Consider the following 56559-nt stretch of genomic DNA (forward strand, 5'->3'; position numbering starts at 1 on the left):
GTAGGGCGCCCGATCAGGCTTCGAGAAGGAAACTGGGGCTCGATAAGCCCCCATTGTGCATCAGTCAGCTGATAACGGCGGGACACGGAATGGATCTTAAGCTGTTGAGAAGATGTGAGATTATATCCTCATCACTTTAAGAACACAGCCTAATGTGAGGTCATCATGAATACCCGACCCGCCCTATGCCTCCTCTGCAGCCTGGGTGGCATCGCCTCTCCGCTGCTGGCAGCACCGGACCCGCTGGCCCATCTGTCAGACCACTTTGCGCCCGAACTGGCGGACGGGGAGCTGGCCCACCTGCGCGGCCGCTATGTCAGCAGCCATGGCATCAGCTACTTCGGCATCGAGTTCATCTCGTCACTGACCACGGCCCAGGCCCAGCAGACGGCGGCCATGAACCTGGCGCTGAGCATTGTGCAAAACAAACCCAAGCTGGATGTGCGCGTCAAGGATGAGGTCAAGCCCGCGGCCACACCCGCCAAGGAGGCCCAGGTGCAGGGGGCCGGGCTGGTGCAGGTCGTTCAACTGGAGGGGAGCGGCAACAGCTCGGTCAACCAGACCGGTATTGAACTGACCACCCCGACCATGACGGGACACCTGGTTCAGGCGGGCAGCTACGAGCACCAGGGCGATCTTGGCACCGCCACTTATCGGGTCTCGGGGAATTATGCCGGCTTGCAACTACACTCTTCCGACGGCCGGGTCCTGCTGGAGCAGAGCCTGCGCGGTACCGACTTCAGCCGAGGGCTGCTGCAGTTCAACAAGGTCAGGGGGGACGGTTTGCAGACGCTCAATCAGACCCGCATCTGGTTTTCGCGCTGAGCACCGGTGAGCCCGGGGGCTGAACCATCAGAAAGGATGATAAACAACAAGGACGTATCCCGATGAAACAGTCTCGCATGCTGTTGATTGCCCTCGCCCCCTTCGCCTGCTGGGGGGCCACGGCCGAGGAGGAGGCCCTGCAACAACAGCTGGATCTCCTGCGCCAGCAACTGATCCAGCAAAATCAGGCCCTTCATCAGCTCCAGGCCCGCCTGGAGGCCGTCAAGGCCCGCCTGGAGGCCGTCAAGGCCGCCGGTGCCACGACGGCAACCGCCGGGGTCGGAGCCGGGGCCGCCGTCGCCTCCACCCAGCAGGACGCCTCACGGCGCACGCCGGAAGTCGGCCGCAGTACCGAAGACCTGATGATCGAACAGCACAATGTGTTCGACCGCGCCCTGACCGTCGATGTGGGCCTCTCCTACCAGCACTACAACCGCAAGGATCTCGCCCTGCGCGGCTTCCTCGCCCTGGACGCCATCTTCCTTGGCGAAATCAACCTGGATCGGGTGCGCTCCGATCAGTGGACGGCGGATGTCATCACCCGCTACACCCTCAACGATCGCTGGCAACTGGAGCTGGCCCTCCCCTACATGTTCCGCAACACCAACTACCAGAGCACCGGCAAGGAGAACTCCAGCCGCGACTTCGAGGAGCAGAGCGTCAGCGATGGCGGTCTGGGGGATCTCAGCCTCGCCATCTACTACAGGGTCATGGCAGAGAGCGAGGATTGGCCGGATCTGGTGTGGAACTTCCGGGCCAAGGCGCCGACCGGCAAGGATCCTTACGGCATCGAGATCAACACCTCGGAATCGGGCAACCTGGTGACCCCCAAGGAGCTCGCCACCGGCAACGGGCTCTGGCAGCTCTCCACCGGCTTCTCCCTGGTCAAGACCATGGATCCCGCCATCCTGTTTGCCAGCCTCAACTATGGTCACAGCCTCAAGCAGGACTTTGACGATATCTCCTACCAGCCCGGCAACCAGCCCGGCAGCATCCAGCTGGGAGACTGGTATGAATATGGCCTGGGGGTCGCATTCGCTCTCAACGAACGCTTCAGCCTCTCCTTCAACATCAACCAGCGCGTCACCATGGAGTCCGAGCAGGGGTCCGAAGGCTTTGCCATGGAGAAGGTCATCGGCTCCGATGCCAACGCCGCCAGCTTTGGCATGGGGTCGACCTGGGCCATCACCGACAACCTCTCCATGGCGGTCAACTGGTCTGCCGGGCTCACCACGGACGCACCGGACTACACCATCGGGATCCGCTTCCCCTACCGCTTCTAGCCCCGTCAGGACCCCGGCAGGTTGACGGCAAAAAACGAGGGAGGCATAACGCCTCCCTCTTCTTGTTGTCGCAGTCGACCTGGCTCGCCCCCTTGAGCCCGACTTGCCGCCGCGCTCATGGGACGATGGCATCGGAGGGCGCCCCGCACCATACCAGCCTGGCGGGCCATCGGTGACATCACACCCCCAGGCGATCGCGCAGGGTGTACCAGGCGGCGCCGGCGGCGGTGAAGGGGATGCGCAGCAGGCGGCCACCCGGGAAGGGGTAGTGCGGCAGCCTGGCGAACGCATCGAAGCGCTCTGCCTGACCGCTCAGCACCTCGGAGAGCAGCTTGCCCGCCAGATGGGTACAGGTGACGCCGTGGCCGCTGTAGCCCTGCATGTAGTAGATGTTGTGACCGATGCGGCCAAACTGCGGCAGGCGCGACAGGGTGAGCAGGAAGTTGCCGGTCCAGGTGTACTCCACCTTGACGTCGGCCAGCTGCGGGAAAGTCTTGAGCATCTTGGGGATGATCAGCCGCTCGATGTCCGCCGGATCCCGCGCCCCGTAGACCACGCCGCCGCCATAGATGAGCCGGTGATCGCCGGAGGTACGGTAGTAGTCGAGCAGGTAGTTGCAATCCTCCAGACAGTAGTTCTGTGGCAAGAGTGAACGGGCCCGCTCCTCTCCCAGCACTTCGGTGGCGATCACCTGGGTGCCGCAAGGCATGCTCTTGCTGGCCAGTTCCGGCACCAGATTGCCGAGGTAGGCGTTGCCGGCCACCACGATAAAGCGTGCCTTCACCGCCCCTTTGGCGGTCTTGACCAATGCCGGCTGACCCGGAGTAATGCTGGTGACGGCGGACTGCTCGAAGATAAGCCCCCCCTGAATGCGGATGGCTTCCGCCTCCCCCAGCGCCAGATTGAGAGGGTGAATATGGCCGCCGCTCTTGTCGAGCAGGGCGCCGACGTAGCGATCGCTCGCGACCACCTCGCGCACCCCCTTGGCATCGAGCAGCTCCAGCTGGTCGTTGCCCCACTTCTCCCAGCGCGCCTTCTGCGCCTTGAGCTCGTGAAGCTGCTTCTCGGTCTCGGCGGCAAAGACCCCGCCCTCCTGCAGATCGCACTGGATGTTGTAGCGTTTGATCCGCTCGCGGATGATCTGGCCCCCCTCAAACAACATGGAGCCGAGCAGCCTGGCCTGATCCGGCGGGCAGTTCGCTTCGATGGTGTCGATGTCGCGGCTGTAGGAGTTGACGATCTGGCCGCCGTTGCGACCGCTGGCGCCAAAGCCGACCCTGGCCGCCTCCAGCACCACCACCTTGTACCCCTTCTCCACCAGATGCAGCGCACTGGAGAGGCCGGTGTAGCCTGCGCCTATGACGCAGACGTCGCACTCCAGCTGCTCGGTGAGCGTGGGATAGGGCGCGTGTTTGTTGGCACTGGCTGCGTAGTAACTCTTTACATGTTCGGTCATGATCCCTGTTTCCTTACCGGTTCGTTTCCAACACAACGGGTTGTTCACATTAAAAGCTGGCCGGGGTGTGGGCGCTGACGATGCGGCAGACCTGCCCCGAGGGATTGCTGAAACTGTGGGGCTCGCCGGTGTCGATGACATAACTGTCCCCGGCGCACAGTTCATAGGTCTGGCCGGCCAGGGTCAGCAGCACCGACCCTTCCAGCACGGTGCCCACCTCTTCCCCCTGATGCTTCACCACGCCGCCGGTGTCGGTGCCGGGTGCATAGGTCTCCAGCATGAAGCCGAGCTGGCGCCGATTGTTGCCGTTGTGCACCAGCTTCATGGAGACCCCCTGGCTGCCAAGCTCGATGAGCTGCTCCGCCTTGATCACCACGCTGGGCGTGCTCGCCACCTCCTCTTCGGCGAAGAAGCGCGACAACGGCAGCTCGTAGACGCTCAGCAGCTTTTGCAGGGAGGCCACCGAGGGGCTCACCTTGTTCTGCTCTATCATGCAGATGGCGCCGTGGGTCAGGCCGCTCAGCTCCGCCACCCGGCGCTGGGAGAGTCCGAGCTCCCTGCGGATCCGGGCGAGCCGCTCCCCCATGTTTCTCTCGTGCTCCGCCTGGGGGTTGTCCGTCATGGTCCGCCACCGGACCTCGCCACGGGATTGCTCCATCGCCCACCTCCTTCCATGGTCATTCGAATACCTGGGGCCGACTGGTCAATATAGTGAGTCAGGCACGTCAGCCCCGTTCACTATCCTGCACAACCCAGGGCGTTCATTATTTTGCACACCCTGCGCAATGAAAACCGCTACAATCGCGCTCGCAGCCCCATTTCTAGCATGTAACGCCCAGTTCACTCAAATATATTTAACACTTGAAAAACATTTCGGCTCATTTTATGGTCGTTACGTGCTTATTATTCTATACGGCGGTGCCCACATAAACGCGCCACCCAGACCCACTATCGAGGCCCCTTACTTATGTCAGCATCACAACCTGCTCTCTCCCTGATCAAATCCCTGGCCTATGTCGACGGCCGCTGGTGCGAGTCCCTGGGCGGGCGCCGGTTCGAGGTCCTGAACCCGGCCACCGGCCAGATCATCACCCAGGTGCCCGACATGGACGGGGAGGATACCCGCCTCGCCATCGCGGCGGCCCACGCGGCGCAACCCGCCTGGGCGGCCCTCACCGCCAAGGAGCGCAGCAGCAAACTCTACGCCTGGTTCGAGCGCATCATGGCCAACCAGGAGGAGCTCGCCCGTATCATGACCTGCGAGCAGGGCAAGCCGCTGGCGGAAGCCAAAGGAGAGGTGGCCTACGGCGCCAGCTTCATCCAGTGGTTCGCGGAAGAGGGCAAGCGTGCCTATGGCCGCACCATCCCCGGCTTCTCCGCCGATCGGCGCCTGGCCACCATCAAGCAGCCGGTGGGGGTCGTGGCCGCCATCACCCCCTGGAACTTCCCCATCGCCATGATCACCCGCAAAGCGGGTCCGGCGCTGGCCGCCGGTTGCACCATCGTCATCAAGCCCGCCGCCGAAACGCCCCTCTGCGCCCTGGCGCTGGCGGTACTGGCGGAGCAGGCGGGCATTCCCGCTGGGGTCATCAACATCGTCACCTCCCATCAGGCGAGCGCGGTGGGCAACGAGCTGTGCAGCAACCCCGTGGTGCGCAAGCTCTCCTTCACCGGCTCCACCCGCATCGGCAAACTGCTGATGCGCCAGTGCGCCGACACCATGAAGCGCCTCTCCCTGGAGCTTGGCGGCAACGCGCCCTTCATCGTCTTTGACGACGCCGACCTCGACGCCGCCGTGGCCGGGGCTCTGGCCTCCAAATACCGCAACGCCGGCCAGACCTGCGTCTGCGCCAACCGCATCCTGGTGCAGGCCAGCGTCTACGACGCCTTCGCCGAGAAGCTCGCCGCCGCGGTCAAAGCCTTCAAGGTCGGGGACGGCATGGGCGAGGGCGTCCAGATCGGGCCCCTCATCAACCCGGCCGCCGCCAGCAAGGTGGCCGAGCTGGTGCAGCAATCGGTCGCCGCCGGTGCCCGGGTGCTGGTGGGGGGCGACGCCCACCCCGCCGGTCCCCTCTTCTATCACCCCACCATCCTGACCGGGGTCACCCGGGGCAACCCCATTCTGGACGAGGAGATCTTCGGGCCCGTCGCCCCTCTGGTGCGCTTCGAGACGGAAGCCGAGGCCATTGCGCTTGCCAACGACACCCCCTATGGCCTGGCCGCCTACTTCTATGGCCGCGACATCGCCCGGGTGTGGCGGGTGGCCGAGGGGCTCGAATACGGCATGGTGGGGATCAACGAGGGGATCATCTCCACCGAACTGGCCCCCTTTGGCGGGATCAAGGAGTCGGGACTGGGCCGGGAAGGGGCGGCCGAAGGGCTGGAGGAGTACCTGGAGACCAAATACCTCTGCTTTGGCGGCATTCGCTGAGGGGAGTGAAGGGGCAATCGCATCGTTAAAACAGATGCGTTATGACACAGCCCATCGCTTTTACAGATAGAAAGAGGGGGCCGCCGGTCACGACCGAGCGCCTTGTGGGCCCTGAGGGCACATCGGGGGCCCCCTTTTGCGAACAGGCCGCCCTGCCCGAGGGCAGTTGGCGGCACACATATGGCCAGATGGCACAGGAACAGCGGGGGCCCATGCCCCTCAGGGAGGAAAGATGAGTCATTCAAGCAACAACCAGCAGTGGCAGGCCCGCCGCGAAGCGGCCGTGGTCCAGGGGGTCGGCACCCTGCTGCCGGTCTTCATCGACCGGGCGCACAACGCCGAGCTGTGGGACGTGGAGGGCAACCGCTACATCGACTTTGCCTCCGGCATCGCCGTGCTCAACACCGGCCACAACCACCCCAAGGTGGTGGCGGCGGTGCGCGAGCAGCTCGAGAAGTTCAGCCACACCTGCTTCCAGGTCACCCCCTACTCCGGCTATATCGAGCTGGCGGAAAAATTGAATGCCCTGGTGCCCGGCCCCACCCCCAAGCGCACCCTCTTCCTCTCCACCGGCGCCGAGGCGGTGGAGAACGCCATCAAGATCGCCCGCGCCCACACCGGTCGCAGCGGCACCATCGCCTTCAAGGGGGGCTTCCACGGCCGCACCATGATGGGCATGGCCCTCACCGGCAAGGTGGTGCCCTACAAGACCGGCTTCGGCCCCTTCCCGGGGGAGGTATATCACCTCCCCTTCCCCGCCGACTACCTGGGAGTGAGTGAAGACGATGCCCTGGCCGCGCTGGACCTCTGCTTCAGCGCCGACATCGAACCCACCCGGGTGGCCGCCATCATCATCGAGCCGGTGCAGGGGGAAGGGGGCTTCTACCCCGCCTCCGCCAGCTTCATGCAGCGCCTGCGCCAGGTGTGCGACCAGCACGGCATCCTGCTCATCTGCGACGAGATCCAGACCGGTTTCTGTCGCACCGGCAAGACCTTCGCCACCGAATACAGCGGTGTCGAACCCGACATCATGACGCTGGCCAAGAGCCTGGCCGGCGGCTTCCCGCTCTCTGCCGTGGTGGGCAAGAGCGAGGTGATGAACGCCGCCAAGCCCGGTGGCCTGGGGGGCACCTACGCCGGCTCCCCCATCGCCTGCGCCGCCGCCCTGGCGGTGCTGGAGGTGATCGAGGAGGAGCGCCTGAACCAGAAGGCCCTGGCCCAGGGGGAGCAGATCAAGGCTCGCCTGCACCAGCTGGCGACACGGTTTGACTGCATCGGCAACATCCGCGGCCCCGGCGCCATGGTGGCCATGGAGCTGGTGAAGGAGGGAGATGCCGCCAGACCGGACCCGGATCTCACCAAGCGGCTGGTGGCCGAGGCGGGCAAGCGGGGGCTGGTGCTGCTGGCCTGCGGCGTGCGTGGCAACGTGATCCGTTTCCTCGCTCCCCTGACCGCCCCGGCAGCCATCGTCGACGAGGGACTCGACCTGCTGGAGCAGGCCCTGTCCGCCTCCCTGGCCTGATCCGGAAGACCGCGTTCGCCCACGTGCAAAAAAATGCGTTTTTGCTCCCTTGATATGCTTGTCAAGGGGGCATCACGAATGCACAATGCGCCGCCGTATTCAAGGACCGTCCGCTCATCGGAGCCCGGTTCTTTTTTTGCGCCAAACAAATCCATAACGAGGCCGGAACAGACCGGAAATGATAACGAGGTGGCACGCCATCTCACGACACCCGCTTCTTAGTGAGGAACTCCATGGGGCATATCATCGCTTTCCTGCCGGCCCGCGCCGGTCTGCGCCATCCGTCCGCATCCCGGACTGGCGCCCCCACCGTGCAGGATGACCTCACCGTCAGCCTGATCCCGTCAGCCTGCCTGCGGGGGATCGCCTGATGCACCCGCACCCCGCCGGTCTGAAAAAAAGCCTGAAACTCTGGCACGTGGTCATCATGGGGCTGGCCTATCTCACCCCCATGGCGGTGTTCGACACCTTCGGCATCGTCACCGAAATCACCGAAGGCCATGTGCCGACCGCCTACCTGCTCGCCCTCATCGGCATGCTGTTCACCGCCATGAGCTACGGCCACCTGGTGCGCAAGTTCCCCTCGGCAGGCTCCGCCTACACCTATGCCCAGAAGGTGTTCCACCCCTATGTGGGTTTCATGGTGGGCTGGGTCTCCCTGCTCGACTACATGTTCATGCCCATGATCAACATGCTGCTGGCCAAGATCTACATGGAGGCTCTCTTCCCCGGCGTGGCCCCCTGGACCTACATCCTGGCCCTGGCCGCCGTCATGACCTTCCTGAACCTGCGGGGCATCAAGCTGGTGGCGAACTTCAACAGCCTGATCGTCATCATGCAGTTCAGCATCATCGCCGTCTTCATCGGCCTCATCGCCTGGGGCGTGAGCCACGGCGAGGGCCTCGGCACGGTGGCGAGCAGCCGCCCCTTCTTCTCCGAGCAGATGCACATCCATCCCCTGCTGACCGGCGCCTCCATCCTCTGCCTGTCGTTCCTCGGGTTTGACGCCATCACCACCCTGTCGGAGGAGACCCCGAACGCGGATCGGGTGATCCCCCGGGCCATCGTGCTCACCGCCCTCATCGGCGGCGTGCTCTTCATCTCGGTCTCTTACTTCCTGCAGCTCTTCTTCCCGGACATCTCCCGCTTCCAGCAGCCGGATGCGGTGCTGCCGGAGATCGCTCTCTATGTGGGTGGCAAGCTGTTCCAGGCGGTGGTGCTGGTCTGCACCACGGTGGCGGTGCTCGCCTCGGGGCTCGCCTCCCACGCCGGGGTGTCGCGCCTGCTCTACGTGATGGGCCGGGATCGCGCCCTGCCGAGCCGCGTCTTCGGCTACATCCACCCCACCTGGCAGACCCCGGCTCTCAACGTGCTGCTGGTGGGCATGCTGGCCCTCTCGGCGGTGGTCTTCGATCTGGAGATGGCGCTGGCGCTGATCAACTTCGGCGCCCTGGTGGCCTTCACCTTCGTCAACCTGGCGGTGATTGCCCACTTCTATCTCAGGCTGGGTCACAACAAGACCCTGAAGGATCACCTGCTGTTCCTCGCCTTGCCCCTGTGCGGCGCCGCCTGCATCGGGGTGCTCTGGCTCAACCTGGAGCCCGCCTCCTTCGAGCTGGGGCTGATCTGGGCCGCCCTCGGCGCCATCTACCTGCTGCTGCGCCTCACCGTGTTCCGGGTCCGCCTCGGCCGCCCCGAGCAGGACGCCTCCTGAGCGAAACCGGCGCCCCCAGGGCGCCGGTTTCACATGGCGGCAAAGCAGGGTCCCGCCTGATGACAAGGTTGTCATCGACTTTCCGGCAGCGGTGGCGAAGTGATCGCTCACGGGGGGAACAAATTCCCCGCTGGCGGCCTTTTTCGCTTGTCTCCTCCCCCCCCCTGAGGGCACAATACGGCGCCCCTTGAGAGCCGATGTTTCAACAACATCGGTTCTTTGCTTTTCTGGGGCACACCACCATTCACCAAGAGGCCGGCCATGTGCCGGAATTGATACCCAGATTGCCAAGCAATCTCCCGACGTTGTGAGGAAAAACATGGGGCATTTCACTGCTTTCCTGCCGGTCCCCGCCGGCGTGCGCCACGCATCTGTGCCACAGATGGGCGCCCCCTGTGTCCAGCGACGCGTTTCCGCGTCCCTGATCCCGTCCCATCTCGCCCACGGGGCCTGTGCAGAGGAGAAAGCGTGATGGCCGGTGCCAAGCTGCTCAAGACCCTCACCCTGTTCCAGGTCGTGGTGATGGGTCTGGCTTACCTCACGCCCATGGCGGTATTCGATACCTTCGCCATCGTCGGTGACATCACGGATGGTCGCGTGGCCACCGCCTACCTGCTGGCGCTCGGCGGCATCCTGCTGACCGCGTTCAGCTACGGCCACCTGGTGCGCCGCTTCCCGTCCGCAGGCTCCGCCTATACCTATGCCCAGAAGGTGTTTCACCCCTATGTGGGCTTCATGGTGGGCTGGTCTTCCCTGCTGGACTACATGTTCATGCCGATGATCAACATCCTGCTGGCCAAGATCTACCTGACCGCCATGTTCCCCACCGTGGAGCCCTGGATCTTCATCTTCGGTCTGGTGACCGTGATGACCTTCCTGAACCTGCGCGGCATCAAGCTGGTGGCGAACCTCAACGGCTTCATCGTCTTCATCCAGATCGCCATCATCGTCACCTTCCTCGGCCTCATCGCCTGGGGCCTGAGTCACGGTGAAGGGGCCGGCACCCTGATGAGCAGCCGTCCGTTCCATGTGGAGTCTGCCAGCATGCTGCCGCTGTTTACCGGCGCCACCATCCTCTGCTTCTCGTTCCTGGGCTTCGACGGCCTGAGCTCCCTCTCCGAAGAGACCCCGAATGCCGGCAAGGTGATCCCCCGCGCCATCGTGCTGACGGCCCTCATCGGCGGCATCATCTTCGTCACCGTCTCCTACAGCCTGCAGCTGTTCTTCCCGGATCTGGCCCGCTTCAAGGAGCCGGACGCCGTGCTGCCGGAGATCGCCCTCTACGTGGGTGGCACCCTGTTCCAGAGCGTGGTGCTGGTGTGCACCACCGCGGCCGTGCTCGCCTCCGGCATGGCGGCCCACGCCGGCGTGTCGCGCATCCTCTACGTGATGGGGCGCGATCGCATGATCCCGGAGCGGGTGTTCGGCTATATCCACCCCACCTGGCGCACCCCGGCCATCAACGTGCTGCTGGTGGGGGCCCTGGCCCTCTCCGCGGTCTCCTTCGATCTGGACATGGCCCTGGCCCTGGTGAACTTCGGCGCCCTGGTGGCCTTCACCTTCGTCAACCTCTCGGTGATCGGCCAGTTCTGGGTGCGCGAGAAGCGCAACAAGAGCCTCAAGGAGCACCTGCTGTTCCTGGTGCTGCCGCTGCTGGGGGCCGCCACCATCGGCGCCCTCTGGATCAACCTGGAGCAGAGCTCCCTGGAGCTTGGCCTCATCTGGGCGGGGATCGGGGTCACCTACCTCTTCCTGCGCCTCGCCGTGTTCCGCATCCCCTTCCGTCAGTACGAGGAAGCGGCCGACGGCCAGTAAGGCGGCACACACGCCCAAACAGAAGGGGAGCCCATGGCTCCCCTTCTTGCATTCAGACGTCCGGTGCGCGGACCCTCACCCCTGATTGAGCACGGCCGTGGCGGCCGCCTTGACCGGATCCCTGGTCACGGCGTTGACATCCTTGCGGGTCTGGTTGACCTTGTCCTGCGCCTGCTTCACACCGGCACTCTGCTTGTTCAGGGCCGCATTGGTGTGCTGCCTGGTCTCTTTCAGTCCCGCCGTCTTCTTGTCCAGCACGTCCGTGGTGTGTTTCTTCACCTCGGCATTGGCCTTCTCCTTCTGCTTGCGCACCAGCTTGTCGGCATCGCAGTTGCCCTTGACCCCCAGGGTGGCGTTCATCGCCTCGTTCCTGACCGCCTTGTCGAGGTTGCACTCGGACTTGAACACGCTGGCCTGCGCACCGGCAGACAGCAGACCCAGGGAGAGGCACAAAACCCATGCACGCATCATCACTTCCTCAGTTTCAAGACAGGAAAGTCCGGCAGCATATAACCCTGGGATCCCAGTGCAAGGGCGGGGGCCGGTGATGAGCCGGATGGCGTCATATCGGCGTTTGCTCCGACACCTTTTGTCTGCGACGCCCCCTGCCGCCCTGTCACCAAAGCATCATAAAAGTGTCACGTTGTCATATTTCTGTCATGGAGCCTTGTTGTAATGCGCCCGTCCATTTTCAACGCAGAACGACCCCAAGAGGCCATATGCACAGCACCGCATCTTCCGCACCCCAGCAGATCCGTCGTCCCGGCCCCCTGTTCAACTGGCTCGCGGTGATCACGCTGATCTACCTGATCCTGGTCGCCGTTGGCGCCGTCTCCCACGGCTTCAAGGGCTTCTCCGGCGGCGCCGAGGGCGCGGCCCAGATCTTCGCCTTTGCCAACAACCCCTTCGTCGCGCTGCTGCTCGGCATCCTGGCCACCGCCCTGGTGCAATCCTCCAGCACCGTCACCTCGGTGATCGTCGGTCTGGTGGCAGGGGGCCTGCCCATGGCCATGGCCATCCCCATGGTGATGGGGGCCAACCTCGGCACCACCATCACCAACACCATCGTCTCCCTGGGGCACATCCGGGACAGAGGCGAGTTTCGCCGCGCCTTCGCCGCCGCCACCGTGCACGACTTCTTCAACCTGCTGGCGGTCTTCATCTTCCTGCCCCTGGAGCTGATGTTCGGTCTGCTGCAAAAGAGTGCGGAAGGGATTGCCAGCCTACTGCTGGGCTCCGCCGACATGTCGATGAAGGGGATGGATTTCATGAAGCCCCTCATCTCCCCGTCCCTGGATCTCATCGACGGTGCCGTCGCCTTCCTGCCGGGCAAGGGGGGCGCCATCGCCACCATTCTCATCGGGATTCTGCTCATCCTGTTCTGCGTCACCGCCCTTGGCAAGGTGCTGCAACAGGTCATGGTGGGCCGTGCCAAGGAGCTGCTGCACAAGGCCCTGGGCCGTGGCCCGCTCACCGGCATCGCCTCCGGCACCCTGGTCACCGTGATGGTGCAGTCCTCCTCCACCACCACCAGCCTGATGATCCCCCTGGCGGGAGGCGGCGTGTTCAGCACCCGCCAACTCTATCCCTTCACCCTGGGGGCCAACATCGGCACCACCATCACCGCCCTGCTGGCCGCCACCGCCATCAGCGGTGCCGGTGCCCAGCTCGCCCTGACCATCGCCCTGGTCCACGTGCTGTTCAACCTCTTCGCCGTGGTGCTCATCTACGGGGTACCCTTCCTGCGGGAGCTGCCCATCAAGGCCGCCGAAGCCCTGGCCCGGGTCGGTAGCGAGAACAAGCTGCTGGCGCTGGGTTACGTGGCCGGGCTCTTCTTCGCCCTGCCCGCCCTGATGATGGTGGCCGTCAAGTAAATCCGAACCGGGGGCATCATGCCCCCGGTGCCTTGCCCGTCCGGTCACATCCTCCAGCATCCCCCCTCGCCCTCCCTCTCCGGCTGGGATAAGATGCCCCTTCATTGCACTCTGATTTCAAGGAACAGGAAAACCCGATGAAATTCATTCTGATAGCCCTTCTTATCGCCGGCGCCGCCTACTACTTCTACTCCAGCAGCAACAACCGGAAGCTGGCGGAAGAGAACGTGCGCAAGGGGGCTGAGTTCCTCGCCAGCAACCAGGAAAAACCCCTGGTGACCACCACCGCCTCCGGCCTGCAGTACGAAGTGCTGACCCCGGGCACCGGCACCGTTCACCCCACCGCCACCAGCAAGGTGAAGGTGCACTACGAGGGCAAGCTGCTGGACGGCACCGTGTTCGACAGCTCCGTCGCCCGTGGCGAACCCATCGAATTCGGCCTCAACCAGGTGATCAAGGGCTGGACCGAAGGGGTGCAACTGATGGTGGAAGGGGAGAAGACCCGCTTCTACATCCCCGCCAACCTGGCCTATGGCGATCGCGCCGCCGGCAAGATCCCGCCGGGCTCAGTCCTCATCTTCGACGTGGAGCTGCTGGGCATTCAATAAACCCGCCCGGGGCCCGCATTGATCTTGGCGGTGGTGCTGCGGGGCATCCCGTCAGAGGCCACGTCCGACGGACCCTGATCACAACGCCGGCGCACTGCGCCGGCGTTGTCGTTTCTGCCCCGGTCTCCCTCGCCCTGATGCCAGACTATCAACCAAAAGTGAAGAGTGCTTATCCTTAAAGCCTGATTGTTAACCCATCAATAGGGGCAGATAATGACCACATCGTCAGCGGCATGTCGCCCTGGCCTCGGGTTGTCGGTGCGCCGCGCGCATCGGCACAACGCATATGGAGTCTGTCATGTCTATCGCCCCTGTCTGGTTCATCTCCCACGGCGCCCCGGATCTGGTCCTGCGCGATCAGCCCGCGACCCGGTTCCTGAAGCAACTGCGCCTCGAGGGTGCCAGAGGGCTGGTGGTGATCTCGGCCCACTGGTTCAGCCGAAGCGAGCTGCAGATCAACGTCGAGCCCAGCCCGGCCCTGATGTACGACTTCTACGGCTTCCCCGAGCCCCTCTACCAGATCCGCTGGCCCGCGACGAGCCCGCAATGGTTGCAGGAAGCGGTGAGCGATCAGCTGCTGCTGGCCGGCCTGCCCGCCACCCCGGTGCGCCGCGAGCTGGATCACGGAGTCTGGTCCCCCCTCTCCCTGATGGATCCGGACAGTGAACTCCCCCTGGTGCAAATCGCCATCCCGGCCAGCTTCACCCCGGCCCAGCTGTGGCAACTGGGGGAGGCATTGCAGGGGCTGCGCGAGCAAGGGATCGGCATCCTCGCCTCCGGCGCCATCACCCACAACCTGCGTGCCCTCGGGCCGGATGGCTCGCCGGTTCCCCAGTGGGCGAGCCAGTTTGCCCGCTGGCTGGAGCAGACCATGGCAGAGGGAGACAGGGGGGCGCTGGAAGAGTACCGGGCCCGGGCGCCGGGCGCGGTGGAATCCCATCCCCATGACGATCACCTGCGCCCCCTGTTTGTGGCGCTCGGCGCGGCGGGGGCCGACAGACCGCGAAAGCTGCACGACAGCTGGGATTACGGCAGCCTCTACATGGGGGCCTACCAGTTCGGTTGAGGGCGGGGCGGCCAGGCCGCCCTGCTTGCCGTGCTACCGCCGACGCGCGTGGAGAAATAGCGGACTCGTTATAGCCATTTTCCGGTAGAATGGCGGCCATTGGATGAGGCTTGGCAGGGATGGCTGTCGCGTCGGGTGGCTAGATGAACCTATATCGAACACTGATCCTGCTCTGTCTGCTCTGCCTTCAACCTGTGCAGGCCCTGACCCTGCACAGCCGCTACGATCCCGCCCCGCTGCCTCCCCGCTGGTCGGAGGCGGAGCTCGGATGGCTGCGCCAGCAGTCCCAACTGCGGGTCGGCATCCTGCAAGAGGACTACCGCCCCTTCACCATGATCGCTCGCCAGCGCGTCGAGGGGCTCAGTGCCGACTACATCGACCTGCTGGCCCGGATGCTGGACAAACCCGTTGCCCTGAGCGCCTTCCCCGACAAGGCGCACCTGCTCCGTGCCCTGGCACGGGGGGAGATACACCTCGCCAGCCTCGGCAATCTCACCCTGGCGGACAGTGACACCCGGGCCATCCGCCTGAGCAACCCCTATTTCAGCAGCCCCCTCGTCTTCTCCGTGCCCAGACGTTATCGGGGGGCACTGCTCACACCGGGACAGCGGGTAGCCGCCGTCCGGGATCAGATAGACAGGGCGCGCTTTGGCCGCTACTACCCCACTCTCACCCTGGTGACCTATCCCTCCAACATGGAGGCGTTCGATGCGGTCTTCTTCGGCCGCGATGACATCCTGCTGGGGGATGCCCACGCCACCCACTACCTCAACAGCGAGCGCTTCGACAACCTTCGCCAGCGGGGCGAGGCCCCGCCCGAGCTGGCGCCTGGCGAGTTCCGCTTTGCCGTCCCGGCCACCGAGCCCGCCCTGCTCAGCCTGGTCAACCGGGGGCTGGCGGCCATCGACGACCGGGCGCGCAACACCCTCTTCACCCAGTGGAACGGGCCCATCCGCGACATGAACGAGCGAAGCGCCGATCTCTATGATGCCGCCGAGCGGGCCTGGATGCGGCAAGCGCCCCCCATCAGGGTGTGGCTGATGGACAACCTCTACCCCTATGGCGCCCTGGATCATGACGGCCAGCTGGTCGGCATGACGGTGGACATGCTGGACAAGATCCGCACACGCACCGGCCTCACCTTCGAGTTCGTGCGGGCAGATTCCGAGCGTCAGCTGGCAAAAGCCATGCAGTCAGGCGCCATCGACCTCATCGGCGCCATCTCCCAGCAGGTGGCCGAACACTACGGGCTGCGCACCTCGGTGCCCTACGCCACCGATAACATCTATGTGATCCTCACCCGCCAGGAGGAACAAGGGATCGACACCCTCCGGAGTCTGGCGGGCAAGACGGTGGCGATGACGCACCATGTGCCCCTCGCACAGAGACTGGAGGGCAGCCGCATCACCCAGGTGGAGAGTGCCGCAGAAGCGATGGAGGTGCTCGCCCAGGGACGGGTGGATGCCGCCATCGTGCCCCTCTATTTTGCCCGCCATGCACTGGACAATGATCCCCTGAGCCCGCTGCGCATCGCCGGCCCCGCCGATGACGAGCCAATCCGGATGGGGTTTGCCAGCCTGCCCGGACAGGGGATGCTGATGGGGATCCTCGACAAGACCATCCTCGCCATCCCCCCCAACGAGCTCGCCATGATGAGTTACGAGTGGCGCAACCGCAAACTGCCGGTTCCCGGCTTCATGGATCGCCACGCCCACATCGTCTACCTGGTGTTCGTGGGGCTCCTCACCCTGGCGCTGGTGCTGCTCTATCGCAACCGCATGTTCAAGCGGATGGCCAGCGCCGAGCAGGCTTCCCGCCAGCAACTGGAGGCCCATGTCAGGTTCATCCGGGCACTGGGGGAGAGCCTGCCCCACCCCATCGTCGTGCGGGACAAGAGCGGCAAGGTGCTGCTGTGCAACAGCAAATACCTGACCCAGCTCGGCGCCGAGCCAAAGGCCATCCTGGGTCAGCCCTTCGCCCAGGGGCTGTCAGGGGTGCTCGATGCAGGCAGCATCGCCGTGCTGGAGCAGGACTTTGCCAGGGTATTGCAGGAGGGGCAGCCCATCTTTGCGGATCGCCTCTTCCATCACAGGGGAACCCAGAGCGACATCTATCACTGGATGGTGCCCTATTTCGACGGGGAGGGGGCCATCAGCGGGGTGATCGACGGCTGGATAGACATCACGGACCGCAAGCGGCTGGAAGAGGCGCTGCGCGAGGCCAAACAGCAGGCCGACAGCGCCAGCCGCGCCAAGAGCGACTTCCTCGCCACCATGAGCCACGAGATCCGCACCCCCATGAACGCCATCCTCGGCATGCTGGAGCTGGCCACCGAGGATCCCGCTCTCAGCCGTCACAGCGGCGAGCTGCTGCGCATCGCCGCCGACTCCGCCAACGGCCTGCTGGATCTGCTGGGGGACAGCCTGGATATCGCCTCCATAGAAGCGGGCCAGATGACCCTGACTCCCACCCCCTGCGATCTCGCCCCCCTGCTCTCGTCCGTCACCCGGGTCTTTGCGGGCATGGCCGAGCAGAAGGGGCTGATCTATGAGGTCAGGCTGCCCGACACCCCCATGCCAAGGGTGCTGATCGATCCCCTTCGCCTGCGCCAGATCCTCTTCAATCTCATCGGCAACGCCATCAAGTTCACCGAGCAGGGCCGGGTCGCCATCACCGCCACCCTGACCGGGGGCGAGCAGCCTCCTGTGCTGCACCTCACCATCACCGACACCGGAGCCGGCATTCCCGCGGACAAGCTGCCCCGGCTCTTCACCCCCTTCTATCGCGCCCACGGCCAGGGCCAGTTCCCAGGCAGCGGGCTGGGCCTCAATATCGCCCGCATCCTGTGCCAGATGATGGGGGGGGAGATAGCCGTTTACAGCCAGGTCGGCGAAGGCACCCGGCTCGAGATAAGGCTGCCCCTCACGCTCGCCCAGCAACCCCCCGCCCCGATCACGGCAATCCCGGCGCCCCAGCCCCACCAGGCTCAACCCCTCCCCCATCGGCTGCATATCCTGGTGGTCGATGACAATCACGCCAACCAGATCCTGCTGCGCCAGCAGCTCAAGCACCTGGGACACGACGTCAGTGTGCGCAGCAATGGCCTGGAGGCCCTGCGCGCCCTCGCCAGCCACCCCTTCGATCTGGTCATCACCGACTGCCAGATGCCGGTGATGGACGGCTTCGAGCTGACCCGCAGCCTGCGTGCCCTTGGCCATGGCCTGCCCGTCTGGGGCTTCACCGCCCATGCCCAGCCTCGCGAGCGGGAGCTTTGCCTCGCCGCCGGCATGAACGACTGCCTGTTCAAGCCCATCGGCCTCGCCCGTCTGCGCGCGGCGCTGGCCACCCTTGGGCCAGTGCCCTGAGTACCGCCAGCCCTTCCTCCCGTCATGTCGCACGGGCGCGGCTGAGAGTGCGGCTGAGAATGCGGCATAAAGGGTCGCCCACAGGGACAAGAGACAACGTGGACCAGCCATGGATACAAGGCCGGTGGCGGTTCGAGCCCCATAAAAAAACCGACACCAGGGTGTCGGTTTTTTTATATCGGGAGGTGCGCCCTGCCTGTCACGCCAGTCTGGCGCCGGGTGAAGCGGGCGTCACGGGGAGGATCAGTAGAAGATCCGCTCCCCTCGCTCGCTCATCTTGAGCCAGACCGGCTTGGTGCTGGTCTTGCTCCAGATGCGGTGCAGGTAACTGTAGAAACGGGCGCGATCCCGGCGAAACAGCATCACCGGGAAGGCGAGCAGACCCGCCATCAGGACGAAGATGCGGCGAAGGATTATCTGAGTCAGGGAGAAGGGATGAAACATGATGTAACGCCTCACTGGTAAGACCACCGAACAAAGATTACGCCAATCATTGTAGGATTACTACACCGACAGCGCCATTTTTTGATAAAAAATGGGGCTAAAAGCCTAAAAATGAAACCGGGTTACATTCTTTAACTAAAAAACAACAAAGGTGGCAAAACGCGGCCCCTGTTCCAGAGTTAACGAGGACTGGAACAGAACGGGGGAACACAGGATGAAACTTGCAGATGCGGCGCTGCTGGGGGCATTGGGCGTGCTCGCCTGGAGCCAGTGGCAGGAGTGGCGGCTCAATCGTGACGATGCCATCGACATCCCCTATCACGGGGTCCCCACCGCCAGCCTGTGGCAATGCGGTTTGCTGATAAAGGAGATGGCCGCACTGGCAGAACAGGGGGGCGAAGAGAGGTCCGGATCCAGGGGCGAGGCATTGGCCGAGATGGATCAGCATCTGCACAAGACGTGGCAACGGGAGGGTTGTTCACGGCTGACTGACATGCAATGAAGCATCATCCGGGCCGCCATGGCGGATGGACAACGTCAGGGATATGGAAAACAGGGAAAAGATGGAGGCACGTTCCGGAGTCGAACCGGACTAAACGGATTTGCAATCCGCTGCATAACCGCTTTGCTAACGCGCCATGCTGACAAGGCATTGCCTTGAGAGTGATGTCCATGGTTGGTGCCATGGAGTATTGGAGCGGGAAACGAGACTCGAACTCGCGACCCCGACCTTGGCAAGGTCGTGCTCTACCAACTGAGCTATTCCCGCATGACTGCTTGCGTGCCAGTTGCCTGACAACGAGGCGCATTATACGTACCCCGAGCCCGGGCACAACCCTTTTTTCTCACTTTGAGCCCTTTCCCGTGCTGTTTGCTCACCCTTTAGACGCCTTGGTCGAAAATCCCCCCGCTCCCTGTGACCCGACGAGCGAATTTAAGATAAAGCCATTGAAATAGTTAGCCTTTAGTCAGAAACTCATCGCGCTTAGTAACTGGATTCTCAATTGAAAATCATGCGATGAAATGGAACTTCAGGCCTCGGGGGCTCAGACCGCAGCTGATGCTGGCTTTTTTCATGTTGGGCCTGGTGCCCTTCCTGGTCGTCACCCTGTTTTTCCTCTACAGCCACGGCAAGGATCTCACCACCCAGACCTCCAACCATCTGGTCTCGGTGCGCAACATCAAGAAAAACCAGCTGCAAGACTACTTCGGCAACCTCAAGGAGCAGCTCATCAACTTCTCCCAACAGGACTTTGCCGGCAACAGTATCGGTCGCTTCTACGGTTTCACCGGTGCCTTCGAGAAGCTCGGCACCACGCCGCAGGAGGCCCGTGCCCGCGCCCAGGCCCGCTATGTGCCGGGCTCCTGGGACAAGCTGCAACAACCTGACAGTCAGGTGGAGATAGAGCCCTCCATCAGCGCCCTCATCCTGGCGGACGAGATGTATGGCCGCGTCCACCAGCGCTTCCATCGCGGCTACGCCGACATGGTGCGCAAATCCAACTACAGCGACATCTTCCTGGTCGACCTCAACGGTGACGTGGTCTACTCGGTCACCAAGCAGGCCAACTTCGCCACCAACCTGCTCTCGGGCCCCTACCAGTCCAGCGGTCTTGGCAACACCTTCGCCAAGATCAAGCGCCGCCTCGATGGCGGCCAGAAGCCCCAGCAGATCTTCGAGTTCACCGATTTTGGCCGCAACGAGCTGACCGGCCAGGTGGTCGCCTACCTCGCCGCCCCCGTGATGCAGTACGACTATGTGCGCGGCGTGGTCATCTTCGAGCTGCTGCCGGACAAGCTCAACCAGATCATGGCGGAGCGGGAGGGGCTCGGCGCAACCGGCGAGACCATTCTCATCGGCCCGGACAAGCGGATGCGCGCCAACGCCTGGCTCGCCCCCGAATTCAGCGTGGAGAACAGCTTCAGCCCCGACTTCCGACCGCTGCAGACCCCCCTCATCATCAAGGCCCTCTCCGGGGAGCAGGGGGTCGGCCCCTTCCTCTCCTACCACGATGACGAGGTGCTGGCCGCCTATACCCAGGTGAAGGTGTTCGATACCGAGTGGGCCTTTATCGCCGAGATCTCCACCAGCGAGGCCTATGCCCCCATCCGCCAGCTCGAGACCCTGGTGATCCTGCTGGGAGCTGGCTCACTGCTGCTGCTGATCCTCTTCTCCCGCTGGCTCTCCCACTCCATCACGGCGCCCCTGCGATCCCTCACCGCCGCCGCCGAACAGGTGGCGGACGGCGCCCTGGATCACCCCATCACCATCCCCCGCACCGACGATGACATCGACCGGCTGGCACAGGCATTTCGCCACATGCAGCGCTCGGTGAAGGACAAGATCGAGCTCATCGAACGCCAGACCCAGGAGCTGCAACAGCAGGTCAAGCTGACCCACAAGCAGAACCTCAGCCTGCAACAGGCGGACAAGCTCAAAGACGAGCTTCTGGCCAACACCTCCCACGAGCTGCGCACCCCCATCCATGGCATCAAGGGGATGGCCGAGTCCATGCTCGCCAGCCAGCAGGACCTGACCGAAGGGCAGCAGAAGCAGCTCGGCCTCATCATCAAGAGCGCCGACGGTCTGGCGCGCCTCGTGGACGACTTGCTCGACTACCACCAGATGCGCTACGGCCAGCTGGAGATCCACCCCCAGCCGGTCTCCTCCAAGGGGGTCATCCGGCTGGTGCTGGATCTCTGCCAGCACCTCGTGCAGGCCAAGCCCCTCACCCTGGTGGACAAGAGCCCCGCCGAACTGCCCCCTGTGCTGGCGGACGAGCAGCGCCTCGAACAGGTGCTCTACAACCTGGTGGGCAACGCCATCAAGTACACCCCCCAGGGCAAGGTGGTGCTGAGTGCCCTGGTGGAGGGCAACTTCCTGCGCATCAAGGTGACCGACACCGGCATCGGCATCGCCAGGGACCACCTGGAGCACATCTTCGAGCCCCTGGTGCAGATGAGCCCGGAAGTGAGCAAGCAGGGAGCAGGCCTCGGTCTCTCCATCACCCGCCAGCTGGTGCACCTGATGGGGGGGGAGCTGTTCGTGGAAAGCGAGCCGAGCGTCGGCTCCACCTTCGCCTTCACCCTGCCGCTGGCCAGCGGCAAGGCGGGCAGTCTGACCCTCGACAGCCGCCAGATAGAGCACCAGCTGGTGCGCCAGCAACCCGTCATCCTGCCGGACTGGGAGAGCGAGGATCTGCCGCCCCCGCCGCAAGATGCCCCCGTCATCCTGGTGGTGGATGACGAGCCCATCAATTTGCACATACTGCGCCACCTGCTGCAGCCCTGCGGTTATCGCATCCTGCCCAGCAGCGACGGTCACGACGCCCTGACCAAGCTGGCTCAGGAGCCGGTGGATCTCATCCTGCTTGACGTGATGATGCCCACCCTCTCGGGCTTCGACGTCTGCCGCCGTCTGCGCCAGCAGCACCCCAAGGAGAAGCTGCCGGTGCTGCTGCTCACCGCCCTCAACCAGCCCAAGGAGATTGAAGAGGGTTTCAACGCCGGGGCCAACGACTATCTGGTGAAACCCTTCTGCAAGGAGGAGCTGTTCGCCCGGGTGAGAGCCCTGCTGGAGGCCAGCGCCGGGCGCGCCTCCCTGGTGGAGAACCGCCTGCTCAAACAGGAGATAGAGCACCGTCTGCTGCTCCAGGAGCAACTGCACCAGGATCAGGAGCGGCTCCTCGCCCTGCTTGGCGAGGGGGCCGACCCCATGGTCTTCCTCGATGAGCAAGGAGGGGTGCTGTTTGCCTCCCGGGCCCTGGCGCGCCTGCTGGGTCAGGAGCCGGAAGCCATGGAGGGGCAGATGCTGGACGAGTGGCTGGCCGCCCCGCTGGCAAGCCAGTGGCCCGACATGACCGCGCAGCCGGTGCGGGAGCTGGACTTCCTGGTGGCGGGCCAGCGAGACACCCTCAACGCCCGCGCCCTGCCCATCAACCTGGGGGGGCAGCACGCCTATGCGCTGACCCTTGGCACCGAACCGCGCCAGGACGACAATCGCATGGCTGCACTGGAGAACGCCCTCAAGAGCCTCTCTCGCCAGGCCATCATCGAGGATGGCCAGTTGCTGGGGGAACTGAGCCGGCTGGGCGGGGAGTTCAGGTCGCTGGCGGACGATCTCATTCGCCAGCAGGATGACGAACCTCTGCGCCGCGCCCTGGTGGACACCATGCGTCTCACCCTGGAGACCTGGCAGCAGAGCACCGGCAAGGGCAAGATAGTGCTGGCGGAGAAGAGCAAGCTGTGGCGGGTCTACATGGACCGCTCCAGTCCCCAGACCCGCACCCTCGACAAGTACTTGAACCTCGACACCCTGCCCAAGGCACCGCGCTGGAAGACGGTGGTGGCCAGCGCCGAGTACGTGCTCAAGCACTGCGCCCTGAACGAGGTGCAGCACCAGAGTCTGCACCAGAGCACCCAGCGCCTTCGCCAGCTCGCCAGCCGCAAGGCATGAGCCTCCAACCCGCAGCCACGTTGCTCTGATGATGGCTGCGGGATAGAAAACCAAGCACCAATGGCCAGCTCTGGACACATCGACTCGCAGGCTTTCTGCACCTCTCAAGGGGATCGCGATGGCTGAGCTCGCGGGGGCGGCCAGATGACCCTGCAGGTGCGGGCCCATTCCCCATCACCATGTTGGTGATGACCCTGGGAGACCTGTCTGGGCCGGCAAGTGGCTAATCAGGTGAATAGACATTCGAGAGAATGGGTGAGGCTTCGCGACCCCGTGACCACAGGCCCCAAATCGGAAAAGACATTGGGAGATGGCTGAGCCGGGGGATGGACAGAGATGAGATAGAAATGACAAACCCGCGACGGACGCGGGCTTGAGGGGAATAAATGGCGGAGAGACAGTCCGCCGCAATCCGTTCTGAGCCATTCCGCATGGTGCCTGGAAAACCTTATATATTGCGGATAGATACAACAAACCCGTTCCGAGTCGTTCCGATAGATTCTTGTAAAATCCGGCGCTAAAGTATGGGCTGAAGTATGGGCTGGCGTGTGATGGATTCAGTATGGGCTGTGATCCAGCACCCCCGGCCAAGCCATTGAACGGACAGGGGAGCGGGTAAAAATGGGGAAACTCACAGCCAGAACAGTTGAGGGTCTTTGTAAGGCAGGCCGGCCCGGCATGACCAACGATGGCGACAGCCTTTACCTGAAGATAGGGAGGGGCGGCGGGGCCTCTTGGGTGTTCCGCTATCGCCAAGCGGGCAAGCTAAGAGACATGGGGCTAGGGGCTTACCCCGGTGTCAGCTTGGCTGATGCCAGAACACTGGCGTTTGAGGCTCGCCGGATGATCCAGCAAGGGGAAGATCCGATAGGCGAGAAGCGAGCAGCCGCCAGAGCAGCCAGGGAGGAAGCGGCACGGGCGGTTACCTTTAGTGATCTGGGTGAGCAGTACATCAAGGCCCACCGGGCAGGATGGAAGAACGCCAAACACGCCCAGCAATGGGCCAACACCCTGAAGCAGTACGCCTATCCGGTGATTGGCAAGTTGCAGCCGGATGAGATCAACACCGAGCACGTGCTAAACATCCTGCAACCCATATGGCAGACCAAGACTGAGACGGCTTCACGTGTGCGAAATCGTATCGAGCTGATACTTGATGCCGCCAAGGCCAGAGGCTTTACCTCTGGTGAGAACCCGGCACGGTGGCGCGGCCACCTGGATAAGCTGCTACCCCGACGCGCCAAGGTGAAGAAGGTGGAACACCATGCCGCCATGCCGTTCCAGCAAGTCCCCACCTTTGTCCGCCAGATCGCCCAGACTGAAAGCATGAGCGCCAAGGTATTGGAGCTGATCATTCTCACCGCCTGCCGAGCAGGTGAGGCACTGGGGGCCACATGGGACGAGATCGACCTTGAGCGGGGTGAGTGGTCAATCCCTGCCATAAGGATGAAGGGCGCACGAGATCACCGGGCACCACTGAGCAAGCGGGCTATCTCCCTACTCATGAGCCTGCCAAGAGTACAGGGCTCCCCTTATGTGTTCCCAGGGCAGCGACCAGACCGCCATCTATCCGCTGGGGCGGTAACTATGTTTATGCGGCGACATGGAGCGGAAGGCTTCACGGTTCACGGCTTCCGGTCATCGTTTCGTGATTGGGCTGCCGAGCGCACCACCTACCCAAGGGAGATATGCGAGATGTGCCTTGCCCATGTGGTGGCCCAGGGGGCCGAGGCTGCTTACTGGCGCGGGGATGTGCTGGAAAAGCGGCGCGGGCTGATGGAGCTATGGGGGCAGTATGTGGGTGATGCCGATAATGGTGGTGGTGTCGTGATAAAAATTGCATAGCTTCCGGTGAATACCGGTTGACGCCGAGAGTGCCCAACGTTAGGATTTACCCATAATCGCCCAATCTCTCTAGATCGGGCGTTTTCATTTCCAGACCCGGCCATAGCGCCGGGTTTTTTATTTGGAGGTGCTGACCCAGATACTCCCTTAACGAAACGCCAGACAAACCCCTTTTATAACCCGCCACTGTGCGGGTTTTTTTGTATCAGGAGACAAGCAAATGAGTATCGACCTAAGTCAAGTGACCCTGATGAAGCGTCAGCAAGTGGAGGCAGTGACCAGCCTGTCCCGCAGCACCCTTTACGACATGATGGCAAAGGGGCGCTTTCCGAAGCCCGTACGGCTCGGCCCGAATCGAGTGGCATGGCGTGAGCGCGATGTTGTGGCTTGGCTGGAACAATGTGGTGTAACCGCAGCATAAGGAGGCAGCGATGGACAAAAAAAATGGCCGCAACGCGAACGTCACGACCAATCAGCTTGAGCGTGACAAGCATACCACCAAGGCCCCCAAAGTACCCACCTTGCTTGAGCTGGCCGCCGTCCACCTGTTGGATAGCGGGATGAAGGGCACCAGCCAGTTGACGTTCTTCCCCCTGTATCACGACTTCAACTACCGCAACCGCATCGACGAGCTGCGCAACGACCATGATGTGATCATTCACAGCAGGCCGTTTGACCACCGCAACAGCGCGGGCCGCATCACCCGCTTTGAGCGGTATTGGTTAGCCGACCGGGAGGAGGCCCGCAAGGTGGCCGAGCTGGTGAACCTCAAGCGCCGCCAGCGCAACGCCTTGCCGATGGAGCCGGAGCAGATTGCCTGTTACCTTGCCGCCTTCCCTGCCACCCCCGACGAGCTTCCGCCCGCCGCTTAACGGAGCCACCACCATGACTATTCAAAAAAGCAGATTCAGTTCTGAGGCCGCCCCGCAGCCTGCTGGCAGCCAAGCGGTTAATTTAGCCGTTCAGGCTAGCGATATGTCTGTTATCAAGTTTGAGGGGGTGAAGGTACGCATTGTGAATGTTCACGGTGTGCCGTGGTTTATTGCCAAGGATGTGTGTGACGCGCTGGAGCTGACCAATCCGAGCCAGGCGCTCAAGGCACTGGATGACGATGAAAAGGGGGTAACTTTAAGTTACACCCTTGGCGGTACCCAGAAGATGCGAACCATCGCCGAATCCGGGTTCTACAAGCTGCTTGCCCGCAGCCGCAAAGCCACCACTCCCGGCACCCTCGCCCATCGCTTCTGCAACTGGGTATTCCGCGAGGTGATCCCCGCTATCCGCAAGACCGGCGCTTATGGCGTGCCGTTCGCCTGCCTGCATGACCATAGCCGTCGGCAAGCCCAGTACACCAAGGAGGCGAGTAAGCGCGGCCACGCCCTGCAATCCTGCCGGGGTGAGAAAGCCCGCCTGAAAGCCGAAGAGGCCGAGCTGTGGCGCACCTATCAACCTGAGTTGACGGGGGTGAGCGATGACCGGATATAAGAATGGGCTCACTGCCCAGGGCGGAGCTTTGCCCAAAATCAGCCAACCGCCCCAGCCATCCCTTGCCAAGTGGTTGCCGCTGACCTCGCAGTATATCGAGGGCAAGGCGGTTCAAACCGTCAACGCCCGCGAGCTTCACTCCTTCCTCAAGGTGGGCCGTGACTTCTCCAATTGGATTAAGGATCGCATTGCCGAGTATGGCTTTGTTGAAGGGGTGGACTATGTGGTTTTCACCAAATTTGGCGAAAACCCCCAGGGGGGCAGACCCCAGAAGGAATACGCCATCCGCCAGCACATGAGCGCTTATCAACTGGCGCTGGTGGCCTACCTAGAACGCAGTAACGCCACCTTGCTCGATGTTGGGATGCCCTTTGATGAACGCAAAGAGCAGCTTGCCGCTATGCTGGCGATCAAAGTTGAGCGGGAGGGCAAACAATGATTACTCCCTCCCTCTTGTCCGATAGCGTCCGAAACGGTACGATGCGGGCTGCTGCCACCTTAAGCAAGTGGCGGCATGGCTGGCGGATTAAGCACCCGAAAGCATTGAACAACTGTGAAAATATGCCTCATTTCCCGAAACTTCGGCCCTTGCGCCGGGGATCTATCCAGTTTCGGGGCATGGGTCGGGAGCCAAAGAAAACGCCCCGGCTGCGCCTTTCCACAGTTGGGCGCTGCTTTGCGGCTACCCGATCCGCCACAGTTCTCAAACTGTGGAGAATACCCCTCATGATCTATACCTTCCTGATCCAGCATTCCCGTACCTGCCGTTTGGCAGACCTACGCCGTATCCGCACCATTACCGCCGTTGCTGACACCGAAGCCCAAGCCCGCGCCGCCCTGGCCGGTTTGCCGTTGGTGTTTGTCAGCCGCCGTCCGACTGGGAGGGCCGCCGCATGAACCCGACCCACTCCCCCCGACTGGCTGAACTGCTGGCACAACTGGCCGACACCCTTGAACAAACCGACCTATGCCCCGTGGAGCGTGCGCAATACAGCGCTTTGCTTGATGCCCTGCGCATTGAGGCGGGTATCTGTCAGGGGGTGGCAGCATGAGGTATTTCGCATGGGCAAGCAGTACCGAGCAGCCCACCTTTGTTGGCTCCATCAACCCGCACACCGGCAAGCGTTCACAGGCTGGCAGCCTGAGCGCGTTTAGCTGGCGCTCTGATCGAGATCGCTTCATTGAGCAGACCAAGGGGGCCGCTGTTGCTGTCACAGCCAAAGAGGCCCGCGAACTGAAAGCGGGGCTGACTGAACGGGCCTTCAACGAGCTGGTGGCGGTACTGACCGGGGGTGATTTATGAGCGAACGGCGGATAGATGCCCTTCGCCGCCGCATCTGGCGCGAGCTGTACCGGGTACCGATGCGGCTGGCAGTGTTGCGGGTGTTGTTTCAACGGCTGATGAAGGCCCAACGGCCACCCCATCACAATGCAACAGGGGGTTGCGATGAGTGAGATTGACAAGCTGGTGTCGTCGGCGGCGCTGGCCTATCTGGCGGCGCGTGGTAACACGTTCAACCATCTGGGGGTTCAACTGCCGTTGACTGCCGAACTGTTGGCGCTGGCGATTCAAAACAACATCGTGGGCGCTTGCTTGGAACGTGGTGGCGGCAAGCAGGGGCGAGAGGATGCCCTGCTGATGCTGCGCCATATGGTGACTGGGGGCGAGCTAACGCCACTGGGCCGCCTGATGCTGGACGAGATGAACACCCTCTTCTGTGCCGAGGTGCGGGAGATGATTGATAGGGGCGATGATCCCGGAATAGTGCTGGCACAGGAGCGTGAGCAACGACTGGGGGCGGCACAATGACAATGAGCATGACAACCAAGGGGGCCGCGAGCCCCCGATTTGTAAGTGATGTGGCCGCCGCTGCCTGTGGTCACTGGCCCGAGCTGCTCGCTGCTGTCGGTATCGACATACCACGCCGTGGCAAGCATGGCCCCTGTCCTTTCTGTGGCGGGAGCGACCGATTCCGGCTTGATGACAAGGGCGGGCGCGGCACTTGGATTTGCAACCAGTGCGGCAGCGGGGACGGCCTGGATCTGCTCGCACGGGTAACTGGCAAGAGCACCAAGGAGGCTGCCGAGCTGATCGCCCCGCTGGTGGGTTTGTCTGCCGGTGGGCTTGACCCTGTAGAGCGGGAGCGTATCCACCAGCAGCAACAGGCCAGAGCAGAGCAAGAACGCAAACAGGATGAGCAACAGCGCCAGAAGGCTGCCCGCCGTGCCGCTGCCATCGCGGGTGATGTGGCCCAAGGGGTGAGCCCATATCTCACGGCCAAGGGCTTGGAGTGGCCGCAGGCGACGATTAACCGCACCTTGATCCGCGAGGGGGGCGAGAACTACCCAGCCGGTAGTCTGGTTATCCCGCTGACCAATGAGGCGGGCGAGCTGGTGAACGTTCAGCTTATCCGGGCTGACGGCAGCAAGCGTTATCTGGCTGGTGGGCAGAAGGCCGGGGCTTTCCACCGCATCGGGGGCGGGGCGTTTGTGGCCGTAGTGGAAGGTTATGCCACCGGGCTATCGGTTCACCTCGCCACGGGGGCGACCGTCTATTGCGCCATGGATTGCGGCAACTTGGCGGCGGTGGCCCAGATTGCCCGCCGCCAGCACCCAAAGGCCCGGATCCTGCTGTGTGGCGACAATGACGCACACACCCAAGGCAACCCCGGCAAGACCAAGGCCGAGCAAGCAGCCGCTGCCATAGGCGGGCTGATAGCTTTGCCACCGATTGCCGGAGATTGGAACGACCACCACCGAGCCCGCGGATTGACCGCAACCAAAGAGGCCATCATGCAAGGCGAAATCACCCAACAAGACCAAGACGCCCACCAGAGGGAAGGGGCTCCCTGGCAGGCCGAAGTAGTGCCGCTTCACCCGGTTCGCGATGACGAGACAGAGAAGGGGCAGGACATGCCGGAGGGGTTCGAGATCCGGGGGGAGCGGTTGTACGCACTGGTAACGCTGGGGCGCGGCGAGGATGCGCACTCGGAGTGGATCCCCATATCTAGCCCGGTGCGGGTACAGGCTGAAACCAGTGACGAACACGGGCGAGGCTATGGCCGCCTGCTGGAGTGGCAGGACAGTGCCGGACGTGTGCGCCGTTGGGCCATGCCTGTTCGCTCCCTGGCGCTGCGCAATGGCGAAGAGGTGTTTGCCGCCCTGCTGGATGCGGGCTTGCCGTTCATCGAGCTGGGCCACAAGCGCAAGCTGGCCGCTTACCTGATGGCCTGTCAGCCCGAACGGCGGATCACCTGTGTGGAGCGAACCGGCTGGCATGGGCGGACCTATGTACTGCCTCAAGGGTCAATGGGGCCTGACGCTGATGGGGTGATCCTGCAAACGGCGGGCTATGCGGCCAACGACTTTACCGAGCGGGGCAGCCTGAGCGAATGGCAACAGGGGGTTGCAGGGCTGGCGGTGGGCAATAGCCGCCTCTGCTTTGCCTTGTCGCTCGCCTTTGCGGCTCCCTTGCTCTCCTTGGTAGGCATGGAGGGCGGTGGCTTTCACCTCAAGGGCGAGAGCACGGACGGCAAGACCACCATCATGAAGGCCGCCGCCAGCGTCTACGGCAACCCAGATCGCTATAGCCAGACATGGCGAGCCACCGGCAACAGCATCGAGGGGCTCGCCAGTCGGCGCAATGACGCCCTGCTCTGCCTGGACGAGCTGGGGGAGCTGGACGGGCGCGAGGCGGGGCAAGTGGCCTACATGCTGGCGAACGGTCAGGGCAAGGGCCGCAGTAAGCAGGATGGCGAACTGAGGGAGCGCAAGGCGTGGCGGCTGCTGTTCCTGAGCACGGGTGAGCTGAGCCTTGAAGATCACGCCGCCAGCGCGGGCCAGCGCACCCAAGCGGGGATGGAGGTGCGCACCATCCAGATCCCGAGCGACACCGGCCACCATGGGGCGTTCGAGTGGCTTCACGGCATGGAGGGCGGACGCACCTTCGCCGATACACTCAAAGCCAACGCAGAGCGCCAGCACGGCAGCGCCTTCCGAACCTATGTCGAGTCATTGACCGGGGATCTGGAAGCGCACAGCGAGCGGCTGAGGGCCGAGATTAAGCGCATTGCCGCCGAGCTGACCCCGCAGGGAGCAGGTAATCAGGTTGGCCGAGCCATAAACCGGTTCGCGCTGGTGGCCGCTGCCGGTGAACTGGCAACCCGATTAGGGGTAACAGGCTGGCCCGAGGGGGAAGCGATCCGAGCGGTGAGGGTCTGCCTCAAGGCATGGCTGGCCGAGCGGGGCCATCTTGGCAACAAGGAGGACGCTGCAACCTTGGCCCAGATCCGGGCCTTTATGCGGGCTCACCAGTACACCCGCTTTGTGGATGTGAGCGACCCGAACCACCGACCGGCAAATGTGGTTGGTTACAGGCGTAACCCTAGGCATGGTACAGACGATGAACTGGAGTTTTGGGTTGACCCATCGGGATGGGTTGAGATCACCAGCGGACGCGATTCTAAGAAGGCCGCCAAGCTGTCAGCCAAAGCGGGATACCTGCTTGGCGGCGAGGGGCGTTATCAGTTGTTGAGGCGGCTCCCGACCGGAAAGCGGGCACGGGTCTATGTGCTGACCGATCTGGTATTAGCCGATGATGCGGAGGGACAGGAGGACGACTAACGCCCGCCAGAAGGAAGTTGAGGGCTACCGAGTGTGGCCCTTTTCTTTCCAGCCTCATGCGCGCGCACGTAAGGGAAAAACAGTGGTTCCACTGGTTCACTGGTTCCTAGATGGCTCAATCCCTTGCTACATAAGGCCTAGAGCCGGAACCACTGAGTTAAATATGACTGGTTCCGCACTGGTTCCACTGGTTCCTAAATGGGGTCGGAATTAGGTCGGAACCAGTGAATGGGGTCTAGGAACCAGTGGATAACTCACCAGTGGTTCACCAATAAACCCAGCAATGGCGCGGGCTGGCGGGGTGTTGGAACCACTGAACCACCGGAACCACTCTTTTTTCATATATAGAGCGTTACGAGCCGATCAAGATCACACTTTTATTGCAACAGGGGGTTGCCATGTTTCCTTGCAGTATTGCCCTTATGTCCACCGACAAAGAGCGGGCCGAGGCCAAAATAGAGATCCACAACAAACGAGTGAGAGCGCAGACCGCCGAACTGGCAGCGGCCACCGCCGAGGTTATGAGCGCGTTCCCCTCATGCGTGAACGAGCTGGTATTCCACCCGGTCAGACGATGGCGCTTTGATCATGCTTGGCCCACCCAGATGATTGCCGTTGAGATCCACGGCGGGGTTCACTCTGGCGGGCATCATGTCAGTGCCGAGGGCTTCATAAACGACCGACACAAGATGAATGAGGCGCTACTGATGGGATGGCATGTGATTGAGGCCACCACCGATGATGTGCGCAATGGCAAGCTAAAGGAGTGGCTGACAAAGGCGTTTGAGCTGTGGGGCAACCTGAACGCTGAGGGGGCACAATGCGACTGACCAACGAACAACGGGAGCAGGTGATCACCCTGCGCCGTCGCCATTCACTGAAAGAGGTGGCTTCTCTGGCTGGCCTCTCTTTGGGAACGGTGAAGTCCATCATCAGCCGATCGGGGCTGTTCACCGACAACCCGAGACACCGGGCCATGTTCACCCTGCCTCCACTACAAAGCAGCGGAGAGACGCTGCCAGCGGTTCAAGAGCTGCCGCCGCAAGAAGTGGTGACCGGGGATATGGAAATCGACTCCATGCTTTGGCTACGTCAAGTGATAGGGACGGGCGACCCGGTACGCATTGCCCAGGCCAAGGAGGCGGCAGGGCGGATCACCACCCCGCCCGGCGAGCTGGAGCAGCGTTACAGCAAATGGCTGGTGGCTAAGGCGGGTCACATGCTCGCGGGCCTTGGCAGCATCGGCTTTGCCAACCTCGACGGGCTGGCCGAGCGGTCTATTACCAGGCGAGCCAGAGAGGCTGAGGCCATCGGACGGTTCGGGGATGCGCTGTGGGACGACACCCAGGCGGAGGCGTTTTGTCAGGAGGTACTGAGAGGGCTGGAGCGGGACAGTTGGCAACTGCCGCCTGAACAGGTCGCGGGGCGGTTCAAGGCTGTGCCGGAACTGATGCCACACACCCTGAGCGACTGCCTTCATGAGCTGGCCTATTGGAACGAGCTGTACCGGCTGCGCAATGCGTGCGACACCCAAGGCTATTACGAGAACAGCATAGAGGCACACGCCCGAGACTGGTTTGTGTTTGGTCTGCTGGCTGAACTGCGACCGAGAAACAGGGAAGAGGCGCGGGCAACCCTGCGCTACCTGATGGGCAGTGAGCGGGACGACGCCCCCGAGGCAGAGCGGATCCTAGATAACCTGATTGGGTAGCCCGACACGGTTGGTGGTGGAGTTGATGGCTATCCGACCCGCGAGACATTCCCCAAAACAGGGAACCTTTCCCAAAAATGGGGAAGGTACAGCCCTTCGCATGGCGATACCGGGATCCCGGTATTAACCGATCATGTGTCACGGTTTCTCGGACAGTGTCCGGGCAACCATGACAGCAACTCCGCACCCAAATCGGCAGTAAACCGCCACCCCCCTCGCCACTACTGGCCGCAAACTCCGCAGTTAAACCGGCATACGAGCCAGATGAAAACGGGCATTCCCGCTTCTAGGCTCTACGCTGAACCACAACGGCCACGACATAGCTGAACCAGCTACAACCCACCCCCCAGCCGACCAGGGGAACCCCTCTCATCTGGATGGCGTCTTGCTGATCTCCATTCTGCGCAAATTGCGCAATTCATCCAAAAACGAATACCAACTGCGAGCTGCGCAAAACGGTTGCTCATTAGCTGGCAGCCCAAGCAGCACAAGTGATTGCGGTGGATTGAGCTGGTTAGGGAACTGCGCAAAGTGCGCAATCCGAACTGCGCAAAACTGCGCAATCTGCGCAAGGCGAGAAACACAAAGGACAGGGGAAGAAGGCCAGGAGCGAACAACAACGGCTAGAACGCCAAGCCGAGTCAGGCCAAGGAACGAAAAAAAGGCTGTGACATTGGCCGACGCTTCACGGATGGCGACCCTATGCGAGCCCTCACAAGCGCCAAAGTATGGGCTGAAGTATGGGCCAGCACACACCAAGAAAGACAAGCCCGCGACTGGCGCGGGCTTGAGGGGTATATGTGGCGGAGAGACAGGGATTCGAACCCTGGGTGGCATTGCTGCCACAATTGATTTCGAGTCAATCCCGTTCGGCCACTCCGGCATCTCTCCACGGGCACTCATATTGACCCAACCCTAGCCGGGAAATCAATGTAAATCTCGTTGCAGATCAGACGACTGGCGATAAAACCGCCATCCGGCGATCCCGCCCCTCACAACACTAGTGACGTTCACCCGGCAGCGCCTCCTCGCTCACTGTCTCCACCCTGTACCCGGTTCCGGGCGGACGAATACGGCGAGCCTGATGGGCCAGTGACACCCTGTGACGCGCTCGCCACCGCCCTCCCGGCAGTCATGGTGCCGGACTGGTAATCCCCGCGGGATTCGTTGACAATCTCTGCTCATTTTTTGGAAGGGAACCCGTCCCTCGCCCCAGCCGATAGGAACAACCATGCTCAACACTCGTATCGTCTCACTGCTGCTGGCCGCCGCCAGCCTCTGGGCCGCACCTGTCTGGTCCAACACCTATCCCCTGCCGCCAGCGGACAGCCGTCTCATCGGCGCCCTGGAAGATTACATCGTACAGCCTGGCGATCATCTGGAACTGGTCGGCAAGCATACCCGGACAGGCTTTCTGGCACTGCTCGAAGCCAATCCCGGCGTAGACCCCTATCTGCCCACCCCGGGCACCCGGCTCACTCTGCCGACCCAGATGCTGCTGCCCGACGTGCCGCGAGAAGGCATCGTCATCAACCTGCCTGAACTTCGCCTCTACTACTTCCCCAAGGGCAAGCAGGAGGTAATGGTGCTGCCCATCGGGATCGGTGACATCGGCCGCGAGACGCCGGAGATGACCACCACCGTCATCGCGAAAAATCCCAACCCGACCTGGGTGCCCGGCCCCATGGTCCGCAAGTCCTGGCTGGAACAGAAGGGGATCGATCTGCCCGCCGTGGTCCCCCCCGGCCCCGACAACCCCCTCGGCAAGTTCGCCATGCGTCTTGGCTATGGCAACAAGGACTACCTCATCCACGGCACCAACAAGGATTTCGGGGTCGGTCTGCGAGTCAGCGCGGGTTGTATCCGGCTGCGCCCGGATGACATCGAAACCCTGTTTGGTCTTGTTCCCGTCGGCACCCCGGTCCGGGTCATCAACCAGCCGGTCAAGATGGCGGTGGAACCCGACGGTCGTCGCTGGCTGGAGGTACACTCCCCCCTCTCCCGCACCGAAGCGGAGATGGCACAGGGGGCGCCGCTGGTGCTCTCCCCCGAAGCCGAGCAGTTCATCGCCGCACCCGACATCGACAGTGCCCGGGTGACCGCCCTGCTCGAGCGCAAGAGCGGGCTGCCCAAACCCGTGAGCGGCTGAAGGCCTGACCACCATGAACAGAATCAGTCATGTGGTTTGCCTGTTGTTTCTGCTGCCTGGCTCCGCGGCGATGGCGGACATCCTCTGGATGCGCAACGGCGATCGTCTGAGCGGGACCATAGAGGAGATCACGGACGAGCAGATCCGTATCAAGCCCGCCTACAGCCAGGCCATGACGGTCCCGCGCCACGCCATCAAGCGCTGGCGTCTGGACAAGCAGGAGAAACCCAAGCCGCTCACCAAGACGGGGATCCCCCTGCTGGACTCTCCTGACGAGGCCAATGCCTGGCTGCTGACGGGGAACGGGGATCTCAACATCAAGCTCAAGGAGAACACCAAGAAGACCAACAACGTCAATCTCAAGGTCTCCACCGAGTTTGCCAATCTGGACTGGCGTTACAGCCTGGATGGCGAGTACATCTACGAAACGGCGAACAACATCACCGACAGCCACGAATACAAGCTCAAACCCAAGCTCGACTTCTTCTTCGACGATCACTGGTTCCTGCGCTCTTCCGTCGACATCGATTACAACATGATCGAGGCAGGCTATCTGGAGATTGACTATGCTTCCGGCCCCGGCTACCGCTTCTGGAATGACAGGCAACGCCGGCTGGAGCTCATTACACAGCTCGGTCTGGAACGGGCCTATTTCAGGCCGGAGGTGTGGAGCAATTCCGACCTGTTTGACGACAGGATCATCAATTATCCCTTCGTCAGCCTGGGGTGGGACTACCGGCAGCCCTGGACCCTCTGGGAAGAAAAATTCGAGCTGTTTGGCAAGGGCAGTTATGAAAAATTCGTCGATCAACCCTCCCCCTACCTGACCAGAAAGCAGTCCGTCAGCGGCAGCCTGGGCCTCAGGTACTATTTCAACGATCACCTGCGCCTCTCCTGGTCAAGCGAACTGGATTGGGACGATGCCTGGCTCGACTACCACGGCCTGCACAGGGATGTGAGCGAGAAGGAGTGGCGTCACCTCATCACCCTGGGAGCGAGTTTCTGACCCGCCAGAAACGACACAGGCCCACCGAAGTGGGCCTGTGTTCATGGACGCAAGACGAGCGCGTCAGAAATAGATCCGGGTGACCGACTCGATGACGCAGCCAGGGCGGCGGATCCCCTCGATCTCTATCTTGATTTCCTTGAGGAGCTCGATGCCCCCCTTGATGGGCGTGACACGCGACAGCTTGGTACGGGCGCGGATATTGCTGTCCACCTTGATGGGGTAAGGGAAGCGGACCTGCTCCAGGCCGAAATTCACCACCATGCGAGCTGTCGGGAACTCCGGCGTGCTCTCGTCCACCGAACCGGTCAACTGGGGCAGCAGGGCCAGAGTCAGGAAGCCGTGGGCAATGGTGGTCTTGAAAGGAGACTCGGCTGCCGCACGCTCGGGATCGGTGTGGATCCACTGATGATCGCCGGTCACGGTCGCGAACTGGTTGATCAACGCCTGGGTGACCTGCAACCACTCGCCCACATGGGTCTCTTCACCGATGCGGGTCTGCAACTCGGCATAGAGTGCCGCCGCTTCGCCTTCGAGCTCCACCACGGGATCCTGCGCCAGGGCAGGCTGGCCATTCGCTACCTGGGTGACTCTGGCAGCCTCTTGCTGGCGGGCATCCTGGGACTCCCCCTGCAGATCCAGCACTCTTCCCAGCAAGGGGTGAAGGTGTGCCTTTTGCTGAAACTCACGCCAGTAGTCGCGGATCGCCGGAGAGAGCCAATCCTTGAGCTCAAAGGGGTGTTGCGCCAGAATTTCGCGCTTGTGCTTCAGAAAATCGACAACTTTCATTTACCGATCCCTATTCGATTCAAAGCCTGTAAAGAGGTCTAACCAGTCCTATTTTATGAAAGTTTCATCAGCAAGTACAAAAAAATCTCGGCGTACACCTGTACCAGGCGCGAAAGTGGTCACTAACATGCGAGCAAACACGGGCAGGAAAACGATTGAATGTAAGGCTGCAAACGAATCAACATCTGAGCTGAAAAAGAGACGGGGCCCGTGTCGCCACTGAGCCCCGTCCTCGATCATCTCCCCTGGGCGGTCCACCAGCTCTTGCGCTGCTCATCGTCCAGGAAACTCCAGGCGAGGATCCGGCTCACCTTGTTGCCTTGCGCCATGTCGAGCACGCGAACCTCCCGCGCCCCCACCCGAGCCAGCGCCTTTCGTGCGGCAGGCAGATTTTCCTTTTTCGACACCAGCGAGCTGAACCAGAGGCATTGGCTGGCAAACTCCTTGCTCTGCTCTATCATGGCCGCCAGAAACGCCGCCTCGCCCCCCTCGCACCAGAGCTCAGCCTTCTGACCGCCGAAATTGAGCACGGGCGCCCCGGCCACTGCCTGGCCCTTGCCCAGGTTGCGCAGCTTGCGCTCCGTCCCCTTGCTCGCTTCCGCCAGAGAAGCATGAAACGGCGGGTTGCACAGAGTCAGGGCAAAGTGCTCCTTCGGCCCCAGGATCCCGCGAAAGACATGCTTGGGGTTACCCTGATGACGGCATGTGATCTGGTTGCCCAATCCATTGCTGGTGGCCAGCAGGGTTGCCGCCTTCACCGACACAGGATCGATGTCTGAGCCCACGAAGCGCCAGCCATACTCCCGGGCGCCCAGCAAGGGATAGATGCAGTTGGCCCCGACACCGACATCCAGCACTCGAACCTGCTTGCCCGTCGGTACGCATCCCGCGCTCTCCGCCAGCAGATCCGCGACGCGGTGCAGATAATCGACCCGCCCCGGGATGGGCGGGCAGAGGTAGCCAGGCGGCAGATCCCAGTGTTCGATGCCATAGTGCAGCGCCAGCAGCGCCCGGTTGAGCGCCTTGACGGCGGCCGGATCGGCGAAATCCAGGGTCCGGGTGCCGTGCTCGTTGACGAACACGAAAGGCGACAGCGCCGGGGTACGCAGGCAGAGCGCGTCAAAGTCGTAGGGGGCCTGATGGCGATTGCGCGGGTGCAATCCGGTTTTCTGCTGGGGTGTCATGCTGGACCTGCCGAGGATCAAGGGGGCCACACTATAGAGAGTCGGCCAGGGAAAGTCTAAAAGAGGGCCATAAAAAAACCGGACCCTGAGGGTCCGGTTCAAGTGAGGTTGGAAAAACAGTCCGTACTGCGAGCCGTTTGTCCAGCCTGACTCAGATATCGATCCGGCGTGCCTGCCAGAACTTGTTGCGCCAATACACATTGTCGAGCTTGGAGCGCGTGACGCCGGCACGGAAGGAGACATGGATGAATTCACCGTTGCCGACATAGATGCCGACATGGTTCAGACGCGGGTTGATCTTGAAGAAGACCAGGTCCCCCTCGACCAGATCCTGCTTGGAGACGCGAGAGCCTTCGTGGACCTGGGAGCGGGTATCGCGGGGCAATTCGATGCCGATGGCATTGCGGAACACTTCACGGGTAAACGCCGAGCAATCGATACCTCGTTCTGTGGTACCGCCATAACGATAGGGGGTACCACGCCACTCTTTGTATACGGTCAGGATTTCGTTGACATCCGGGGTAGGCGAAACTTCGGGTTCAATCACGGGTTCCATCATGGAAACCTCGATCTTGCTCGCGACCTCGGGTTGGGGTGCCGAAGCACAACCTACCATTCCGAGCGCGACCAGCAGTAGCATCAGGTGGCGCAATCCTTTATCCCCGCAAAAAAGAGTGAAACTTGTTAAAATGCAGCCCGACAGGGCAATTTATAAGGCAACAGCACCCGACTATATCCAAGAATTCTATCGAGGCAAGCGAAAATCCCAATCGAACTCACATTTTTGCAAGGAAATGCTCTGTTTAGCGCAATTTATGTGATCATGGCCAAACAATATACAATCTTGAAAGCATCGGTTTCGGCCTCTCCAAACGGATTGTTATCGCTACTTCGACCCCATTTTTAAGTGAAATATTATGCTTTCTGCGGATCTCTATTTGTTAAATACCGCGCTCGTCGATACTGAACAGCTGATCGGGCTGTCATCCGGGCTCTCCCCGGAGGAATACCGCCACTGGCACGAGATCCGCCAACCCGGCCGCCAGCGCGAGTATCTGCTGGGACGCGTGTTGCTTCGCCGCCTGCTGGCCGAACGCCTCCACTGCCCTGCCGGCTCTCTGGCCTTTCACATCGGCGAGCATGGCAAGCCGATGCTGTGCAACCACCACTGGCAGTTCAACCTCAGCCACAGCGGTGACTGGTTGGTGCTCGCCCTCTGTCGGGAGGGTCCCCTCGGCGTGGATATCGAAATGGGCCTGCGCCGCCGCCCCATACTGCCCCTGGCAGAGCGTTTCTATGCCCCCGGGGAATACCTGTGGCTGCGCACCCTGCCAGTGCAGGAGCAGGACTCGGCCTTCTATCGGCTGTGGTCGCGCAAGGAGGCGGTGCTCAAGGCCCACGGCGCCGGCATCGCCGCCGGGCTGGAGAAGGTCTGCTTCTTGCCGGAGCAAGGGTGGCGGCTGGAGAACCTGCTCGATACCCGCATCTATGAAGTGAGCGATTGGCCCATTGGCAGAGGATGGCTCAGCCTCGCCGCCCCGACCCGCCAGGTCGATGCCTATCTGCTGGACGGGAGCTTGAAATCCACTCCGCTGGACCCCATGTTGATCCACACCATTTTCCGAGAGTCAGCCTCATGATCGTCGACATCACTCCCCAGAATTTTCACGCCGAACTGATCGATGCATCCCTGAAAAAGCCGGTCGTCATCTACTTCCACGCCCCGCAGATGCCGGAGTGTCAGGCCATGACCCCCCTGGTGGAAGCCCTGGTTGGTCAGGCCAATCCTGGCGTCACCTTGGCCAAAGTCGATATGAACGATCCCCAGCTGCAGCCGCTGGCGAGCCAGCTGGCCCTGCGCGCGTTACCCGCCCTGGTGCTGTTCCATCAGGGTCGTCCGGACGAGCAGGCCATCCTGGAAGGCCCGCAGGATGAAGCGACCCTGCGCCAGTATTTCGCTGCTTTCGCCCCCAAGGAAGAAGAGCTGCTGCTGGAGCAGGCCAAGCAGGCACTGGCCGCAGAGCAGGCCGATGTGGCGCACGCCCACCTGAGCAAGGCCCATCGCCTCGCCGCCGAGCGTCACGACATCAGCCTCTGGCTGGCACAGGCGGCCCTGGATCTGAACCTGCTGGACGAGGCGCAAGCCCTGCTCGCCGCCATCCCCATGGTGGCACAGGACGATCACTATCAGACCCTGAGCTCTCGCCTCTCGCTGGCGCTGCAGGCCAGTGACAGCCCTGAACTGCGCGCCCTGGAGCTGCGTCACGCCGAACAGCCGGCAGATGACGCCCTCGCCCAGGAGCTGGCGGTACTCTACAGCCAGGTCGGTCGACAGGAAGAGGCTCTGGCCTTGCTGTTCACCATTCTCAAGCGGGATCTGGCCTTTGGAGATGCCAAGAAGATCTATCTCGATGTGCTGGCCACCATGGGCGCACATCCGGCAGCGCAGAATTACCGCCGCAAGCTCTACAGCCTGCTTTATTGATCGAAGAGATATTCAGGACGGGGAATGCCGATCGGTCGGCATTGCCTTGTTCAGGCGGGAGTCAAACTCGGAGAATTGCCAGATTTCAGGCAAAAAAAAATGGCGCATTAAAATGCGCCATTTTTTCGCATGGATTACTTCTTGTAGGAAGTAGCCATGTTGTCGATGCGCTGGTTAGCACGCATAGCTTCTTGCTTGGCTTCTGCAACATCAGCAGCGATCTTGGACTGATCAGCACGAACAGCGCTAACATCTTGAGCCAGTTGGTCAACTTTGTTAGACAGATTCTGAACGGAAGTTTCCAGTTCGCTGGTGTTTGCACAACCGCCCAGCAGAGCGGACAGACCAACAACACCTACCAACAACATTTTTTTCATTTTTAAAAGCTCCCTTTAACTCGCCAGACGTTTAGCAAGCGGCGTGATTATGGCACAAAAAAATCATACTTTGGATAGGCCCCATCACAGATAAATGCGTTAAAACCCTCATTTTTTTTTAGTTGCACACTTTCCGTACAAACTTTAAGCAAAAATGAGTGTCCCTGGATGAGGTTCGCACAAAGCGTAACCAAAATTTGGGCTTATTACAATTTCGTATGAGGCTCAGGCTGAACGTTCTGACAGCAATTGACGATATTGCACCAGATCTTCGATGGTCAGGACCGGCATCCGGTGCTGGCGACCGAAGGCCACCAGGTCCGGCAACCTGGCCATGGAGCCATCCTCCCTGGTCAGCTCGCACAGCACGCCGTAAGGTTTGAGCCCGGCGAGCTGCATCAGATCGACCGTGGCTTCGGTGTGACCGCGACGGGTCAGCACGCCCCCGGTACGGGCACGCAGCGGGAAGACATGGCCGGGGCGATGCAGGTCGGACGGTCTGGCCCCGTCGGCGATGGCGGCACGTATGGTGGTGATGCGATCGGCGGCGGACACCCCGGTGGTCACCCCCTGCGCCGCTTCGATGGTCACGGTGAAGGCGGTCTGGTAGTGGCTGGAGTTGGCCTCCACCATCATCGGCAGCTCGAGCTGGCGAACCCGCTCGTCGGTCAGGCAGAGGCAGACGATGCCGGAACACTCGCGGATCATCATGGCCATCTGTTCATTGGTCATGGATTCTGCGGCGAAGATGAGGTCACCCTCATTCTCACGATCTTCATCGTCGGCCACCAGCACACCCTGGCCGGCACGCAGTGCGGCCAGCGCGGCCTCGACGCGAGCAATGGGATCACCGAATTCACTGAGCAGAGACTGATTCATGGTAAGACTCCTAAAAAAGACAAGGACCAGAATCAGGGCATGGAAAGGTAGACAGAGATAGGCATGCAGCGGCCGGCCCACAGGGGGCTTGCCAGCAATATCTGTCTTATCCTCTTTCATCCGGACTGTGACCGTCGGCTCCGGCATCTCACCGGATCTGCTGACCCCGCCCGGTCAAACCGGGTCGGGCGCTCGCGGGCTCCCCGAGTCATATCGGGATACCGCCGGTGGGGAATTTCACCCCGCCCTGAGAATAAGCGCAGACAGCCTAAAGAAAATCGCCGCAGGATGCCAGTCCAAAACCCATCAACGACAAACGCTTGCCCTCGGCGGCCCGCCTCCGCCAGCCGGTCACGCCGATGCACGGCACGCTGTCTTTTCTGATTTTGTTTGTGGCATAGTGCCAAAAAAACGTGCTGCCCGCGCAGACTGGGCGCCAACAACACCAACGGAATCATGACAGAGATGGAAAAGAAAATACTGCTGACCGATTGCCCCGACGCCAAGGGTCTCATCGCCAAGATCACCAACATCTGCTACAAGCACCAGCTCAACATCAACAAGAACGACGAGTTCGTGGATCACGAAAACGGCCGCTTCTTCATGCGCACCGAGCTGGAAGGGCGCTTCAACGACGAGACCCTGCTGGCCGACCTCGATGATGCCCTGCCTGCCGGCGCCCAACGTCGCCTCGTCAAGGCGGGCAAGAAGCGCATCGTCATCCTGGTGACCAAGGAGACTCACTGCCTCGGCGACATCCTGATGAAAAACTATGCCGGCGCCCTGGACATGGACATCGTCGCTGTCATCGGCAACTACGACACCCTCGCCGAGCTGACCGGCAAGTTCGACATCCCCTTCCACTGCGTGAGCCACGAGGATCTCAGCCGCACCGAGCATGAGGAGCAAGTGCGCACGCTCATCGATGGCTACCAGCCGGATTACGTCATCCTGGCCAAATACATGCGTGTGCTGACCCCAAGCTTCGTGGAAGCCTATCCGCGCAAGATCATCAATATCCACCACTCCTTCCTGCCTGCCTTCATCGGCGCCCGCCCCTATCGTCAGGCCTTCGACCGCGGGGTCAAGCTGATTGGTGCCACCGCCCACTTCGTCACCGACGATCTGGATGAAGGCCCCATCGTCGAGCAGGACGTGATCCACGTCGATCACACCTTCAGTGCCGATGACATGGCCAAGGCCGGACGCGACGTGGAGAAATCCGTGCTGAGCCGGGCGCTGGAACTGGTGCTGAACGAGCGGGTCTTCGTCTACGGCAACAAGACCGTCGTGTTCAAATAAGCGGCTGCGCGCCCCCAGAAAAAAGGCTCCCGAGGGAGCCTTTTTCATTGCGCGGCACTCACGGGTGCAGCGGCAGACCATTGACGGTCACGGCCCCTTTGTCGAGCTTGAGCTCGGCCTGAAGCTGTGACTCCTGCGCCTTCAGATATCCCATGGCAGTGAATTGCTCCAGCATGGGGGCCAACTGGGGTACGGCCTGGCCCAGTTTCTCCCCAAGGTGGGCATGCAGCAGACCGGAGAGTGCCTGCATCCCCTCCTCGCTGCCCATCAACTGTGCCAGGGTGGTGGGCGCCAGCTTGGCCTCCCCTTGCAGGCTGACAAGCTCACCGTTCAATCGCGCACTCAGATCCGCCAGTTCCAGTGTGGCCCCTCTCTGGAGCATCTTGTCCAGCGCCTCCTGGATGGCGGCTTCGTCCACCCGCTGGCTGCTGGCCTCCTGCAGCCGCTGGTACCCCTCCAGATCCAGCCCGTTGAGCGCCAGATCCAGGTTGCCCTCGGTCAGCGCCAGGCTGTCCTCCTCGTTTTCCAGATTGAGAGACGCCACCTTCATCTGATAACGGGTGGAGAGTGTCTGGACATCATCCCCCGCCAGCTGGGTGGCGGTGGTCATCCCCTGCAGGGAGACCTTGAGATCCCCTTGTGTCAGGGAGAGGGCGGAGAGGGTCGCATCGCTGCGGGGCGAGAGCCAGAGGCCGCTAATCTCCGCCATGTCGGCGCTGCCCTTGAGATCGGCCAGGGCCAGATCCGTCTTGCTCTGCGCATCGTGCACCGTCATGCCCAGCCAGTGGGCGGTCAGATGACCATTGCCGTCGAGATCGCCGCGGTAGTCGCCGTTCAGGGGCAGGAAATTGAATTCGTTGAGCCCCTCCTTGACCTTGAAGTCGCTGGCCCAGAATCGGGAGCTGTTGCTCATGGTCCAGAGGCTGCTGGCCGACTCCGCCCCCAGCTGCCATTTCTCCATGCCGAGGGCCGTGAAGACAGGTGCGAGGGAGCCCTCTGCGGTGTCCAGCAAGAGGTGGCTCTTGATATAGAGCGGCAGCATGCGGCTGTTGAACGCGAACTGCATCTCGATGGCCTCGCTCCCCGCCAGTTGGGGATCAAAACTCGCCAGCGTCTGGGGCGGCACCACCACCTTGAGTACGCCGTCGCGGGTAAACAGATTCTCCGTCTCTGGGCTCCAGGTGACTTCGATCCCGCTCTCCTGCTGCGCCCTGGCGATCTGCTCGGCCAGGATCCGGTCGAACGTATTGCCCGTGTACCAGCAGGCGCCAAGCCCTCCCACCACCAACACGGCTCCGACGGCCAAGGCCACTTTTTTCTTCATCAGTTCTGTTTCTCCACAATAGTTCAATGGCGGGTGCATGGGCGCACTCTACGGGGAGGATGGGCATCAACACAAGCCAGACAACGGCTTGGGGTCCACGCTCTGGCTGTCACAGCAGGGGGCTGAACAGGTAGAAGATGTTCTCAAGCAATTTTTTGTACCAGGGGCGGGCACGCCACCTGGTCAGTGACATGGGGGTAGCCTCCAGCATGTAGCCCTGCACCAGCTGGTTCATCTCGGCGACAAACACCGGGTTGTCGATGAGCAGGGTGATCTCGAAATTGAGCCAGAGACTGCGCCGGTCGAGGTTGACCGTGCCCACCAGAGCGAAATCATCGTCCACCAGCACGCTCTTGGTGTGCAGCAGCCCGGCATCATAGCGATATATCTCCACTCCTGCCGCCAGCAGATCCTCCATGAAGGAGTTGCTGGCGTGGTTCGCCATCAGGGAGTCGTTGCGCGCAGGCAGCACCAGTTGCACCAGCACGCCGCGGGCCGCCGCCGAAGAGAGGGCCGCAGCCAGCGGATCGTCCGGCACGAAATAGGGGGTGGTCAGCACCAGATGGTGACGAGCCTGGTAGATGGCGAGCAGCAGGCTCTGCTGGATACAGTCACCACCGACGAAGGGGCCGGAGGGAATGAGCTGGGCCCGATAGTTGGTCTGTGGCCAGGCTTCCGGCTCATGTTGCAGACTGTCGAGCAGCCGTTCGCCGGTCTCCATCTCCCAGTCCCAGACGAAGGTGGACCACATCAACGGCACCACGGGGCCCTGCACCCGGATCATGATGTCGACCCACTGGCCGACCCCGGCATCCTGCTTGAAGAAACGGGGATCCACCATGTTCATGGAGCCGGTGTAACCAACCTTGTCATCGATCACCACCAGCTTGCGGTGCATGCGCAAGTCCTGGCGCTGAAACGGGATGCGCCAGGCGCCGACCGGCAACACTTCCACGACTTTAACGCCGGCGGCGCGCAAGGTTTTGGGCCAGGAGGAGCGGAAGAAGGTCTTGCTGCCGATGGAGTCGAGCAAGACACGACAATCCACGCCGCGTGCCGCCACCTCCATCAACGCCTCGCACACCTCGTCCACATCCCCGCCGGGGTGCCAGATGTAGAACTCCAGATAACAGGATTGGGAGGAGCCCCGGATGTCGCGCACTATCTCCTCTACGATGCTCTTGGGCTTGTGCAGCAGGGTCATCCGGTTGCCCGAGAGCATGGGCATGGCCAAGCGCCCCTGGATCAGATCGTGGAGCGGGCGTGCCTTGCTTCCCACCTCGCAGCAGTGCTGGGGGAAGAGGCGCGCGAGCTGGCGGATCCAGATGGCGTAAGGACGGTACATGGCCTGGGCCCGCTCCGCCCGCTTGCGACCGAGGCGTATCTCGCCAAACAGCACGTAGAAACCGACCCCGGCGAAGGGGATGGCATAGATGAGGGCCAACCAGGCGAGGGATACCCCGATGGGACGTCGCTTCATCACCACCCGCAGGGAGATCCCAGCCACGATCACGGTGTGAAACAACAGCAACAACCAGCCGAGAAAGCGGGAAAACAGCAACTGAATGTCGTATTCCAGACCGTCGAGCAAGGCGACTCCTTGGTGTATTGGACAGATGGCACGGGCAGACCCCACAGGGTCGGGATGGTATGCTATGGGGCACACCCATTCTATCAGGTCGTTAGCATGATCCTGCAATCTATGCTGCTGAGTCTGGCCATGCTAGGTCAAGGCTCATATGACATCAATGAGCAGCAGATAAATCAGTACCTGCAGTCCCAGGTGCAAGTGGACAAACAGCTGGAATTGCCCGGCATCATCAAGGCCCATGTGCAACTCGAGCAGAGCGATGTGCAGATTGGTCGCCAGAGCCCGGATACCGCCAGGGTGTTTGGCAAAGGCAAGCTGAAAATCGCGCTCCCGGATCAGACCGAGTACGACGCGCGCCTCAACATGACCTATGAGGCGAGGCCCCGCTACGACAAGGCCAGGAGTGCGCTCTTCCTCGACAACATGAAGCTCATCGATTACAAGCTGGAGCCTGCCGCGGCGGAACAGAAGTTTGGTTTCATGCTGAGGATGCTGCTGCAGAGCATGGAGAAACGGCTGGAGACCCAGCCTGTCTACAAGCTGGATGACAAAGATCCCAATCAGGCCTGGCTCAAGGAAAATCTGCTGGGGCTGGAGCTGTCACCAGGCAAGATCCACCTGCTGACCAAACCCCAATAAGACGTCAGTTGAAAACAGGCGCCTTCGCCTGACGCACCAGCAGCTCGATCTGGTAACCCTGTTCGTGCTGCTGGTGATAGAGAGAGTGGAGGGGCCCGTCGAGTTCATGCAGGGGAAGGTGGTCAAATCCCGCCTTGAGGTAGAAGGGTTTCTCGAACGGCAGGGCGTGACAGATCACGGGCTTGTCGGAAAGATCGCGGCAGGCATGCTGCAGCAGGCGGGATCCCAGCCCCAGGGACTGGTAGTGAGGGAGCAGACGAAAGCCGCACAAGTGGTAGTAATCCTGTTCATCGCGCAGGCGCACCGCCCCCACCAGCCAGTGTGCATCACGAACCACAAAAATCCGTTCTGCCAAATCCGGCACATAGTGGGAAAACGTCGTCTCGTAATAGTCTCTGATGAGGGAAAGATCCGCATCACAGTACTCTTCGAATCTGAGCTCCATCGCTCGCCTGCTTGTCATGCCCATTTCGCTCTGGCCATACCGGCCCCCTCCTGCTCGCTCTCTGGCTCCACGAAGAGATCTGACCAGAGTGGAGCAACAGCAAGATAACACGCCTTTAACTTACAAAAAAGCCAATAACTAGATGGAAAAGACGAGGTTGCGATCATGCGTCCCTTGACGCCATGAGCCGCGCCCCTTGTCCTGAGTGAGCACACAGGTGGGACGTCCCTCTGCCATCACATTTCCAGCCTCCCCTGTTCACGGGCACTTGTTCTGCGCCATCCCGAATGCTTTACTCAACGTGGCTAACGAGGCTTAAGGAGCAAGCCGTTGAAAGCATGGATGTTGCTGGGCATGATGCCGCTGTTTTCCCACGCAGCCCCGGCTCAGATACCGCCACCGGCAGAGGTGGTGATCCTGACCCCGGAGACGGCTGTCTCCTCCCCGGTTCCCACGCCGCGTACCGTGGCACTCACCACGGCGCCGCTCCCCTCCCCTGAACCCGCTAAGCCTGCAAGCCGTCAGATCCAGGTCTACAAGTCGGTACAAAAGAACGGGGTCATACGCTATTCCGACATGATGCCGGAGCAGGGTCACTACGAACTGCTGCTGTTCAACGACTGCTATGCCTGCGATCCGGCGTCCAAGGTCAACTGGCACACGACAGGCCTCTTCCTCTATGACTACGCCAGCACCATACAGGCGGCAGCCAAGGCTTATCAGGTCGAGCCTGCCCTCATCCGGGCGCTGATCCATGCCGAGTCCGCCTTCAATCCCCTGGCCGTCTCCCGCAAGGGCGCCATGGGACTGACCCAGCTGATGCCCGCCACGGCGCGCGAGCTCGGGGTCGGCAACGCCCTGCTGGCGGAGCAGAACATCTTTGGCGGGGTGAAATACCTGGCGGGTCTGCTCAAGCAGTATGACGGCAATGTGGCCCTGGCCACCGCCGCCTACAATGCAGGCGCCGGTGCGGTGCAAAAACACGGCGGCATCCCTCATTGGCCGAAACCCGGGCCTATGTGGAACGGGTCAAGCTGCTGCATCAGCGCTACAAAGAGATGCTGAGCGCCAAGGGACTGTGATCATGCCGCACCCTATCGTCAGCATGGCGCCCTGCCCGGTATTCCTTCAGGCATAAAAAAACACGCCCGGGGGCGTGTCGATACCACACGTTAACTAGCAACACATCACTCTTTCGTGGCGATCACACGATAGGCCAATGCACCCAGAATGGCACCGACAATGGGGGCAACCCAGAACAGCCAGAGCTGGCCCACGGCCCAGTCACCGACAAAAAGCGCCACGCCAGTGCTGCGCGCCGGGTTGACCGAGGTGTTGGTCACCGGAATGCTGATGAGGTGGATGAGGGTCAGGCACAGACCGATGGCGATGGGAGCAAACCCGGCCGGCGCACGGCTGTCGGTGGCCCCCATGATGACAAACAGGAAGAAACCGGTCATCACCACTTCACACACCAGTGCGGCCAGCAGGCTGTAACCACCGGGGGAATGCTCGCCATAGCCGTTGGAAGCAAAGCCGGCGCTCACATCAAAACCTGCCTGTCCGCTGGCAATGACATAGAGCACGCCACCTGCCACGATCCCGCCAAGCACCTGGGCCACGATGTAGGGCAGCACGTTGGAGGCCGGGAAGCGGCCACCGGCCCAGAGCCCGACGGTCACGGCCGGGTTCAGGTGGCAACCCGAGATATGACCGATGGCATAGGCCATGGTCAGCACGGTCAGACCGAACGCCAGGGCGACGCCCAGCAGGCCGATCCCCACATTGGGGAAGGCGGCAGCCAGCACGGCGCTCCCGCAGCCTCCCAGTACCAGCCAGAAGGTTCCCATAAATTCAGCAGCAAAAGGTTTCACTCTTGTCTCTCCCATGATGATTAATACGAGAGCCAGAAAGGCTCATACGGACACTGTTATTGAACAGGCGCCATATTATGGGAGTGTGGCGGAGCAAGACGAAACCGACCCGGCTCATCGCGGATATGTGATGAAGGTCACAAGTTATTGATAAAGTAGAAAGATATTCCCCCGCCCGGTGCGCTTCTCCACGGGAGTCCTATGGAGGGACGCGACAGATTGTGACCCTACCAGCGATTTTGCCAGCAGCTCCGGCACCCAGCGCTCCCCTGCCAACACCGGGTAGCCCTCCTCCAGGGATCAGCGATAACGGCCGCGCACCGATCCGCTGGCCCGCCCGGCCATGCGAATGAGGCTCTGACGGGTGTGGAAGTGGCAGAGCGCCACCCCGAGGGCATCCGCCGCATCCGCCTGGGGGGGGGCAGAGAGCTTGAGCAGATGGGTCACCATGTGCTGCACCTGCTCCTTGGCGGCGCCACCGGTGCCCACCACTGCCTGCTTGATCTGGGTGGCCGAGTACTCGCTCACCGGCAGCAGGGCGTTGACCGCCGCGACGATGGCGCTGCCACGGGCCTGGCCGAGCTTCAGGGCCGAGTCCGCGTTGCGCGCCATGAAGACCCGCTCGATGACGAACTCGTCCGGCTTGAACTGGGTGATGATCTCGCTCACCCCGTCATAGACCTGCTTCAGGCGAGACGGCAGCTCCCCCAGATCGGTGCGGATGCAGCCCGATCCCAGATATTCCGCCTTGCCCGCGACGATGCGAATGACCCCGTAACCGGTGATGCGCGAACCGGGATCGATCCCCAGAATGATGCTCATGAACGGAATACCCCGCCCACTGCGGTCAGCCATCTCATCTTCGACACCTTCTTCATTGCGATCTCTTGCCCTGCAGCTCTTGATGGCCGCCAAGATAACAAACCCGCCTTCGCTTGGCTCGCTCGCTGGCACCTTTCCCGGCTGACTGCGCAAGGAGCCACCATCTCATACAGTGCTCTGCCGCTTCTCTGGCCAGTGATGCCTGCCGGCGTCACCCAGCCCCTTGCCTCCGGGTCATCCCTTTGCCAGGGCGACGAGGCGCTCCGCCAGCCGATGGCTTTGCAGGTAGCTCTCGACCAGCGCCCCGTCTGCCCGCCCGGCGTCAATCTGCCCATACCAGTGCTCGAGCATGGCGACAAAGCCTCGGCTCGCCAGCACGGGCTGCCAGTCGCCCGGAGCCAGAGTCTGCACTGTGTTGTCTCGCGCAAGCAGGCCACGAGTGCAGTTCTCGATATGCAGAGTGAGGTTGTCGCCATAGGCATCGATGCGCTCCTCGGTCATGCCGGCGCTGCGATTCATGCTGCCGCTCACCGCCATCTGCCCGCTCTGCCAGGCGACGCTCACCCCGGCCAGCAACTCGGGCTGCTCACTGCTGCGTCGCAGCACCGCATGCAGCTCCCCGTCCGGCTCGCCGCCATAACAGCAGAGGCTGTCGAGCACATGGATACAGTCGTCGAACAGGAACTGGCGAGGCGCCCCCGGCAGGGCGTGCCTGTGCTTTTGCCAATGGAGCTCGGTCAGCGGCTGGCCGCGTGCGGCGGCCATGGCGGGCAGATAGCGACGGTTGAAGCCCACAAACAGCGGGCAGTCTCTGACGATGGCGAGATTGGCGAGCGCCTCCACCTCTCCTGCGTTGTCACACAGCGGCTTGTCCACAAAGGTGGGAATGCCGGCACGCAGGCACAGCTCCGCCAGTTTGCCGTGCACGGCGGTGGCAGCGTGGATCATCACCGCATCAGGTCGGCTCGCCAGCAGCGCATCGACCTCGGTAAAACACTCGCCAATCCGGTACTGGCGCGCCAGTTTGCCGAGCACCGAGGGACTCCGGGTACAGAGCAGCGGGGTGACTCGCTCGTCGTTTGCCAGCAGCGGCAGATAGGCCTTCCGGGCGATATCGCCAAGGCCAATCAGGGCAATGCGCATGGGCACTCCTCTCAAGGGGATAACCAGATAACTGCCTGCACGATCTCAGGATTTCCCTCGCAGATCCAGCCTTGGCGCCATCTCGCTCCAGACGCCTTCTGATGCAATGCGGCATCGCCCCGCGACACCCTGGCCACCTTCCTCCATCGAAGCGCCCCCCGGTGGCGCGGCGCTTGAGCGGCAAACCGCGATAGCAAAACAGGCAGGGCGACAACTGTCGCCCTGCCTGTTACACCCGCACACACCGCCGCACTCGGGCGATTGGCACTCTTCTCACGTCGAGTTACTCTGCCGATCCGGCCTGCTCTTTGGCATCCCGCCACTTGCCAATCCTGGCGCCCAGCTCGGCGCAAAGCATGGCGCTGACCATGGCACCTATCATCCGGGTCATATCCGACATCTCTGTTGCAACCGGAAGCAGGGGCACGATCAGGTTAAAGGCGATGAGCCCCATCACCAGCCCGAGCCCGCTGCCTACCTTCTCTCTTCGGGATCGCGTTGTTATCGCCATCTGATTGCTCCTGACTTGAACGTTCCACGTGACTCGCCCTTGCCAACGTATCCAGCAAGATAACAAAGCCTTTCTTCATTTGGGACAGCCATCTTTGTGTACGAATTGTTCCATTGGAGGAACCATATCACCCACTCTGTTTCACTGATGCAAAAATCACCTGCTCAAGCAACACCCACGGTGTCGCAGCGTTGTGAAAAAACGGCCTGATAACAAAGGGCCGATAGCCCCTTTTCCCCAACCCGCCTTATCAGGACAGCCATCTTTTGGAGAAAGAGTTATCAAGACAGCCATCTTTTAGAGAAAGCTCTCATCCAGCGCCCAGCACAACTCGTCATCCAGCATTTGCGATGGTATTTGTGGAACTCGGGGGGATTAAAGAGAATGTCTTGGCATCGATGACGCCAATTCATGGCGCCTTATCAGGACAGCCATCTTTTGCTCGCTCGCTCCAGCTGGCAGCAGTATCGGGCTCTACCTTGAGCACCAGGTGATAGTGGTTGCTCATCACCGCATAGGCACAAACACCGATGGCAAACAGTCGCGACAATTGGCCCAACTTGTCGACCACCCATTGACGCCGATGTTCGTAACTCTGGCCAGAATGGGCATCCTCCCCGCACAGAAACGCCCGCCGCACACAGCGACTGACCACGTGGTAGTAAGGCGTATCCTGCAAACTGATTTGACGTGAACGGGCAATGGTCATGGCTCACCCCCTGGGCAGTGACCTCTCAAGCCAAGTACAGGGATACGCCGCTGTCAAAAAGGTGGGTGTCCCAGATTCCCCCCCGGATTTGCAATAACCGTCACCTTCATAGGCAGAGCCCGCGCTTCTGCCCATCACACAAGGGCGACCAACTGGTCGCCCTTGTTATTTATTGCCAACACTGCCCCCATTCGAGATATCGGCAAACCCGCCCCTTGGCATCAGGTTTGGTCATGCGAGCCAAAGGTGGATCCCCATATTTGCCGACTCTCGTAAAGATCTCCAAGGGACGTCGTCATCTCCCCCCTTCTCCATGGACCGAGCAAGATAAGCTCCCTTTTTATTTGGGACAGCCATCTTTGTGTACGGATTGTTCCATTGGAGGAACCATATCACCCACTCTGTTTCACTGATGCAAAAATCACCTGCTCAAGCAACACCCACGTTGTCGTAGCGTTGTGAAAAAACGGCCTGATAACAAAGGGCCGATAGTACATCTTCCTTAACCCTTCTCTTCTTATCTGCGACAGCCACCTTTTGGAAAGGCGCTGTCCCAATTATGTGTCGCCTTATCAGGACAGCCATCTTTTGGAGAAAGCCCTCATCAAGCGCCCAGCACAACTCGTCATCCAGCATGTGCGATGGCATTTGTGAAACTCGGGGGATTAAAAAGAATGTCTTGGCATCGATGACGCCAATTCAGATGCGATCACACCGGTGATGAGCTGGCGCTATACCGGACGTTGTTATGACACAAATATTCATCACTCAAAGGGATGGTTGATGACACCGTCGCTGGCCACAGTGCCAGGCAAACTGCTGACAATGCTCTTTGTCACCCACCACTCTGATACCCTGGCGCCGAAACAGCGTCACTTGCTTGAGCCAGCGCACCTCGTCTAACCCCAGCCGCGCCAGGATGGGGGCAAGACAAACTGGGATATGGCCCCGTTTGTCCACTCGGATGGCGCGACCTGTCCAGTCCACCAGCATCAGGTAATCCGCAAAGGTATATGGCAGGCTATCGGGTCGCGCTTCGTGCGCGAATGGCAACAGCAACGGAGGCAATGGGGCGGCGGACTGCTCACCATCGAGACGCTGCTTGAGGCTGGTGTAATCGCTCTGCTCGGGCCGGTCGGCAATCGCCGCCCGTATCGGATTGAGATCAACATAGGCCATGCAGGCCAGCAGGGCTGATTCGGTGAGCAGGGCCTGGCTCTTGAAGCGCCCTTCCCAAAAATTGCCCTTGCAACCATCTTCCCGATTGGCCTGCCGAGCCAGGTTTTCGTTGAGCAACCGCACAAACCAGCTGATGGAATGTAACCGCTCCCGCCACTGCCCTATCAGTTGTTGCACCACAGCGAGTTCAGGCTCAATCAGGGATTCCCCCTGATACCAGCGTCGTACCAGCAGCGGCCACTGGAATAGCGCCCCCCAACGCTCGGCCACCTCCCGCTCGCTCCAATTGGCAGCGTTATCCGACTCGACCTTGAGCACCAGGTGATAGTGATTGCTCATCACCGCATAGGCACACACACCGATGGCAAACAGTCGCGACAATTGGCCCAACTTGTCCACTACCCACTGGCGCCGATGCTCGTAACTCTGGCCGGAGTGGGCATCTTCCCCGCACAGAAACGCCCGCCGCACACAGCGACTGACCACATGATAGTAAGGCGTATCCTGCAAACTGATTTGACGTGAACGGGCAATGGTCATGGCTCACCCCCTGGGCAGTGACACCTCAAGCCAAGTACAGGGCTACGCCGCTGTCAAAAAGATGGGTGTCCCAGATTTCATCCGATACCACCGAAGCCAACGACCGATGGTCGAGCGCGCAGCGCCGGTAAGGTGATGAACATCGGTGATCGTGCGTCCTTCATGTAACAGCAAGATGGCCATCAAGCGACGAGCATGTCCTTTATCACGGGTGGCATGGATGATTTTGTGAATGCGGCGCCGTTGTGGTCGTGGCAGAGGTGGTAGGATAGGCATCAACTCAGTCCTTTGGGTGTGGCTTGTTTTGTTTAGCGACTAATCAGATCGCACAAACTGGACTGAGTTCCCTTCCTCCGGTGATCTACTATTCGGAACAGCTATTTAGTTTTTATAAATAGAAATTTAAGGCTTTTAAGAGTATGAAAAAATTTAAAATAACATTGCCTGATAGTAATGGGAATCAAACTGAAATAGAATCAAACCAGAGCATGCTATTTATAGGTGCTAATGGTTCAGGGAAAACGAGGCTTGGAGTTTGGATAGATCTAAAATCACCACAAAATGAAAAAGTCCATAGAATATCCGCCCAAAAACTATTAACAATGCCAGATACAACAACCCCAGTTGCTATTAATTTAGCTGAAAGCGACTTACTATATGGCAGCCAGAATGTCGATTCATCTGGGCCACTATGGTACAAAGAGTACAGACGCTGGGGGGCTAGTAATAAAAGTGCGGCGGTTTCATCGCTCAATGACTTCGAAAAATTAATGGTATATTTATTTTCAGAGCATACAGAACAGTCTACTAAATATCTGGATGACTCTAAAAAATCACAAACAAGAATAACTCCACCAATAACAAAGCTTGATCTAGTAAAAAATACATGGGAAAAAATACTTCCACATAGAGAGCTAATTATAAGTGGATTGAGGATTCAGACTTGCGTAAAGGGCAGCAAAGATTCTGTATACAGTTCATCAGAAATGAGTGATGGTGAACGAGTCATTTTTTATCTTATTGGGCAATGTCTGGCAGCTCCTAATGATGGAATAATCATCGTTGATGAGCCTGAAATTCATTTACACAAATCGATCCAAGCTCCTCTTTGGCGGGAGATTGAAAATCTACGTAATGATTGTCTTTTTATATATCTAACTCATGATGTCGACTTTGCCATTTCACTTCGAGAGTCAAAAAAAATATGGCTAAAAGGATTTGATGGCATTAATTGGGATTGGCAGATTGTTCCTCAAATGGAGGATTTACCTGAAGACTTACTTATTCAGATACTTGGAAGCAGAAAGCCTGTTGTATTTGTTGAGGGGGAAAATGGTAGCTATGACTCATCACTTTACAGTTCTATTCTTAGTGACTACCTAGTTATTCCATGTGGTTCCTGCAGTCAGGTTATTCAAATTGTAAAATCTCTTAAGATTAACAAAAAAATACATAGACTTACTGTTTTCGGCATAATTGATAGAGATAGAAGAAACGACATAGAAATAAAAGAATTAGAGCGTTCAGACATATACACACTAAATGTTGCAGAGGTTGAAAACTTATTCTGCGTGCCTGAGGTAATTAGAATTGCCAGCAAGCAACTTCTTAGAGAAGAAAATGATGATGTCATTTCAGTAAAAAAATTCGTAATAAAAAGCATACGAGATGAGATTGAATCCCAAATATCACTACGAGTCATCAATGAAATAAAATTCAGACTTAACTGCTTTAATGAAAAAGCAAAGGGAAAGGGGGGGATAATTGATGAACTCAAACGTCTCACATCAAGCATTAATATTGATGATATATATTCAGAAAATAAATCACTATTCTCAAGCGCAGTGGAAAATAATGATTACGAGCTAATTCTGAGAATATACAACAGAAAGTCACTGTCAACACAAATAAGTAAACATTTGGGGCTATCTAATGGTGAACTTGCAGAACTTGTTGTAAGAATTGCTAACAGCAGCAATGGCACCGTTATTAAAGATGCATTAAAGCCATATTTCGGTAATTTTTCAGATAAAATAAAATCCACAAAAAATCATTAAAAATACATATAAGAAAACAATAATGTACAGATCTAGTTATCACCTGACACCGGCCTCAAACCGGTGTCTTGTTTACGCTACTTTAGTGCGCACTTCCTTCGGTATCAATTTCAGACCCTTCTTGAACATGCTGTAGGGGGTCTGACCCTCCATCATCCTGCCCTGATGTGGCCGCTGGGTGTTGTAGTGTTCCAGGTAGCTATCCAGGTCTGTCTGCATCTGTTCTACCGACTCATACCAGGTCGTTCTCCCCTTGATACGGAAGTGTTCATCCAGCAGTGTGCGATGCAGTCGCTCGATAAAACCGTTGCTCTGCGGCCTGCGTACCTTGGTTGTCCGGTGTTCAATTCCCTCCAGTTGCAGAAACAGCTCGTAGGGATGATGGTCTGGGCGCCCACAGAACTCGCGCCCGTTATCTGACAGGATGGTATAGACCCGAGCCTCATGGGCTTCGAAGAACGGCAGTACCGTTTCATTGAGCACATGAACCGAGGTCACCGGCAGCTTGCTGGTGTAGAGCCGTCCCCAGGCATGGCGACTGTAGCAGTCCAGCACGGTTTGCAGATACACCTTGCCAACCCCCTTGAGCGCGCCGACGAAGAAGGTGTCAACCGCCACCAGTTCTCCGGTGTAGTGGACCTCAATCTGGCGTTCGCGAAACTCGGGGCTGAAGCGTTCTAACAGGCGAATCTGCTCGTCATTGAGCTCAATGGTCTGCTCCCGGTGGGTTTTCTCGAGGCGCAACAAGCGGTCGTGTTTGGAAAGCAAGTCGTGACGTTGCCACACGCCACGCACACCACCCGCACTGACATTGATGCCTTGCAGAGCCAGTTCTTGGGCGACCCGCAGCGGGCCATGAGTTGGTCTGGTGAGGGAGTAATCGAGGATGGCCTGTTCAATCTCAGGAGCGACCCGATTGGGATGAGCCCCTTTACACCCGGGCAATTTGTCGAGCAATCCCTCGGCGCCATAGGTCTGGTAGTTACGGCGAATTTCGTAGAACTGCTGACGGCTGTAGCCGATGAGCTTGC

At 60.7% G+C, this 56559-nt stretch carries 50 protein-coding genes, 3 tRNA genes, 4 pseudogenes and 1 riboswitch; of the genes and pseudogenes, 33 read left to right on the forward strand and 24 right to left on the reverse strand.

Annotated features, from left to right (window positions below; genetic code table 11):
- Positions 1–86: pseudogene (locus HKD46_RS21580) on the reverse strand (IS5/IS1182 family transposase); the annotation flags it as partial.
- A gap of 79 nt (positions 87–165) precedes the next feature.
- Here HKD46_RS21580 and HKD46_RS13525 point away from each other — a divergent pair.
- Complete coding sequence (locus HKD46_RS13525) at positions 166–825, forward strand: hypothetical protein (protein WP_010673556.1); 660 nt, start codon at positions 166–168, stop codon at positions 823–825.
- A 62-nt stretch (positions 826–887) separates the two neighbouring features.
- Positions 888–2108 (forward strand): transporter, encoded by a 1221-nt coding sequence (locus HKD46_RS13530; RefSeq protein ID WP_052815274.1) that lies wholly within the window; start codon positions 888–890, stop codon positions 2106–2108.
- A 178-nt stretch (positions 2109–2286) separates the two neighbouring features.
- On the opposite strand, the gene HKD46_RS13535 is transcribed toward HKD46_RS13530, so the two are convergent.
- Together HKD46_RS13535 and puuR are read right to left on the reverse strand one after the other, a co-directional pair.
- Positions 2287–3564, reverse strand: a complete 1278-nt coding sequence (locus tag HKD46_RS13535; protein ID WP_041213312.1) for an FAD-binding oxidoreductase — start codon at positions 3562–3564, stop codon at positions 2287–2289.
- 49 nt (positions 3565–3613) lie between these two features.
- A complete protein-coding gene (gene puuR, locus HKD46_RS13540) occupies positions 3614–4222 on the reverse strand; it encodes an HTH-type transcriptional regulator PuuR (RefSeq protein WP_052815273.1) in 609 nt (202 codons plus the stop codon).
- Positions 4223–4531: 309 nt separating this feature from the next.
- Between puuR and HKD46_RS13545 the strand changes: the two genes are divergently transcribed.
- The 5 genes from HKD46_RS13545 to HKD46_RS13565 all read left to right on the forward strand — a co-directional run bounded on the left by HKD46_RS13545 (position 4532) and on the right by HKD46_RS13565 (position 11046).
- Positions 4532–5995 carry an NAD-dependent succinate-semialdehyde dehydrogenase gene (locus HKD46_RS13545; protein ID WP_052815272.1) on the forward strand — a complete coding sequence of 488 codons (1464 nt, stop codon included), beginning with the start codon at positions 4532–4534 and terminating at the stop codon, positions 5993–5995.
- Positions 5996–6227: 232 nt separating this feature from the next.
- Complete coding sequence (gene gabT, locus HKD46_RS13550; protein WP_042014742.1) at positions 6228–7517, forward strand: 4-aminobutyrate--2-oxoglutarate transaminase; 1290 nt, start codon at positions 6228–6230, stop codon at positions 7515–7517.
- A 233-nt stretch (positions 7518–7750) separates the two neighbouring features.
- Positions 7751–7888: a hypothetical protein gene (locus HKD46_RS13555; protein ID WP_010673549.1), complete on the forward strand. Its 138-nt coding sequence runs from the start codon at positions 7751–7753 to the stop codon at positions 7886–7888.
- A complete protein-coding gene (locus tag HKD46_RS13560) occupies positions 7888–9231 on the forward strand; it encodes an APC family permease (RefSeq protein WP_053288234.1) in 1344 nt (447 codons plus the stop codon). Before HKD46_RS13555 ends, HKD46_RS13560 begins: the two co-directional genes overlap by 1 nt.
- A 471-nt stretch (positions 9232–9702) precedes the next feature.
- Positions 9703–11046: an APC family permease gene (locus HKD46_RS13565; protein ID WP_039039328.1), complete on the forward strand. Its 1344-nt coding sequence runs from the start codon at positions 9703–9705 to the stop codon at positions 11044–11046.
- Positions 11047–11121: 75 nt separating this feature from the next.
- Here HKD46_RS13565 and HKD46_RS13570 read toward each other — a convergent pair whose 3' ends face one another.
- On the reverse strand, positions 11122–11514 hold the full coding sequence (locus HKD46_RS13570) for a hypothetical protein (protein ID WP_029314009.1): 393 nt from the start codon (positions 11512–11514) through the stop codon (positions 11122–11124).
- A 251-nt stretch (positions 11515–11765) separates the two neighbouring features.
- Between HKD46_RS13570 and HKD46_RS13575 the strand changes: the two genes are divergently transcribed.
- From HKD46_RS13575 to HKD46_RS13590, 4 genes are all read left to right on the forward strand, one after another.
- On the forward strand, positions 11766–12920 hold the full coding sequence (locus HKD46_RS13575) for a Na/Pi symporter (protein ID WP_042881131.1): 1155 nt from the start codon (positions 11766–11768) through the stop codon (positions 12918–12920).
- A 137-nt stretch (positions 12921–13057) separates the two neighbouring features.
- The gene (locus HKD46_RS13580; protein ID WP_010673545.1) at positions 13058–13528 is read left to right on the forward strand and encodes an FKBP-type peptidyl-prolyl cis-trans isomerase; all 471 of its coding nucleotides are present in this window, start codon (positions 13058–13060) and stop codon (positions 13526–13528) included.
- A 298-nt stretch (positions 13529–13826) separates the two neighbouring features.
- Positions 13827–14594 carry a class III extradiol ring-cleavage dioxygenase gene (locus HKD46_RS13585; RefSeq protein ID WP_010673544.1) on the forward strand — a complete coding sequence of 256 codons (768 nt, stop codon included), beginning with the start codon at positions 13827–13829 and terminating at the stop codon, positions 14592–14594.
- Between the two features lie 143 nt (positions 14595–14737).
- On the forward strand, positions 14738–17959 hold the full coding sequence (locus HKD46_RS13590; protein ID WP_171865541.1) for an ATP-binding protein: 3222 nt from the start codon (positions 14738–14740) through the stop codon (positions 17957–17959).
- Between the two features lie 243 nt (positions 17960–18202).
- Here the strand turns inward: HKD46_RS13590 and HKD46_RS13595 are convergent, their stop codons facing one another.
- A complete protein-coding gene (locus HKD46_RS13595; protein ID WP_010673543.1) occupies positions 18203–18403 on the reverse strand; it encodes a YbfA family protein in 201 nt (66 codons plus the stop codon).
- A 214-nt stretch (positions 18404–18617) separates the two neighbouring features.
- Between HKD46_RS13595 and HKD46_RS13600 the strand changes: the two genes are divergently transcribed.
- Entirely contained in the window at positions 18618–18905 is a 288-nt protein-coding gene (locus tag HKD46_RS13600; RefSeq protein ID WP_010673542.1) for a hypothetical protein, read from the forward strand.
- A gap of 62 nt (positions 18906–18967) precedes the next feature.
- On the opposite strand, the gene HKD46_RS13605 is transcribed toward HKD46_RS13600, so the two are convergent.
- Together HKD46_RS13605 and HKD46_RS13610 are read right to left on the reverse strand one after the other, a co-directional pair.
- A tRNA-Cys gene (locus HKD46_RS13605) sits at positions 18968–19041 on the reverse strand.
- A 55-nt stretch (positions 19042–19096) separates the two neighbouring features.
- A tRNA-Gly gene (locus HKD46_RS13610) sits at positions 19097–19172 on the reverse strand.
- A 249-nt stretch (positions 19173–19421) separates the two neighbouring features.
- On the opposite strand from HKD46_RS13610, the gene HKD46_RS13615 reads away from it, so the two are divergent.
- The 13 genes from HKD46_RS13615 (at position 19422) to HKD46_RS13675 (ending at position 32523) form a co-directional block, all read left to right on the forward strand.
- Positions 19422–22859, forward strand: coding sequence for an ATP-binding protein (locus tag HKD46_RS13615; RefSeq protein WP_171865542.1), 3438 nt, complete (start codon positions 19422–19424; stop codon positions 22857–22859).
- 621 nt (positions 22860–23480) lie between these two features.
- Positions 23481–24704, forward strand: coding sequence for a phage integrase central domain-containing protein (locus HKD46_RS13620; protein WP_053288230.1), 1224 nt, complete (start codon positions 23481–23483; stop codon positions 24702–24704).
- Positions 24705–24924: 220 nt separating this feature from the next.
- Positions 24925–25125, forward strand: coding sequence for an AlpA family transcriptional regulator (locus HKD46_RS13625; protein WP_081000901.1), 201 nt, complete (start codon positions 24925–24927; stop codon positions 25123–25125).
- 10 nt (positions 25126–25135) lie between these two features.
- Positions 25136–25576, forward strand: coding sequence for a hypothetical protein (locus tag HKD46_RS13630; protein WP_053288229.1), 441 nt, complete (start codon positions 25136–25138; stop codon positions 25574–25576).
- Between the two features lie 103 nt (positions 25577–25679).
- On the forward strand, positions 25680–26189 hold the full coding sequence (locus HKD46_RS13635; protein ID WP_200906062.1) for a BRO family protein: 510 nt from the start codon (positions 25680–25682) through the stop codon (positions 26187–26189).
- Entirely contained in the window at positions 26176–26628 is a 453-nt protein-coding gene (locus HKD46_RS13640) for an antA/AntB antirepressor family protein (RefSeq protein ID WP_081000900.1), read from the forward strand. The genes HKD46_RS13635 and HKD46_RS13640 overlap by 14 nt, the downstream gene beginning before the upstream one ends.
- Positions 26629–26915: 287 nt before the next feature.
- Positions 26916–27086 (forward strand): host cell division inhibitor Icd-like protein, encoded by a 171-nt coding sequence (locus tag HKD46_RS13645; protein ID WP_223915327.1) that lies wholly within the window; start codon positions 26916–26918, stop codon positions 27084–27086.
- Positions 27083–27241 carry a hypothetical protein gene (locus tag HKD46_RS13650; protein ID WP_171280263.1) on the forward strand — a complete coding sequence of 53 codons (159 nt, stop codon included), beginning with the start codon at positions 27083–27085 and terminating at the stop codon, positions 27239–27241. The genes HKD46_RS13645 and HKD46_RS13650 overlap by 4 nt, the downstream gene beginning before the upstream one ends.
- Positions 27238–27492 carry a hypothetical protein gene (locus HKD46_RS13655; RefSeq protein ID WP_053288226.1) on the forward strand — a complete coding sequence of 85 codons (255 nt, stop codon included), beginning with the start codon at positions 27238–27240 and terminating at the stop codon, positions 27490–27492. The genes HKD46_RS13650 and HKD46_RS13655 overlap by 4 nt, the downstream gene beginning before the upstream one ends.
- 144 nt (positions 27493–27636) lie before the next feature.
- The gene (locus HKD46_RS13660; protein ID WP_053288453.1) at positions 27637–27999 is read left to right on the forward strand and encodes a hypothetical protein; all 363 of its coding nucleotides are present in this window, start codon (positions 27637–27639) and stop codon (positions 27997–27999) included.
- A 2-nt stretch (positions 28000–28001) separates the two neighbouring features.
- Positions 28002–30812 (forward strand): DUF927 domain-containing protein, encoded by a 2811-nt coding sequence (locus tag HKD46_RS13665; RefSeq protein ID WP_053288225.1) that lies wholly within the window; start codon positions 28002–28004, stop codon positions 30810–30812.
- A 422-nt stretch (positions 30813–31234) separates the two neighbouring features.
- The gene (locus HKD46_RS13670) at positions 31235–31642 is read left to right on the forward strand and encodes a hypothetical protein (RefSeq protein WP_133280067.1); all 408 of its coding nucleotides are present in this window, start codon (positions 31235–31237) and stop codon (positions 31640–31642) included.
- On the forward strand, positions 31633–32523 hold the full coding sequence (locus tag HKD46_RS13675; RefSeq protein ID WP_081000899.1) for a hypothetical protein: 891 nt from the start codon (positions 31633–31635) through the stop codon (positions 32521–32523). Before HKD46_RS13670 ends, HKD46_RS13675 begins: the two co-directional genes overlap by 10 nt.
- A gap of 801 nt (positions 32524–33324) precedes the next feature.
- Here HKD46_RS13675 and HKD46_RS13680 read toward each other — a convergent pair.
- Positions 33325–33414, reverse strand: a tRNA-Ser gene (locus HKD46_RS13680).
- Between the two features lie 340 nt (positions 33415–33754).
- On the opposite strand from HKD46_RS13680, the gene HKD46_RS13685 reads away from it, so the two are divergent.
- The gene (locus tag HKD46_RS13685; protein ID WP_042878776.1) at positions 33755–34672 is read left to right on the forward strand and encodes a L,D-transpeptidase family protein; all 918 of its coding nucleotides are present in this window, start codon (positions 33755–33757) and stop codon (positions 34670–34672) included.
- 13 nt (positions 34673–34685) lie between these two features.
- The gene (locus tag HKD46_RS13690; RefSeq protein WP_185219288.1) at positions 34686–35678 is read left to right on the forward strand and encodes a DUF481 domain-containing protein; all 993 of its coding nucleotides are present in this window, start codon (positions 34686–34688) and stop codon (positions 35676–35678) included.
- 63 nt (positions 35679–35741) lie between these two features.
- Here HKD46_RS13690 and HKD46_RS13695 read toward each other — a convergent pair whose 3' ends face one another.
- From HKD46_RS13695 to HKD46_RS13705, 3 genes are all read right to left on the reverse strand, one after another.
- Positions 35742–36467 (reverse strand): MaoC family dehydratase, encoded by a 726-nt coding sequence (locus HKD46_RS13695; RefSeq protein ID WP_010673529.1) that lies wholly within the window; start codon positions 36465–36467, stop codon positions 35742–35744.
- 236 nt (positions 36468–36703) lie between these two features.
- Positions 36704–37651, reverse strand: coding sequence for a 23S rRNA (adenine(1618)-N(6))-methyltransferase RlmF (gene rlmF, locus HKD46_RS13700; RefSeq protein WP_029313997.1), 948 nt, complete (start codon positions 37649–37651; stop codon positions 36704–36706).
- Positions 37652–37802: 151 nt separating this feature from the next.
- A complete protein-coding gene (locus tag HKD46_RS13705; protein WP_010673526.1) occupies positions 37803–38291 on the reverse strand; it encodes a C40 family peptidase in 489 nt (162 codons plus the stop codon).
- Between the two features lie 277 nt (positions 38292–38568).
- On the opposite strand from HKD46_RS13705, the gene HKD46_RS13710 reads away from it, so the two are divergent.
- Positions 38569–39291 (forward strand): 4'-phosphopantetheinyl transferase superfamily protein, encoded by a 723-nt coding sequence (locus tag HKD46_RS13710; protein ID WP_042878780.1) that lies wholly within the window; start codon positions 38569–38571, stop codon positions 39289–39291.
- Positions 39288–40136, forward strand: a complete 849-nt coding sequence (locus tag HKD46_RS13715; RefSeq protein ID WP_042878782.1) for a tetratricopeptide repeat protein — start codon at positions 39288–39290, stop codon at positions 40134–40136. The genes HKD46_RS13710 and HKD46_RS13715 overlap by 4 nt, the downstream gene beginning before the upstream one ends.
- 134 nt (positions 40137–40270) lie before the next feature.
- On the opposite strand, the gene HKD46_RS13720 is transcribed toward HKD46_RS13715, so the two are convergent.
- Positions 40271–40513, reverse strand: coding sequence for an Lpp/OprI family alanine-zipper lipoprotein (locus HKD46_RS13720; protein WP_010634682.1), 243 nt, complete (start codon positions 40511–40513; stop codon positions 40271–40273).
- Positions 40514–40738: 225 nt separating this feature from the next.
- Positions 40739–41392: a 3,4-dihydroxy-2-butanone-4-phosphate synthase gene (gene ribB / locus HKD46_RS13725; protein WP_134696651.1), complete on the reverse strand. Its 654-nt coding sequence runs from the start codon at positions 41390–41392 to the stop codon at positions 40739–40741.
- Positions 41393–41496: 104 nt separating this feature from the next.
- A riboswitch (FMN riboswitch) is annotated at positions 41497–41651 on the reverse strand.
- A 206-nt stretch (positions 41652–41857) separates the two neighbouring features.
- Here ribB and purU point away from each other — a divergent pair.
- A complete protein-coding gene (gene purU / locus HKD46_RS13730) occupies positions 41858–42694 on the forward strand; it encodes a formyltetrahydrofolate deformylase (protein ID WP_029313992.1) in 837 nt (278 codons plus the stop codon).
- Between the two features lie 58 nt (positions 42695–42752).
- Here purU and HKD46_RS13735 read toward each other — a convergent pair whose 3' ends face one another.
- The gene (locus tag HKD46_RS13735; RefSeq protein ID WP_171865543.1) at positions 42753–44018 is read right to left on the reverse strand and encodes a DUF945 family protein; all 1266 of its coding nucleotides are present in this window, start codon (positions 44016–44018) and stop codon (positions 42753–42755) included.
- A gap of 109 nt (positions 44019–44127) precedes the next feature.
- Positions 44128–45609, reverse strand: coding sequence for a cardiolipin synthase (cls, locus tag HKD46_RS13740; protein WP_010673520.1), 1482 nt, complete (start codon positions 45607–45609; stop codon positions 44128–44130).
- Positions 45610–45705: 96 nt separating this feature from the next.
- Between cls and HKD46_RS13745 the strand changes: the two genes are divergently transcribed.
- Complete coding sequence (locus HKD46_RS13745) at positions 45706–46248, forward strand: DUF1439 domain-containing protein (RefSeq protein ID WP_029313991.1); 543 nt, start codon at positions 45706–45708, stop codon at positions 46246–46248.
- A 4-nt stretch (positions 46249–46252) separates the two neighbouring features.
- Here HKD46_RS13745 and HKD46_RS13750 read toward each other — a convergent pair whose 3' ends face one another.
- Complete coding sequence (locus HKD46_RS13750; protein WP_010673518.1) at positions 46253–46693, reverse strand: GNAT family N-acetyltransferase; 441 nt, start codon at positions 46691–46693, stop codon at positions 46253–46255.
- Between the two features lie 342 nt (positions 46694–47035).
- Here HKD46_RS13750 and HKD46_RS13755 point away from each other — a divergent pair.
- Positions 47036–47775 (forward strand): annotated as a pseudogene (locus HKD46_RS13755) (lytic transglycosylase domain-containing protein).
- 105 nt (positions 47776–47880) lie between these two features.
- Here HKD46_RS13755 and aqpZ read toward each other — a convergent pair.
- From aqpZ to HKD46_RS13790, 7 genes and pseudogenes are all read right to left on the reverse strand, one after another.
- Positions 47881–48567, reverse strand: a complete 687-nt coding sequence (gene aqpZ, locus HKD46_RS13760; protein WP_010673516.1) for an aquaporin Z — start codon at positions 48565–48567, stop codon at positions 47881–47883.
- A 300-nt stretch (positions 48568–48867) separates the two neighbouring features.
- Positions 48868–49389: a crossover junction endodeoxyribonuclease RuvC gene (gene ruvC / locus HKD46_RS13765; protein WP_171865544.1), complete on the reverse strand. Its 522-nt coding sequence runs from the start codon at positions 49387–49389 to the stop codon at positions 48868–48870.
- Positions 49390–49623: 234 nt separating this feature from the next.
- Complete coding sequence (locus HKD46_RS13770) at positions 49624–50532, reverse strand: Gfo/Idh/MocA family protein (protein ID WP_171865545.1); 909 nt, start codon at positions 50530–50532, stop codon at positions 49624–49626.
- A 283-nt stretch (positions 50533–50815) separates the two neighbouring features.
- Positions 50816–51043: a hypothetical protein gene (locus HKD46_RS13775; RefSeq protein WP_010673513.1), complete on the reverse strand. Its 228-nt coding sequence runs from the start codon at positions 51041–51043 to the stop codon at positions 50816–50818.
- Positions 51044–51485: 442 nt separating this feature from the next.
- Positions 51486–51752, reverse strand: a pseudogene (locus tag HKD46_RS13780) (alpha-amylase family glycosyl hydrolase); the annotation flags it as partial.
- 768 nt (positions 51753–52520) lie between these two features.
- Entirely contained in the window at positions 52521–53471 is a 951-nt protein-coding gene (locus HKD46_RS13785) for a transposase (RefSeq protein ID WP_052816301.1), read from the reverse strand.
- An 81-nt stretch (positions 53472–53552) separates the two neighbouring features.
- A pseudogene (locus HKD46_RS13790) lies at positions 53553–53747 on the reverse strand (helix-turn-helix domain-containing protein); the annotation flags it as partial.
- A 143-nt stretch (positions 53748–53890) separates the two neighbouring features.
- Here HKD46_RS13790 and HKD46_RS13795 point away from each other — a divergent pair.
- The gene (locus tag HKD46_RS13795) at positions 53891–55528 is read left to right on the forward strand and encodes a DUF4435 domain-containing protein (protein ID WP_171865546.1); all 1638 of its coding nucleotides are present in this window, start codon (positions 53891–53893) and stop codon (positions 55526–55528) included.
- A gap of 72 nt (positions 55529–55600) precedes the next feature.
- Here HKD46_RS13795 and HKD46_RS13800 read toward each other — a convergent pair.
- The coding region (locus HKD46_RS13800; RefSeq protein WP_171865547.1) for an IS481-like element ISAs19 family transposase at positions 55601–56559 on the reverse strand (959 nt) is incomplete at its 5' end.

Source organism: Aeromonas sp. TW 6 (assembly GCF_013168745.1).
Classification (GTDB): domain Bacteria; phylum Pseudomonadota; class Gammaproteobacteria; order Enterobacterales; family Aeromonadaceae; genus Aeromonas; species Aeromonas caviae.

Coding starts and splice junctions, on each gene's coding strand:
- gabT (WP_042014742.1), top strand. CDS start 6,228: ATGAGTCATTCAAGCAACAACCAGCAGTGGCAGGCCCGCCGCGAAGCG.
- HKD46_RS13615 (WP_171865542.1), top strand. CDS start 19,422: ATGAAATGGAACTTCAGGCCTCGGGGGCTCAGACCGCAGCTGATGCTG.
- HKD46_RS13775 (WP_010673513.1), bottom strand. CDS start 51,043: ATGGCGATAACAACGCGATCCCGAAGAGAGAAGGTAGGCAGCGGGCTC.
- HKD46_RS13640 (WP_081000900.1), top strand. CDS start 26,176: ATGACCGGATATAAGAATGGGCTCACTGCCCAGGGCGGAGCTTTGCCC.
- rlmF (WP_029313997.1), bottom strand. CDS start 37,651: ATGACACCCCAGCAGAAAACCGGATTGCACCCGCGCAATCGCCATCAG.
- HKD46_RS13750 (WP_010673518.1), bottom strand. CDS start 46,693: ATGGAGCTCAGATTCGAAGAGTACTGTGATGCGGATCTTTCCCTCATC.
- HKD46_RS13645 (WP_223915327.1), top strand. CDS start 26,916: ATGATCTATACCTTCCTGATCCAGCATTCCCGTACCTGCCGTTTGGCA.
- HKD46_RS13655 (WP_053288226.1), top strand. CDS start 27,238: ATGAGGTATTTCGCATGGGCAAGCAGTACCGAGCAGCCCACCTTTGTT.
- HKD46_RS13625 (WP_081000901.1), top strand. CDS start 24,925: ATGAGTATCGACCTAAGTCAAGTGACCCTGATGAAGCGTCAGCAAGTG.
- HKD46_RS13685 (WP_042878776.1), top strand. CDS start 33,755: ATGCTCAACACTCGTATCGTCTCACTGCTGCTGGCCGCCGCCAGCCTC.
- HKD46_RS13525 (WP_010673556.1), top strand. CDS start 166: ATGAATACCCGACCCGCCCTATGCCTCCTCTGCAGCCTGGGTGGCATC.
- HKD46_RS13635 (WP_200906062.1), top strand. CDS start 25,680: ATGTCTGTTATCAAGTTTGAGGGGGTGAAGGTACGCATTGTGAATGTT.
- HKD46_RS13665 (WP_053288225.1), top strand. CDS start 28,002: ATGAGCATGACAACCAAGGGGGCCGCGAGCCCCCGATTTGTAAGTGAT.
- HKD46_RS13530 (WP_052815274.1), top strand. CDS start 888: ATGAAACAGTCTCGCATGCTGTTGATTGCCCTCGCCCCCTTCGCCTGC.
- HKD46_RS13595 (WP_010673543.1), bottom strand. CDS start 18,403: ATGTTTCATCCCTTCTCCCTGACTCAGATAATCCTTCGCCGCATCTTC.
- ribB (WP_134696651.1), bottom strand. CDS start 41,392: ATGAATCAGTCTCTGCTCAGTGAATTCGGTGATCCCATTGCTCGCGTC.
- HKD46_RS13560 (WP_053288234.1), top strand. CDS start 7,888: ATGCACCCGCACCCCGCCGGTCTGAAAAAAAGCCTGAAACTCTGGCAC.
- HKD46_RS13650 (WP_171280263.1), top strand. CDS start 27,083: ATGAACCCGACCCACTCCCCCCGACTGGCTGAACTGCTGGCACAACTG.
- HKD46_RS13570 (WP_029314009.1), bottom strand. CDS start 11,514: ATGCGTGCATGGGTTTTGTGCCTCTCCCTGGGTCTGCTGTCTGCCGGT.
- HKD46_RS13795 (WP_171865546.1), top strand. CDS start 53,891: ATGAAAAAATTTAAAATAACATTGCCTGATAGTAATGGGAATCAAACT.
- purU (WP_029313992.1), top strand. CDS start 41,858: ATGGAAAAGAAAATACTGCTGACCGATTGCCCCGACGCCAAGGGTCTC.
- puuR (WP_052815273.1), bottom strand. CDS start 4,222: ATGGAGCAATCCCGTGGCGAGGTCCGGTGGCGGACCATGACGGACAAC.
- ruvC (WP_171865544.1), bottom strand. CDS start 49,389: ATGAGCATCATTCTGGGGATCGATCCCGGTTCGCGCATCACCGGTTAC.
- HKD46_RS13580 (WP_010673545.1), top strand. CDS start 13,058: ATGAAATTCATTCTGATAGCCCTTCTTATCGCCGGCGCCGCCTACTAC.
- HKD46_RS13670 (WP_133280067.1), top strand. CDS start 31,235: ATGTCCACCGACAAAGAGCGGGCCGAGGCCAAAATAGAGATCCACAAC.
- HKD46_RS13690 (WP_185219288.1), top strand. CDS start 34,686: ATGAACAGAATCAGTCATGTGGTTTGCCTGTTGTTTCTGCTGCCTGGC.
- HKD46_RS13590 (WP_171865541.1), top strand. CDS start 14,738: ATGAACCTATATCGAACACTGATCCTGCTCTGTCTGCTCTGCCTTCAA.
- HKD46_RS13600 (WP_010673542.1), top strand. CDS start 18,618: ATGAAACTTGCAGATGCGGCGCTGCTGGGGGCATTGGGCGTGCTCGCC.
- HKD46_RS13785 (WP_052816301.1), bottom strand. CDS start 53,471: ATGACCATTGCCCGTTCACGTCAAATCAGTTTGCAGGATACGCCTTAC.
- HKD46_RS13565 (WP_039039328.1), top strand. CDS start 9,703: ATGGCCGGTGCCAAGCTGCTCAAGACCCTCACCCTGTTCCAGGTCGTG.
- HKD46_RS13705 (WP_010673526.1), bottom strand. CDS start 38,291: ATGCTACTGCTGGTCGCGCTCGGAATGGTAGGTTGTGCTTCGGCACCC.
- HKD46_RS13710 (WP_042878780.1), top strand. CDS start 38,569: ATGCTTTCTGCGGATCTCTATTTGTTAAATACCGCGCTCGTCGATACT.
- HKD46_RS13585 (WP_010673544.1), top strand. CDS start 13,827: ATGTCTATCGCCCCTGTCTGGTTCATCTCCCACGGCGCCCCGGATCTG.
- HKD46_RS13535 (WP_041213312.1), bottom strand. CDS start 3,564: ATGACCGAACATGTAAAGAGTTACTACGCAGCCAGTGCCAACAAACAC.
- HKD46_RS13770 (WP_171865545.1), bottom strand. CDS start 50,532: ATGCGCATTGCCCTGATTGGCCTTGGCGATATCGCCCGGAAGGCCTAT.
- HKD46_RS13720 (WP_010634682.1), bottom strand. CDS start 40,513: ATGAAAAAAATGTTGTTGGTAGGTGTTGTTGGTCTGTCCGCTCTGCTG.
- HKD46_RS13735 (WP_171865543.1), bottom strand. CDS start 44,018: ATGAAGAAAAAAGTGGCCTTGGCCGTCGGAGCCGTGTTGGTGGTGGGA.
- HKD46_RS13575 (WP_042881131.1), top strand. CDS start 11,766: ATGCACAGCACCGCATCTTCCGCACCCCAGCAGATCCGTCGTCCCGGC.
- HKD46_RS13630 (WP_053288229.1), top strand. CDS start 25,136: ATGGACAAAAAAAATGGCCGCAACGCGAACGTCACGACCAATCAGCTT.
- HKD46_RS13545 (WP_052815272.1), top strand. CDS start 4,532: ATGTCAGCATCACAACCTGCTCTCTCCCTGATCAAATCCCTGGCCTAT.
- HKD46_RS13695 (WP_010673529.1), bottom strand. CDS start 36,467: ATGAAAGTTGTCGATTTTCTGAAGCACAAGCGCGAAATTCTGGCGCAA.
- HKD46_RS13715 (WP_042878782.1), top strand. CDS start 39,288: ATGATCGTCGACATCACTCCCCAGAATTTTCACGCCGAACTGATCGAT.
- HKD46_RS13620 (WP_053288230.1), top strand. CDS start 23,481: ATGGGGAAACTCACAGCCAGAACAGTTGAGGGTCTTTGTAAGGCAGGC.
- HKD46_RS13675 (WP_081000899.1), top strand. CDS start 31,633: ATGCGACTGACCAACGAACAACGGGAGCAGGTGATCACCCTGCGCCGT.
- HKD46_RS13555 (WP_010673549.1), top strand. CDS start 7,751: ATGGGGCATATCATCGCTTTCCTGCCGGCCCGCGCCGGTCTGCGCCAT.
- HKD46_RS13660 (WP_053288453.1), top strand. CDS start 27,637: ATGAGTGAGATTGACAAGCTGGTGTCGTCGGCGGCGCTGGCCTATCTG.
- HKD46_RS13745 (WP_029313991.1), top strand. CDS start 45,706: ATGATCCTGCAATCTATGCTGCTGAGTCTGGCCATGCTAGGTCAAGGC.